This is a genomic window from Serratia grimesii NBRC 13537, assembly GCF_001590905.1.
GTDB lineage: Bacteria > Pseudomonadota > Gammaproteobacteria > Enterobacterales > Enterobacteriaceae > Serratia > Serratia grimesii.
Genome location: NZ_BCTT01000021.1, coordinates 1 through 56,723, shown reverse-complemented (window position 1 = coordinate 56,723; position 56,723 = coordinate 1). Strand labels below are relative to the sequence as shown.

58 protein-coding genes and 1 tRNA gene (1 of these 59 running past the window's edge) are annotated in these 56,723 nt (G+C 54.5%); 18 read left to right on the top strand and 41 right to left on the bottom strand.

Annotated features, from left to right (window positions below; genetic code table 11):
• Positions 1–465 carry the start of an S-methyl-5-thioribose kinase gene (gene mtnK, locus SGR01S_RS22550; RefSeq protein WP_037423039.1) on the bottom strand. The gene continues 735 nt to the left of window position 1, outside the view, so the window shows 465 of its 1,200 coding nt (coding positions 1–465); it begins with the start codon at positions 463–465; its stop codon lies off the left edge, out of view.
• A 144-nt stretch (positions 466–609) separates the two neighbouring features.
• Here mtnK and mtnA point away from each other — a divergent pair, with 144 nt between their 5' ends.
• Positions 610–1,638: an S-methyl-5-thioribose-1-phosphate isomerase gene (gene mtnA, locus SGR01S_RS22545; RefSeq protein ID WP_061808655.1), complete on the top strand. Its 1,029-nt coding sequence runs from the start codon at positions 610–612 to the stop codon at positions 1,636–1,638.
• Positions 1,639–1,655: 17 nt separating this feature from the next.
• Here the strand turns inward: mtnA and SGR01S_RS22540 are convergent, their stop codons facing one another.
• Genes SGR01S_RS22540 through SGR01S_RS22530 form a run of 3 tightly spaced genes read right to left on the bottom strand, consistent with a single transcriptional unit; the run spans position 1,656 to position 3,495 of the window.
• Positions 1,656–2,198, bottom strand: coding sequence for a 1,2-dihydroxy-3-keto-5-methylthiopentene dioxygenase (locus tag SGR01S_RS22540; protein ID WP_061808654.1), 543 nt, complete (start codon positions 2,196–2,198; stop codon positions 1,656–1,658).
• Positions 2,195–2,884, bottom strand: coding sequence for an acireductone synthase (gene mtnC, locus SGR01S_RS22535; protein ID WP_061808653.1), 690 nt, complete (start codon positions 2,882–2,884; stop codon positions 2,195–2,197). The genes SGR01S_RS22540 and mtnC overlap by 4 nt, the downstream gene beginning before the upstream one ends.
• Positions 2,881–3,495 carry a methylthioribulose 1-phosphate dehydratase gene (locus SGR01S_RS22530; RefSeq protein ID WP_037423033.1) on the bottom strand — a complete coding sequence of 205 codons (615 nt, stop codon included), beginning with the start codon at positions 3,493–3,495 and terminating at the stop codon, positions 2,881–2,883. The genes mtnC and SGR01S_RS22530 overlap by 4 nt, the downstream gene beginning before the upstream one ends.
• Positions 3,496–3,657: 162 nt before the next feature.
• Between SGR01S_RS22530 and SGR01S_RS22525 the strand changes: the two genes are divergently transcribed.
• Positions 3,658–4,818: a pyridoxal phosphate-dependent aminotransferase gene (locus SGR01S_RS22525; protein WP_061808652.1), complete on the top strand. Its 1,161-nt coding sequence runs from the start codon at positions 3,658–3,660 to the stop codon at positions 4,816–4,818.
• Complete coding sequence (locus SGR01S_RS22520) at positions 4,806–5,579, top strand: amidohydrolase (RefSeq protein ID WP_061808651.1); 774 nt, start codon at positions 4,806–4,808, stop codon at positions 5,577–5,579. Before SGR01S_RS22525 ends, SGR01S_RS22520 begins: the two co-directional genes overlap by 13 nt.
• Positions 5,580–5,612: 33 nt before the next feature.
• Here SGR01S_RS22520 and SGR01S_RS22515 read toward each other — a convergent pair whose 3' ends face one another.
• The 10 genes from SGR01S_RS22515 to SGR01S_RS22470 form a co-directional block, all read right to left on the bottom strand.
• Positions 5,613–6,965, bottom strand: a complete 1,353-nt coding sequence (locus SGR01S_RS22515) for a nucleobase:cation symporter-2 family protein (protein ID WP_037423027.1) — start codon at positions 6,963–6,965, stop codon at positions 5,613–5,615.
• A gap of 37 nt (positions 6,966–7,002) precedes the next feature.
• The gene (gene uraH, locus SGR01S_RS22510; RefSeq protein WP_037423025.1) at positions 7,003–7,338 is read right to left on the bottom strand and encodes a hydroxyisourate hydrolase; all 336 of its coding nucleotides are present in this window, start codon (positions 7,336–7,338) and stop codon (positions 7,003–7,005) included.
• The gene (uraD, locus tag SGR01S_RS22505; RefSeq protein ID WP_061808650.1) at positions 7,331–7,831 is read right to left on the bottom strand and encodes a 2-oxo-4-hydroxy-4-carboxy-5-ureidoimidazoline decarboxylase; all 501 of its coding nucleotides are present in this window, start codon (positions 7,829–7,831) and stop codon (positions 7,331–7,333) included. The genes uraH and uraD overlap by 8 nt, the downstream gene beginning before the upstream one ends.
• Entirely contained in the window at positions 7,831–9,087 is a 1,257-nt protein-coding gene (hpxK, locus tag SGR01S_RS22500) for an allantoate amidohydrolase (RefSeq protein WP_061808649.1), read from the bottom strand. The genes uraD and hpxK overlap by 1 nt, the downstream gene beginning before the upstream one ends.
• Positions 9,087–10,328, bottom strand: a complete 1,242-nt coding sequence (locus SGR01S_RS22495; protein ID WP_061808648.1) for a pyridoxal-phosphate-dependent aminotransferase family protein — start codon at positions 10,326–10,328, stop codon at positions 9,087–9,089. Before SGR01S_RS22495 ends, hpxK begins: the two co-directional genes overlap by 1 nt.
• 164 nt (positions 10,329–10,492) lie before the next feature.
• Complete coding sequence (locus tag SGR01S_RS22490; protein ID WP_061808647.1) at positions 10,493–11,236, bottom strand: amino acid ABC transporter ATP-binding protein; 744 nt, start codon at positions 11,234–11,236, stop codon at positions 10,493–10,495.
• The gene (locus SGR01S_RS22485; protein WP_037423012.1) at positions 11,217–11,873 is read right to left on the bottom strand and encodes an amino acid ABC transporter permease; all 657 of its coding nucleotides are present in this window, start codon (positions 11,871–11,873) and stop codon (positions 11,217–11,219) included. Before SGR01S_RS22485 ends, SGR01S_RS22490 begins: the two co-directional genes overlap by 20 nt.
• Positions 11,873–12,538 (bottom strand): amino acid ABC transporter permease, encoded by a 666-nt coding sequence (locus tag SGR01S_RS22480; RefSeq protein ID WP_061808646.1) that lies wholly within the window; start codon positions 12,536–12,538, stop codon positions 11,873–11,875. Before SGR01S_RS22480 ends, SGR01S_RS22485 begins: the two co-directional genes overlap by 1 nt.
• Before the next feature lie 12 nt (positions 12,539–12,550).
• Positions 12,551–13,342 (bottom strand): transporter substrate-binding domain-containing protein, encoded by a 792-nt coding sequence (locus SGR01S_RS22475; protein ID WP_037423006.1) that lies wholly within the window; start codon positions 13,340–13,342, stop codon positions 12,551–12,553.
• Positions 13,343–13,560: 218 nt separating this feature from the next.
• Positions 13,561–14,400 (bottom strand): MurR/RpiR family transcriptional regulator, encoded by an 840-nt coding sequence (locus SGR01S_RS22470; RefSeq protein ID WP_061808645.1) that lies wholly within the window; start codon positions 14,398–14,400, stop codon positions 13,561–13,563.
• Positions 14,401–14,656: 256 nt separating this feature from the next.
• Between SGR01S_RS22470 and SGR01S_RS22465 the strand changes: the two genes are divergently transcribed.
• From SGR01S_RS22465 to hpxZ, 4 genes are read left to right on the top strand one after another with little or no spacing between them, the layout of a single operon-like run.
• Positions 14,657–16,243, top strand: coding sequence for a gamma-glutamyltransferase family protein (locus SGR01S_RS22465; protein WP_061808659.1), 1,587 nt, complete (start codon positions 14,657–14,659; stop codon positions 16,241–16,243).
• A gap of 24 nt (positions 16,244–16,267) precedes the next feature.
• Entirely contained in the window at positions 16,268–16,459 is a 192-nt protein-coding gene (hpxX, locus tag SGR01S_RS22460; RefSeq protein WP_037422999.1) for an oxalurate catabolism protein HpxX, read from the top strand.
• Positions 16,456–17,856, top strand: coding sequence for an AtzE family amidohydrolase (locus SGR01S_RS22455; RefSeq protein WP_061808644.1), 1,401 nt, complete (start codon positions 16,456–16,458; stop codon positions 17,854–17,856). Before hpxX ends, SGR01S_RS22455 begins: the two co-directional genes overlap by 4 nt.
• A 3-nt stretch (positions 17,857–17,859) precedes the next feature.
• A complete protein-coding gene (gene hpxZ / locus SGR01S_RS22450; protein WP_037422993.1) occupies positions 17,860–18,243 on the top strand; it encodes an oxalurate catabolism protein HpxZ in 384 nt (127 codons plus the stop codon).
• Positions 18,244–18,280: 37 nt separating this feature from the next.
• On the opposite strand, the gene SGR01S_RS22445 is transcribed toward hpxZ, so the two are convergent.
• Both SGR01S_RS22445 and SGR01S_RS22440 read right to left on the bottom strand, forming a co-directional pair.
• Entirely contained in the window at positions 18,281–19,165 is an 885-nt protein-coding gene (locus SGR01S_RS22445; RefSeq protein WP_061808643.1) for a siderophore-interacting protein, read from the bottom strand.
• A 5-nt stretch (positions 19,166–19,170) separates the two neighbouring features.
• Complete coding sequence (locus SGR01S_RS22440; protein WP_061808642.1) at positions 19,171–20,394, bottom strand: MFS transporter; 1,224 nt, start codon at positions 20,392–20,394, stop codon at positions 19,171–19,173.
• A 138-nt stretch (positions 20,395–20,532) separates the two neighbouring features.
• Here SGR01S_RS22440 and SGR01S_RS22435 point away from each other — a divergent pair, with 138 nt between their 5' ends.
• From SGR01S_RS22435 to SGR01S_RS22415, 5 genes are read left to right on the top strand one after another with little or no spacing between them, the layout of a single operon-like run.
• On the top strand, positions 20,533–22,278 hold the full coding sequence (locus SGR01S_RS22435) for an IucA/IucC family protein (RefSeq protein ID WP_061808641.1): 1,746 nt from the start codon (positions 20,533–20,535) through the stop codon (positions 22,276–22,278).
• Positions 22,275–23,225, top strand: a complete 951-nt coding sequence (locus SGR01S_RS22430) for a GNAT family N-acetyltransferase (RefSeq protein WP_037422982.1) — start codon at positions 22,275–22,277, stop codon at positions 23,223–23,225. The genes SGR01S_RS22435 and SGR01S_RS22430 overlap by 4 nt, the downstream gene beginning before the upstream one ends.
• Entirely contained in the window at positions 23,222–24,970 is a 1,749-nt protein-coding gene (iucC, locus tag SGR01S_RS22425) for an IucA/IucC family protein (protein WP_061808640.1), read from the top strand. Before SGR01S_RS22430 ends, iucC begins: the two co-directional genes overlap by 4 nt.
• Positions 24,967–26,295: a lysine N(6)-hydroxylase/L-ornithine N(5)-oxygenase family protein gene (locus tag SGR01S_RS22420; RefSeq protein ID WP_061808639.1), complete on the top strand. Its 1,329-nt coding sequence runs from the start codon at positions 24,967–24,969 to the stop codon at positions 26,293–26,295. The genes iucC and SGR01S_RS22420 overlap by 4 nt, the downstream gene beginning before the upstream one ends.
• A gap of 39 nt (positions 26,296–26,334) precedes the next feature.
• Positions 26,335–28,572, top strand: coding sequence for a TonB-dependent siderophore receptor (locus tag SGR01S_RS22415; RefSeq protein WP_037423078.1), 2,238 nt, complete (start codon positions 26,335–26,337; stop codon positions 28,570–28,572).
• A 725-nt stretch (positions 28,573–29,297) separates the two neighbouring features.
• On the opposite strand, the gene puuE is transcribed toward SGR01S_RS22415, so the two are convergent.
• From puuE to SGR01S_RS22400, 3 genes are read right to left on the bottom strand one after another with little or no spacing between them, the layout of a single operon-like run.
• Entirely contained in the window at positions 29,298–30,272 is a 975-nt protein-coding gene (gene puuE, locus SGR01S_RS22410; RefSeq protein ID WP_061808638.1) for an allantoinase PuuE, read from the bottom strand.
• A gap of 19 nt (positions 30,273–30,291) precedes the next feature.
• Positions 30,292–31,035 (bottom strand): allantoin racemase, encoded by a 744-nt coding sequence (hpxA, locus tag SGR01S_RS22405; protein WP_061808637.1) that lies wholly within the window; start codon positions 31,033–31,035, stop codon positions 30,292–30,294.
• Positions 31,032–31,781 carry a GntR family transcriptional regulator gene (locus SGR01S_RS22400; RefSeq protein WP_061808636.1) on the bottom strand — a complete coding sequence of 250 codons (750 nt, stop codon included), beginning with the start codon at positions 31,779–31,781 and terminating at the stop codon, positions 31,032–31,034. Before SGR01S_RS22400 ends, hpxA begins: the two co-directional genes overlap by 4 nt.
• 165 nt (positions 31,782–31,946) lie before the next feature.
• On the opposite strand from SGR01S_RS22400, the gene SGR01S_RS22395 reads away from it, so the two are divergent.
• Positions 31,947–33,407: an NCS1 family nucleobase:cation symporter-1 gene (locus SGR01S_RS22395; protein ID WP_061808635.1), complete on the top strand. Its 1,461-nt coding sequence runs from the start codon at positions 31,947–31,949 to the stop codon at positions 33,405–33,407.
• 46 nt (positions 33,408–33,453) lie between these two features.
• Here SGR01S_RS22395 and SGR01S_RS22390 read toward each other — a convergent pair.
• Positions 33,454–33,530: transfer RNA gene (locus tag SGR01S_RS22390), tRNA-Asp, on the bottom strand.
• A gap of 158 nt (positions 33,531–33,688) precedes the next feature.
• A complete protein-coding gene (dnaQ, locus tag SGR01S_RS22385; protein ID WP_061808634.1) occupies positions 33,689–34,429 on the bottom strand; it encodes a DNA polymerase III subunit epsilon in 741 nt (246 codons plus the stop codon).
• Positions 34,430–34,501: 72 nt separating this feature from the next.
• Between dnaQ and rnhA the strand changes: the two genes are divergently transcribed.
• The gene (gene rnhA, locus SGR01S_RS22380) at positions 34,502–34,969 is read left to right on the top strand and encodes a ribonuclease HI (RefSeq protein ID WP_061808633.1); all 468 of its coding nucleotides are present in this window, start codon (positions 34,502–34,504) and stop codon (positions 34,967–34,969) included.
• Here rnhA and SGR01S_RS22375 read toward each other — a convergent pair.
• Positions 34,966–35,685: a class I SAM-dependent methyltransferase gene (locus SGR01S_RS22375; RefSeq protein ID WP_061808632.1), complete on the bottom strand. Its 720-nt coding sequence runs from the start codon at positions 35,683–35,685 to the stop codon at positions 34,966–34,968. The two genes, rnhA and SGR01S_RS22375, sit on opposite strands and share 4 nt — an antisense overlap.
• Positions 35,686–35,853: 168 nt before the next feature.
• Here SGR01S_RS22375 and gloB point away from each other — a divergent pair, with 168 nt between their 5' ends.
• Entirely contained in the window at positions 35,854–36,609 is a 756-nt protein-coding gene (gene gloB, locus SGR01S_RS22370) for a hydroxyacylglutathione hydrolase (protein WP_061808631.1), read from the top strand.
• A 71-nt stretch (positions 36,610–36,680) separates the two neighbouring features.
• Positions 36,681–38,069: a murein transglycosylase D gene (mltD, locus tag SGR01S_RS22365; RefSeq protein WP_172479801.1), complete on the top strand. Its 1,389-nt coding sequence runs from the start codon at positions 36,681–36,683 to the stop codon at positions 38,067–38,069.
• Between the two features lie 64 nt (positions 38,070–38,133).
• Here mltD and SGR01S_RS22360 read toward each other — a convergent pair whose 3' ends face one another.
• Both SGR01S_RS22360 and SGR01S_RS22355 read right to left on the bottom strand, forming a co-directional pair.
• Positions 38,134–38,928, bottom strand: a complete 795-nt coding sequence (locus tag SGR01S_RS22360) for an endonuclease/exonuclease/phosphatase family protein (protein WP_073963495.1) — start codon at positions 38,926–38,928, stop codon at positions 38,134–38,136.
• A 236-nt stretch (positions 38,929–39,164) separates the two neighbouring features.
• Positions 39,165–40,340: an MFS transporter gene (locus SGR01S_RS22355; protein ID WP_061808629.1), complete on the bottom strand. Its 1,176-nt coding sequence runs from the start codon at positions 40,338–40,340 to the stop codon at positions 39,165–39,167.
• Positions 40,341–40,446: 106 nt separating this feature from the next.
• Here SGR01S_RS22355 and yafC point away from each other — a divergent pair, with 106 nt between their 5' ends.
• Positions 40,447–41,334, top strand: a complete 888-nt coding sequence (gene yafC, locus SGR01S_RS22350) for a DNA-binding transcriptional regulator YafC (protein WP_061808628.1) — start codon at positions 40,447–40,449, stop codon at positions 41,332–41,334.
• Positions 41,335–41,376: 42 nt separating this feature from the next.
• On the opposite strand, the gene dkgB is transcribed toward yafC, so the two are convergent.
• The 17 genes from dkgB to SGR01S_RS22265 all read right to left on the bottom strand — a co-directional run bounded on the left by dkgB (position 41,377) and on the right by SGR01S_RS22265 (position 55,847).
• Positions 41,377–42,180: a 2,5-didehydrogluconate reductase DkgB gene (gene dkgB / locus SGR01S_RS22345; protein WP_061808627.1), complete on the bottom strand. Its 804-nt coding sequence runs from the start codon at positions 42,178–42,180 to the stop codon at positions 41,377–41,379.
• A 140-nt stretch (positions 42,181–42,320) separates the two neighbouring features.
• The gene (locus SGR01S_RS22340; RefSeq protein ID WP_061808626.1) at positions 42,321–43,550 is read right to left on the bottom strand and encodes a beta-ketoacyl-ACP synthase; all 1,230 of its coding nucleotides are present in this window, start codon (positions 43,548–43,550) and stop codon (positions 42,321–42,323) included.
• The gene (locus SGR01S_RS22335) at positions 43,547–44,278 is read right to left on the bottom strand and encodes a 3-ketoacyl-ACP reductase FabG2 (protein ID WP_037422936.1); all 732 of its coding nucleotides are present in this window, start codon (positions 44,276–44,278) and stop codon (positions 43,547–43,549) included. Before SGR01S_RS22335 ends, SGR01S_RS22340 begins: the two co-directional genes overlap by 4 nt.
• Positions 44,275–44,748: a hotdog family protein gene (locus SGR01S_RS22330; RefSeq protein WP_061808625.1), complete on the bottom strand. Its 474-nt coding sequence runs from the start codon at positions 44,746–44,748 to the stop codon at positions 44,275–44,277. Before SGR01S_RS22330 ends, SGR01S_RS22335 begins: the two co-directional genes overlap by 4 nt.
• Positions 44,745–45,914 (bottom strand): beta-ketoacyl-[acyl-carrier-protein] synthase family protein, encoded by a 1,170-nt coding sequence (locus SGR01S_RS22325; RefSeq protein WP_061808624.1) that lies wholly within the window; start codon positions 45,912–45,914, stop codon positions 44,745–44,747. The genes SGR01S_RS22330 and SGR01S_RS22325 overlap by 4 nt, the downstream gene beginning before the upstream one ends.
• A complete protein-coding gene (locus SGR01S_RS22320) occupies positions 45,914–46,486 on the bottom strand; it encodes a DUF3261 domain-containing protein (RefSeq protein ID WP_037422923.1) in 573 nt (190 codons plus the stop codon). Before SGR01S_RS22320 ends, SGR01S_RS22325 begins: the two co-directional genes overlap by 1 nt.
• Positions 46,486–48,792 carry an MMPL family transporter gene (locus SGR01S_RS22315; protein ID WP_061808623.1) on the bottom strand — a complete coding sequence of 769 codons (2,307 nt, stop codon included), beginning with the start codon at positions 48,790–48,792 and terminating at the stop codon, positions 46,486–46,488. Before SGR01S_RS22315 ends, SGR01S_RS22320 begins: the two co-directional genes overlap by 1 nt.
• The gene (locus tag SGR01S_RS22310; RefSeq protein WP_037422922.1) at positions 48,782–49,387 is read right to left on the bottom strand and encodes a LolA family protein; all 606 of its coding nucleotides are present in this window, start codon (positions 49,385–49,387) and stop codon (positions 48,782–48,784) included. The genes SGR01S_RS22315 and SGR01S_RS22310 overlap by 11 nt, the downstream gene beginning before the upstream one ends.
• On the bottom strand, positions 49,384–49,812 hold the full coding sequence (locus SGR01S_RS22305; RefSeq protein WP_061808622.1) for an acyl-CoA thioesterase: 429 nt from the start codon (positions 49,810–49,812) through the stop codon (positions 49,384–49,386). Before SGR01S_RS22305 ends, SGR01S_RS22310 begins: the two co-directional genes overlap by 4 nt.
• Positions 49,809–51,527 carry a glycosyltransferase family 2 protein gene (locus SGR01S_RS22300; RefSeq protein WP_061808621.1) on the bottom strand — a complete coding sequence of 573 codons (1,719 nt, stop codon included), beginning with the start codon at positions 51,525–51,527 and terminating at the stop codon, positions 49,809–49,811. The genes SGR01S_RS22305 and SGR01S_RS22300 overlap by 4 nt, the downstream gene beginning before the upstream one ends.
• Positions 51,518–51,862 (bottom strand): 3-hydroxyacyl-ACP dehydratase FabZ family protein, encoded by a 345-nt coding sequence (locus SGR01S_RS22295; RefSeq protein WP_037422917.1) that lies wholly within the window; start codon positions 51,860–51,862, stop codon positions 51,518–51,520. Before SGR01S_RS22295 ends, SGR01S_RS22300 begins: the two co-directional genes overlap by 10 nt.
• A complete protein-coding gene (locus SGR01S_RS22290) occupies positions 51,859–53,232 on the bottom strand; it encodes an AMP-binding protein (RefSeq protein ID WP_061808620.1) in 1,374 nt (457 codons plus the stop codon). Before SGR01S_RS22290 ends, SGR01S_RS22295 begins: the two co-directional genes overlap by 4 nt.
• A complete protein-coding gene (locus SGR01S_RS22285) occupies positions 53,199–53,783 on the bottom strand; it encodes a COG4648 family protein (protein ID WP_037426923.1) in 585 nt (194 codons plus the stop codon). The genes SGR01S_RS22290 and SGR01S_RS22285 overlap by 34 nt, the downstream gene beginning before the upstream one ends.
• Before the next feature lie 15 nt (positions 53,784–53,798).
• Positions 53,799–54,050 carry an acyl carrier protein gene (locus tag SGR01S_RS22280; protein WP_012005336.1) on the bottom strand — a complete coding sequence of 84 codons (252 nt, stop codon included), beginning with the start codon at positions 54,048–54,050 and terminating at the stop codon, positions 53,799–53,801.
• A 9-nt stretch (positions 54,051–54,059) separates the two neighbouring features.
• Positions 54,060–54,320: a phosphopantetheine-binding protein gene (locus tag SGR01S_RS22275; RefSeq protein ID WP_037426925.1), complete on the bottom strand. Its 261-nt coding sequence runs from the start codon at positions 54,318–54,320 to the stop codon at positions 54,060–54,062.
• 4 nt (positions 54,321–54,324) lie between these two features.
• Positions 54,325–55,143: a lysophospholipid acyltransferase family protein gene (locus SGR01S_RS22270; protein WP_037426928.1), complete on the bottom strand. Its 819-nt coding sequence runs from the start codon at positions 55,141–55,143 to the stop codon at positions 54,325–54,327.
• Complete coding sequence (locus SGR01S_RS22265; RefSeq protein WP_037426931.1) at positions 55,143–55,847, bottom strand: beta-ketoacyl synthase chain length factor; 705 nt, start codon at positions 55,845–55,847, stop codon at positions 55,143–55,145. The genes SGR01S_RS22270 and SGR01S_RS22265 overlap by 1 nt, the downstream gene beginning before the upstream one ends.
• Before the next feature lie 298 nt (positions 55,848–56,145).
• On the opposite strand from SGR01S_RS22265, the gene SGR01S_RS22260 reads away from it, so the two are divergent.
• Positions 56,146–56,535 (top strand): hypothetical protein, encoded by a 390-nt coding sequence (locus SGR01S_RS22260; protein ID WP_037426934.1) that lies wholly within the window; start codon positions 56,146–56,148, stop codon positions 56,533–56,535.
• Positions 56,536–56,723: the final 188 nt, after the last annotated feature.

The window sequence follows — 56,723 nt, the reverse complement described above, 5'->3', positions numbered from 1 at the left end:
CTGGGCCGACTGATAAAAGTCGGAGGTATGGAAGAGGGTCTGGGCCAAATATTCCGCCAGTTGTCCAACCGCCAACGGGTAATACTTGCCCTTGAGCAATTCGCTGCGCCAGATGTGATGATCAGAAAGATCTTCTTGTACCATCACCGCCAGCTCGGGATCGTGATGGAGTACCTTTACCGTATGCCGTGGACAAAAACCACCGTGGATCAACAAGGTCTCTGCTTCAATACGCGCACGATCCAAGGTCAATGGCCAAGATTCCCCCACGCAACGTACGTACGGAAGTGCCTGTTTGACGATCACCCGGCTTATACCGTCACGATCGCGGATCTTGAACACCAGGTTCAGGTTACCGTCGCCAATCTCGTCGGCGCTAACGAGCGCGTGAGGATCGGTGAGTTGCCCGTATTGACGTGCATACTCAACAGCATCGGCAGCAGTAAACGTACGATAATGCGACATACCCAACCCCTCCTTCCTTTCTCACTGGCGTAGCAATTTTATTTTTTTAGACGTAAAAGCATTTGGACGTCTATACATCCGGATGTCATGTTGGCAGAATAGCTTTCCAGATGCAATAACTACGCAACAAGGAATTAACCGCCGATGCAAGCGTTTAACACCACCAGTTTGACCTTGAGTGACAACCGACTTTGGATCCTCGATCAACAGGCTTTGCCGCAGGAAAAACAGTGGCGTACCTGTGACAGCGTGGAAGAATTGGTGGGGCATATTCACAGCCTGCGAGTACGCGGTGCGCCGTTAATTGGCTTATCCGCCAGCCTGCTATTGGCTCTGTTGGCGGAACGCGGCCTGCCGCGTGAAGAACTGGAGCAAGCACTGATCACGTTACGTGCCGCACGACCGACGGCAGTCAACCTGATGAACAATCTGGATCGCATGAAGCTCGCACTAGCACAACCTCAGTGGGTATCCGCGATGGTGGAAGAAGCATTGCGATTAGTGGAAGAAGATCGCAAGTTGTGCGATCGCATTGCCGATCACGGTGCCGAACTGGTGAAACCCGGCAGCCGTCTGCTGACACATTGCAACACCGGTGGCCTGGCAACCGCGGGGATTGGCACAGCCATCGGCGTTCTGTTGCGCGCTCATCAGCAAGGCAATGTACAACAGGTGTGGGTCGATGAAACCCGTCCGCTGCTACAGGGAGGGCGACTGACCGCTTGGGAACTGGGCGAACTGGGTATCCCATATAAGCTGATTTGCGACTCTATGGCCGCTAGCCTAATGGCGCAGGGCCAAGTAGATGCCGTGTGGGTCGGTGCCGACCGCATCGCCGCTAACGGTGATGTCGCTAACAAGATTGGCACCTATAGCCTGGCGGTGCTGGCGCATTACCACCGTATTCCGTTCTACGTCGCCGCGCCGCACACCACCCATGATCCGCACTGCCCAAATGGAGCCGCAATCCCGATTGAGCAGCGCGCTGCCACCGAGGTGACCGGTGTTGCGGGTAGCTTTGGCTCATGCCAGTGGGCACCTGTTGATGCCCCGGTCTATAACCCGGCATTCGACGTGACGCCAGCGGCACTGATTAGTGGCTGGGTGTTCGACAGCGGCGTGATCACGCCGCAACAAGCTAATGAAGGAATTTTCACGCGGGCGTTAGGCTAACGCCCGCATCATAGCGGTCAATCGAGACGTGGATACGCATCGGCGATGTTGTCGCCGGTGAAATGCGCCACCCAGCCTTCCGGGTTATCGAACACGCGGATGGCAGTGAAATTCGGTGCTGAGCCCATATCGAACCAATGGCGGGTATCGGCCGGCACCGAAATCAGATCGTTCTTCTCACACAGGATCTGGAAGATCTTGCCATCCAGATGCAGGCAGAACAGTCCAGCACCCTCGACAAAGAAACGCACTTCATCTTCGCCGTGGGTATGCTCGGATAAAAACTTGCTGCGCAACACGTCACGCTGGGCATTATCCGGACGCATGCTAATCACGTCCCAACTCTGGTAACCCTTCTCCGCCACCAGTCGATCGATCTGATGCTGATAGGCGGCGATCACCGCCGCAGGTTCCGGGTTTTCACCCAGTTCGCGATCCGCCTGCCAGCGTTCGAAACGTACGCCAATCTGCGCCAGCTGCTGCTGGATCGCCTGCGCATCATTGCTCTGCCACAAAGGCTGCTGTGGCTCTTTATCACTGAAAATGGTTAATCCACTCATGAGGCAAACTCTCCTAAATCGATATGATCAAACCGGTTAACCTGCGGATGTTGGCTTTGTTCATCGGCATCATTGCGGATTAGTTGGCAGGTATGCCAACCGGCGGCACGCGCGGCGTCCAGCTCTTGGTGAATGTCAGAAAGAAATAATAGCGCGTCAGGATCAATACCGATTTCACTGGCAATATTACGATACGACGCAACGTCACGCTTGGCACCAACGTGGGTATCAAAATAACCGCTGAACAGCGGCCGCAGATCCCCGGCATCGCTGTATCCGAACAGCAGTTTCTGTGCCTCTACCGACCCGGATGAGTAGACATACAACTTCAGCCCTTGCTGCTGCCAGACAGCCAATTGCCCGGCCACTTCGGGATACAAATGCCCACGAAAATCACCGTTCTGGTAGCCACTGCGCCAAATGATGCCTTGCAATGCTTTCAGCGCGGTAGACTTGCGGTCTTCGTCCATAAAGCGATACAGCGTGGTAATCAGTTGCTCAATATCCGCCTGCGGCTGATCAATTTCATGGCGTAAGTCGGCCAGCGGCGCGGTCACTTCGGCATCAGCGGCGTGCTGACGAAGAAACGTCTCCAACCTTTCACGTGCATAAGGGAACAATACTTGATGTACGAAGCGGATATCGCTGGTGGTGCCTTCAATGTCGGTGACGATAGCGCGGATCATTTTGCCTCCAGTAAACGGCGTTGCAGTTCGCACTGGAACAGGAATTCCAGCCCTTCGAGATGACGGCGAGCCTCTGCGACCTGGCGGCCCCAGCAATACAAACCGTGTCCCCGCACCAGAAAACCATATTGCAATGGCGTTACTTCAGCATAAGCCGCCACACGTGCTGCTAATCGCGGGATGTCCTGATCGTTATCGAAAATGGGGATAACCACGCTGTCCAGGTGCGTGTTTTGTCCGCTGAGTGATTTTTGCATCTCATAGCCCTGCAACAACAGTCCATCACTACGTTCAACACGCGACAGCACAGTCGCATTCACTGAATGTGTATGCAGCACCGCACCAATCTGCGGGTAGAGACGGTAAATCAAGGTATGCAGGCCGGTTTCCGCCGATGGTGTACGGCCGCTTGGTACATGATTAGTGCCAGTTTCTACCAGCAGGAAATCTGTTTCTGTCAGGCTGCCTTTATCCTTGCCGGATTCGGTCACCAGACAGTGCTGATCGTCGAGACGCAACGACATGTTACCTCCCGTCGCCGGACACCAGCCCTTCTCACCAATCCAGTGGCAAGCAGACAATAGCGCTGTAAGTTGCGGATTTTCGGTCATTATCGTTTCCCGGTCTGTAAGGTCGTCCAGCAGATGAAGCTTAGAATGATTTGATTAATGGTTAGATCTTTTCTTCATTTAGCCATCTAAGCGTCTTGATTGCCAAATACTAACATCGTGTTATATTGACGGCAACATAAGCGCCAGGAGTATTAGCCTGCTATGAGCACTTCAGCATTGATTCCCGAAAGTAAACTGCCCGCGCTGGGCACAACCATTTTTACCCAGATGAGTGCATTGGCGGCACAGCATCAGGCAATCAATTTGTCGCAAGGTTTTCCCGATTTTGATGGTCCGGACTACCTGAAAGAGCGCTTGGCCTGGCATGTGAGTCAGGGCGCTAACCAATATGCACCGATGACTGGCGTTGCTCCACTGCGTGAGGCTATCGCCGAGAAAACCGCGGCTCTGTACGGCTGGCTGCCGGACGCCACCACCGAAGTCACCGTCACGGCAGGGGCTACCGAAGCCCTGTTCGCCGCCATCAGCGCGTTAGTACGTCCCGGCGATGAAGTGATTTGCTTTGATCCCAGCTACGACAGCTATGCACCGGCGGTGGCCTTGTCCGGCGGCACGCTAAAACGCATTGCACTGCAACCCCCGGCGTTCAGCGTAGACTGGCAACAATTTTCTGAATTGCTGTCACCACGTACCCGTCTGGTGATCCTCAATACGCCGCACAACCCCTCCGCCACGGCCTGGCAAGCTGAAGATATGCAGCACTTGTGGCACGCCATTAGCGATCACGAAATCTATGTCCTCAGCGATGAAGTCTATGAGCACATTTGCTTCGCCAAAGGGGGCCACACCAGCGTATTAGCTCACCCACAATTGCGTCAGCGTGCGATCGCCGTGTCCTCTTTCGGTAAAACCTTCCACATGACAGGATGGAAAGTGGGTTACTGCGTGGCCCCAGTAGCGCTGAGTGCAGAAGTACGCAAAGTGCACCAATACCTGACCTTCTCAGTCAACACCCCGGCGCAATTGGCACTGGCAGATATGCTGCGCAGCGAACCAGAACATTGGCAGCAGTTATCGGCGTTTTACCGTGCCAAGCGCGATCGTTTTGTGCAGGCATTGTCAAACAGCCGACTGGAAATTCTCCCCTGTGAAGGTACATACTTCCTATTGGCAGATTACAGCGCCGTCTCCGATTTGGACGACGTGGCGTTCTGCCATTGGTTAACTGAGCACGTAGGCGTGGCGGCGATCCCGCTGTCGGTCTTCTGTGCCGATCCTTTCCCACATAAATTGATCCGGCTGTGCTTCGCTAAACAGGATGCCACGCTGGATGCAGCTGCGGAGCGGTTATGTCGACTTTAAAAATTACCCTGTTGCAGCACCCCTTAGTCTGGCGAGACGGCGAGGCCAACCTGCGTCATTTTGATACGCTGCTGGCACCGTTAAGTGGCCGAGATTTGATTGTGCTACCTGAGATGTTCACTACCGGTTTTGCTATGGACGCCGGGGAAAGTGCGCTACCCGAACAGCAGGTGATCGACTGGCTGCACGGCTGGGCGAGCAAAAGCAACGCTCTGGTTGGCGGCAGTGTGGCGCTGAAAACTGCCGAAGGCGCAGTAAACCGTTTCCTGCTGGTTGAGCCAAACGGTCGGGTACATGCCTACGATAAGCGCCATCTGTTCCGCATGGCCGGCGAACACCTACATTATCAGGCGGGCAAACGGCGTGAAATTTTCGAATGGCGCGGCTGGCGGATTCTGCCGCAGATTTGTTATGACTTGCGCTTCCCAGTCTGGTCCCGCTATCAACAAGATTACGATCTGGCGTTGTACGTCGCCAACTGGCCGGCACCGCGCAGCAAACACTGGCAAACCCTGTTGGCAGCACGCGCCATTGAAAACCAGGTGTACGTGGCTGGCTGCAATCGTGTGGGCGAAGACGGCAATGGGCTGAACTACAGCGGTGACAGTCTGATCCTCAGCCCGCAAGGAGAAACGCTGGCGCAAGCGGAACCATTCGCCGCCACACAACTGGATGCAGAGCTGTCGCTGGAAACCCTGCAAAGCTACCGCAGCGCCTTCCCGGCCTGGCGCGATGCCGACAGCTTCCTGCGCCACGATTGATGATCCCGGGCGTGCTCCACTGCGCCCGTGACGTCAAGAAAGTTCTTCCTCTCCCGCCTTTTCTTCTGCACTTTCAATACGGTTAAACAGCAGATTCAACAGGAGAGCCACCAGGCATGAAGCGCTGATACCTGAATGCAGCAACGTACGCACCCAATTCGGGAACTGATCGTAAAAGGTCGGCATCACGATCGGGATCATGCCGAAGGCGATCGCCGTCGCCACCACCACCAAATTCATGTTGTCCTTATAATCCACTTTCGCCAGGGTACGAATGCCACTGGCCGCCACCGAACCAAACAGCACCACACCCGCACCGCCCAGTACCGGCAACGGAATGCAGGCAACTAATCGGCCCAGCACAGGCAAAACGCCCAGCAGCACCAAAATTGCACCACCGGCGCTGACGACAAAACGGCTCTTCACGCCGGTGATCGCCACCAGTCCAATATTCTGGGCAAAGGAGCTTTGTGGGAATGAGTTGAAGACCGGTGACAACGCACTCGACAGCATATCGGCGCGTAGACCATTGGCGATACGGCGCGCATTCACCGGTGAACCGACAATGTCGCCAACCGCCATTAACCCCGCCGTGGTTTCTGTCAGCAGCACCAGCACAATCAACAGCATGGATAACACGGCACTTAATTCGAAGGTGGGCCAGCCATACGCAAAAGGCGCAGGGAATGCCAACCATGGCCCGTTCCCCACAGCAGCAAAACTGACCTTGCCAACCAGCACTGCCACCACGCAACCAACCGCCATCGCCAACAGCACGGACAGGCGTTTCAACGCCGGTGAGCCCACTTTATTGAGCAATAAAATGACCGCCAGCGTGAAAGCCGCCAGGCCAATATTCCCGGTGGAGCCCCAGTCCGCCGCCTTGGCATTACCGCCCATCGCCCAACGTACCGCCACTGGCATCAATGACAGGCCAATCACCGTCACCACAGTGCCGGTCACCACCGGTGGGAAGAAACGGATAATGTGTGAAAAGAATGGCGCAATCAACAGCCCCACCAGCGAAGCGGCAATCACCGCACCGAATACCGCTGGCAGCCCCCCATCCCCCGTCACAATCGTTACCATGGTTGCCACCCCGGCGAAAGAAACCCCCTGTACCAGTGGCAATCGCGAACCGAAACCGGGGGGGCCCAACGTTTGCAGCAGGGTCGCCAACCCACTGACAAACAATGCCGCCGTCACCAGCATGCCAATCTGTGGTGCGCTTAACCCTGCGGCTGAACCGATGATCAACGGCGGCGCAATAATCCCACCGTACATGGTCAGAATATGCTGCAGGCCGTAGGCGAAAGTCTTTGCCAACGGCAATTTTTCATTTTCCGGGCAGCACGAAGCCGCGCCCTTATCCTGAGACAGAGCCATAGATACCTCGTCAATGCGGGTTAACCGCTAAGGGCGTTTAGCTGCCCCGATAGGTTGAGTAAGAATATGGGCTGATGAGCAGCGGTAAATGGTAATGCTGAGCATCATCATTGATGACAAAATCGATGATGGCCGTGGCATACAACGTTGCACGCCGATCGGCAGCAAAGTAAGCGCCAAGATCGGCAGACAGACGGTAATGCCCTGTCACCAGGCTATCCGACATAAGATCACGTGCGCGACCATCAGCATCCGTATGGCTTTCTGCCAGTGTCTGCCACTGGCCGTTTTGCTCACGTTCCAGCCACAGCCGCACGCCGGCGGCGGGTTTTCCGAGTGACGTATCCAAAATATGGGTGCTAATTTTACTCATCGCTCAGTAACTCCTTAAAACGCAGCATCACGATCTCACGCAGCTGTTCAGCGGTTTCCTGCCGTTCCTGCTCTGCACTGTTATGCAATCGCCGCTCAAGCTCCCGCAGAATACCCGGCCCATCACGGCCAGCGGCACGGATCAAAAATACCTGATCAAATTGCGCTTCATAGCGCCGGTTCCCTGCCAGCAATGCATTGGCAAGCTCTGCATCCTCCGCATTGACCGCAGCTTGTTCACGCTCAGAAAACTGCGCCTCCCGCGCGTTCCCCTTGGCACGCTCCCCGATACGCGGATGCTGCGCCAACGCCTGCTTGATCTCTTCGGTTCGCCAACGTTGCGCTGCTTGCCAGGCCACCGCCAGTGCGTTGTCGACACTGCTGAATGGCCGCGCCGCAATCACCGCCGCGATCCAGGCTGGAATCTCCACACAAGGGCGCAGCAACTGTTCCGCTTGTGCCACGGGTAATTGATTAAACCGTTGCAGACGCATTAGTCATCTCCCCAGGTAGCAACAGTCTGACAGTAAGCCTGGATAGCCAGCGCCACATCAGACTGGCTGACGGCTTCAGCCGGATGGTGGCTAATACCGCGATCACAACGTACAAATAACATGCCCACGGGCCAACAGGCCGCTAACGCAATCGCATCGTGCCCTGCACCGCTTGGCAACGCCAGACTGCGTCCTTGCGCCGCCACCACGCTCTGTTGCCAGCGCTGTTGCAAATTTGCATCACATTCCGTTGCATTTATGCGGTAAAACTCTTCACTGGAAAAACGCAGTCCCCGGCGTGCGCAAATCGCGTGTGCCTGCGCCAGTAACTGCGTCAGCAGTGACACCAGCGGGCCGTCTTCCGGGCCACGCACGTCAAGCGACAGTCTGACCTCGCCCGGGATCACGTTGACCGCTCCCGGCAAACTTTCTATCCGTCCTACGGTCGCCACCCGATGCCCATCACTCGCTGCGGTGATGGCCTCAACCGCCACCATCCATTCCGCCGCCGCAGCCAATGCGTCTTTACGTTGCCCCATAGGTACGGTGCCGGCATGGCCCGCCTCACCAATGAAGGTGCAGTTTAGGCGCCGGGCACCATTAATTGCCGTCACCACACCCAGTGCCAGGTCGGCAGCTTCCAGGCACGGCCCTTGCTCAATGTGCACTTCCAGGTACCCGCAGATATCACTTTGTGCGCGCTGCGCCTCACCAACCGCCGCCGGATCAAGACCAAATTCACGCAGTGCCTGCGCCACGCTGATACCGTCGACGTCAGTCCTTTCCAACCAGTCGGCCGGCCACTGCCCGGTAATACCTCTGCTACCGAGTAAGGCGATGCTAAAACGCGTGCCTTCTTCATCAGCAAAGCCAATCACTTCAACTGCGACTGGCAGACGCCGTTGCTGCTGATGCAAATGTGCCACCACTTCCAGCGCAGTCAATACGCCGAGCATGCCGTCATAACGCCCAGCATTGCGCACCGTATCCAAATGCGAACCGAGCAAAAGCGCAGGAGCGCCTGGCGTTTGGCCTTCATAGCGACCGCAGATGTTACCGACGCTGTCTTGCCACACCGTCATGCCGATAGTGCGCATCCAATCACCGACTAACAGATTGGCGCGCCGATGCTCCGGCGACAGGTAAACCCGTGTCAACTCGCCCGGCGTAGCACTGATCGCCGCCAGTGCATCACAACGTGCCATCACCCGCGCCGCTGCCTGCTCCGCCTCCTGGGCGGTCAACAACGCAGCCATCAACGGCTCCCGTCATCGTAGGTATTCCAAGCGGCCTGTAGCGCTTCACCCTGCTTGCTGACAAAGCCAAGCCGATTCAGCACCGCTTCCAGCGCGGTCAACGTCTGTAGCACGCAATCTTTACGCGCGTTGTACCCCATGGTGCCGATACGCCAGATCTTGCCTTGCAGTGGGCCGAACGACGTACCTATCTCGATGGCAAAATCATTCAGCATCATCTGACGTACCTGCTCGCCGTGCACCTGCTGCGGGATCACCACGCCGAGCACGTTATTCATTCGGTTTTCAAGGTTGCCGAAGACTTCCAGCCCCATGCCCTGAATACCGGCCAGCATGGCCGCGCCGTGCAGCTTATGACGGGCAATGGTGTTATCCAGCCCTTCTTCCAGGATCACCCTGGCGCACTCGCGCGCGGCAAACAGCATGCTGGTGGCTTCGGTATGGTGGTTCAGGCGCTCCGGGCCCCAGTAATCCATGATCATGCCGAGATCGAAATAGTTGGAGTAGATCATCTCGTCGTCACCATCGGCATGGTCTGCTGTACGAATGCCCTGCTCTACACATTTACGACGGCGAACGATCTCTTCAAACTGCGGGCTGAGGGTGACTGGCGAGCTGCCCGACGGGCCACCCAGGCATTTTTGCAACCCGGCGGAGACGGCATCCAGCCCCCAAGCATCGGTTTCCAACGGGTTACCGGCAAATGAAGCGGTGGCATCGGTATAAAAAAGTACACCGTGGCGGCGGCAGATATCCCCCAACGCCTCCAGCGGCTGCAACATCGTGGTGGAGGTATCACCCTGCACCGTTAACAACAGACGCGGACGTACCTTCTTGATGGCATCTTCAATCTGGTCCGCACTGAACACTTCGCCCCAGGGCACCTCAATGGTGTGCACCTCAGCACGGCAGCGGCGGGCAATCTCACACAGCAGATGACCGAAACGACCAAACACCGGTACCAGCACCTTGTCACCGGGGCGGATTGAGGAAACCAGCATCGCTTCAATACCCGAACGGGAGGTGCCGTCCACCAACATGGTCCAGCGGTTTTCGGTGCGGAACAACGCACGATACAGTTCCATCACCTGATTCATGTAGCCAGTCATTGCTGGATCGTACTGGCCAATCAACTGGCTCGACATGGCACGCAGCACGCGCGGATCGGCGTTGATCGGACCCGGCCCCATCAACAGGCGGGCGGGGGGATTAATCTGATCAAATTTTGCGATATCTAACATGTTAATTCCTTACCAGCTTAATATACCCTTCATCTTTCAAGTTGCAGATGCGTTGGCTTTCCTCGCTCACCGTGGTCACGTACTACTTGTACGCTCCCAGGAGGGACTCGCTGCGTTGCTGCCTTCCTGCCTCTTGAAATCTATTGGGTAGAGATTTACGCTTATCAGAGTTCGGACAGACCGCGGACCGACGCAATAAACTGTTTTAATTCCTGCGTTTGCGGGTTGGCAAATAACGTACGGCTGTCACCCTGTTCCCATACTTTTCCCTGGTGCATAAACACCACCCGATCACCGACTTCACGGGCAAAGTTCATTTCATGAGTCACCAGGATCAGCGTCATCCCCTCTTTGGCCAGTTGCTCCAGCACTTTTAGCACTTCGCCCACCAGCTCAGGATCCAACGCAGAGGTAATTTCGTCACACAGCAAAACCTTCGGGTTCATCGCCAATGCCCGGGCAATCGCCACCCGCTGCTGCTGTCCACCTGAAAGGTTGGCCGGCGAATAATGCATACGTTCGCCCAGCCCGACTTTATTCAACATCTCTTCCGCCAGCCCGCGGCATTCGGCCGGGCTTTTCTTCAGCACTCGGCGCGGCGCCAGCATCACGTTCTCCAGCGCGGTCATGTGTGGGAATAAATTGAAGTTCTGGAACACCATGCCAATGGAGTGGCTGATTTCACGCGCCTGTGAATCGCGATCGGTCACCGTCATACCGCCCAGTTTGATACTGCCTTCCTGATAACCTTCCAACCCGTTGATGCAGCGTAACAACGTGCTTTTACCGGAACCGCTGCGACCGATGATCGAAATCACCTGCCCCATATCAATATCCAGATCCACGCCCTTCAGCACATGGTTCTGACCGTAATACTTTTGAACCTGATTAATTGTGATGAGCGGCATGGAATTTCTTCTCCAGATAATGGCTGTAGCGCGACAATGGGTAGCACATCAGGAAGTACCCCAGAGCGACCAGGCCAAAAACTTTAAACGGTTGATAAGTGACGTTATTCAACATGGTGCCGGCCTTGGTCAGTTCGACGAAACCAATGATCGACGCCAGTGCGGTCCCCTTGACCACCTGAACCGAAAAACCGACGGTAGGTGCGATGGCGATACGTACTGCCTGTGGCACCACCACCCGCGCCAGCGTCTGGCCAAAGCTCAGCCCGAGGCAGCGTGACGCCTCCCACTGGCCTTTCGGCAATGCGGCGATGCTGCCAGACCAGATATCCACCAGAAAAGCGCTGGTGAATAACGTCAATGCCAGCGCGGCCGCGGTCCAGGGGCTAACATCAATGCCAAATAGTGCCAGCCCAAAAAAGGCCAGGAATAGCTGCATCAGCAGCGGCGTGCCCTGAAACAGCTCGGAATAACCGCGAACAAACCGCAGCGCCCACTTACGTTTGCTCAGGCGTAGCAACAACAGCGGCAAGGTCACCAGGGTGCCGCCAATAAATGCCGTTAGTGATAACAACAGCGTCCAGCGTGCCGCCAGCAGCAGATTGCGTACAATGTCCCAATCGGTAAACGTCAGCATCAGCTTTGGCTCCCTAGAAAACGGCGTCCGGCGGCCAGCAACAGCTGGCGCATCAGTATGGATAACAGCAGATAAAACAGCGCCGTTACCAGATACACCTCAAAACTGAGGAAGGTACGCGACTGAATCAGGTTGGCTGCAAACGTCAGTTCTTCGAACGACACCTGTGACACCACCGATGACCCCAGCATGACAATAATGCACTGACTAACCAGCGCCGGATAAATCCGCTGAAGCGACGGCGGCAACACGATGCGCAAAAACGTTTGGCTACGGCTGAATCCCAGTACCCGCCCCGCTTCCCACTGGCCTTTCGGCGTTACCTGAATACCTGCACGGATGATTTCGGTACTGTAAGCGCCCAGGTTAACCACCATCGCCAGTAATGCCGCCTGGCCGGCGGTCAGTTTCCATCCCAAACTGGGCAGACCAAATACAATGAAGAACAGTTGCACCACGAACGGCGTATTGCGCACGATCTCAACGTAAACACCCCAAAGACGGCTGGGCAGGTTAGCTTTGCCGCTACGGAGCGCTGCACCAAAAATACCCAGTGCAACGCCCATCACCGTGGCCATGGCCGTCAGCTCAATGGTGGTCAGCAGGCCGGTCAGCAATTCGGGCAGATAAGGCCACAGAGCAGGAAAGTTAAGCTGATAGGTCATCAGGCGTCCCCGTTATGCGCCAAAGTTGGCAGGCAATGGCGCTTTCAGCCATTTTTCCGACAAACCATTAAGGGTGTTGTCTTTCAACGCCTGTTCAATCAGTTCATCCACTTTTGCTTTCAACGCTGGCTCGCCCAAACGCAACCCCACGTAGCACGGTGAATCTTTAAGCATAAATTTGGCTACTGGTGCATGAGTCGGATTCTGTCGCGCAATGGCGCTCACCACCAGATTACCGGTAGCGATGTATTGCACCTGACCGGACAGATAAGCCGACAGCGTGGTGTTGTTATCTTCATATCGCTTGATCTGCGCGCCCTTCGGCGCGGTGTCGCTCAGCACCATGTCTTCCACCGCACCGCGTGTCACGCCAATGGTTTTACCGTCCAGCTGCGCGGCGTCCGCCAGCGCCGACGCTTTCGGGCCAAACACGCCAAGGAAGAACGGCGCATAGGTGCGGCTAAAGGCAATCGCCTTCTCACGCTCCGCATTTTTACCCAGGCTGGAAATCACCAAATCGACCTTGTTGGTCTGCAGGTAGGGCACGCGGTTGGCGCTGGTGACTGGCACCAATTGCAACTTAAGTTTCATCTTGTCGGCCAGATATTGCGCCATATCGATGTCATAACCCTGCGGCTGTAAATCGGTCCCCACCGAACCAAACGGTGGGAAATCCTGGGGTACAGCCACACGCAGCACACCGCGCTGCTGGATGTCATGCAGTTGATCCGCCATCGCCGTCGCGGCCTGCGCCATTAGCAGCACCGCACCTAACGCCACTACACCGATTTTCTTGAAGTTCATAGATTATCCCCGATGGTGAAATGATGAAACAAAAGATTCTTTGATTATCACTTTGCAACTAATGTGCCAATTAACAGCATCGGGAATGTTCGGTGTTACTGCCCGTAAGTTAGGGCATTAGGAGAGGAGTCACCCTACCGTGGTCACGGCAAGGCCAATCAATCAAACGGGAAAATAGCGCACCATCAAAGTGCGAAAGCACCAAAATAGCGCTGAAGTCAGCGCTGTTCCAGCTCATCCAAATCGCTATACAAGTCAGCGATCTGGTGAATGCGTTGACGGCCTTGCGCCAGGGTCTCATGCAGCAAGGCATTGCTCATCAGGTTAGCCAAACTCATCGCCGCAGAATAACTGTCGAAAGCAGAAACACTGTCGAGGGGCGTCGCCAGATGCCAGCTCGCCAGCGGGATCAATGACTGCGCCTGCGGTTCACACACCAGCAGTGTCGGCACCTGTTGAACCTGTAATTGTGTTAACAGTGCACGCAACTGACGCGGTCTGCGACGAAACGCCACCACCACGGCCACATCCCGTTTATCCAGATCAACCAACTCTTCTGCCAAAGTCTGGCCAGGCTGCGGCACCAGTAAGACCTGTTCCCGCACTTGCATCAGTTGTTGGCGCAGGTGCATCGCCACCGGATAGCTGTTGCGAAACCCCATCAGCACCACACGCCGCGCCTGCACCAAAGCGGCGATCACCGCAGTGAACTGATTGGTATCAATGTGGTTTACCCAGTCGGTGAGATTGGCCATTTCCTGTTTGTAGTGCCGCGCCAGCAAGGTGTTGCCCTGCACCGCATCACGGTTATCAGTCAACGGCATACCGCTCTGACGCAGGGTGCGCAACTCATCACGCATAGCGCGGTAGCTTGGGTAGCCCAGGCGTTTGAACAAGCGGCTGACCGTAGCTTTGGACACGCCGCTCAAGCGTGCTAGCTCAGCACTGTTGTAGCTGATCAAGTCATCAAAGTGGTCAAAAATAAAGTCGGCCACCCGCTGCTCCTGCGGCGTGAGCCGTGGATATTCACCGCGCAGGCGTTCATCAATCTGCTTCATTGCTACTCCTGCTTTCCCCAATAGATTTCAACGTACGGCCAGGCAATAACCAATCCCCCAGAAGCTTAGTCACTGGAGTGAGCGAGGAAGATAACACCACGGCCATGTGAAATATGACGGGGATTGTAACCTTTGTTTCAGCGGAACATAGCATGCCCAATCCACCTGCTGGCAAGCGATTATTGCCCTTAACGAAAACATGGAACATCTCTTGCTTGTGTTTGAGGCAGACGCTGACCTCAAACAAGGGCCAAAGATGATTAACAGCAACACAGCGCCATTGGGCATGGCTGTTACACCGCACCACCTCGCCAGCGAAAGTGCACTGGCGGTACTGCGTGAAGGCGGAAACGCGATTGAAGCGATGGTCGCCGCTGCCGCCACTATCGCCGTAGTCTACCCACACATGAACGGCTTGGGGGGCGACGGCTTCTGGTTGATCGTTCCCCCACAAGGCGATCCAGTGGCGATCGATGCCAGTGGGGCAGCAGGCTCTTTAGCCACACTGGATTTTTACGCAGGTGAAAGCCACATACCGCATCGGGGTCCCAAAGCGGCACTGACTGTCGCGGGTACCGTTGGCGGCTGGCAGGAAGCGTTGGATTATTCCGCCGAACTTGGTGGCGAACAATTACCGCTCCCGCGCCTGCTGGCAGATGCCATTCGCTACGCCGCAGATGGCATTCCGGTTACTGCTTCGCAAGAGGCCGCCACGCGTAGCAAATACTCTGAGCTGGCAAATCTGGAATGCTTTTCCCGCACTTACCTGCCGCATGGCGAAATACCTCACGCCGGGCAACGCTTCTGCCAGCCACAGTTGGCGGATACGTTGATTACGCTGGCCGAAGAGGGTTTGGACAGTTTCTATCGCGGCCCACTGGCGCTGGATATGGCGGCTGATATGGCCAGGCTCGGCATGCCACTCACCGCGCAGGATCTCGCAGATTATCGCCCACGCCGCCGTACACCGTTGCGGCTTGAACATCAGAAAGGCGAAGTTTTTAACCTGACACCGCCGACTCAGGGCCTGGTATCGCTGGCGATCCTCGGGCTGACTGACCGCCTGCCGCTCGCCAGCCGCAGCGAAGGTGCTGTCATCCATGGGATTGTTGAAGCCACCAAGTTGGCCTTCAGTCTGCGCGACCAATTCATCACAGACCCACGTCAGATGACACAGGATCCACAGGCATTGCTGACCACCGAGCACCTGGATGCACTGGCCAAACACATCGATCCTGAACAGGCTGCTAACTGGGGGAAAGGTAAAGGCCCCGGCGATACCGTCTGGATGGGCGTTATGGACAGCAGCGGCCTGGCGGTGTCCTTTATCCAAAGCATTTATCACGAATTCGGCAGTGGCGTAGTGCTGCCACACAGCGGCGTACTGTGGCAAAACCGCGGCGCCTCTTTCAGTTTGGATGCTGCCCACCTATTGGCACTGGCACCGGGTAAACAACCGTTCCACACCCTGAACCCGGCGGCCGCACGTTTGTATGACGGGCGCACTCTGGTGTATGGCTCAATGGGAGGGGATGGTCAACCGCAGACCCAGGCGGCAGTTTTTGTCCGCCATGTGGTGCAGGGATTACCGCTGCAACAGGCGATCAGTGCCCCACGCTGGTTACTCGGCCGCACCTGGGGCGAAAGCTCTGACTCGTTGAAGCTTGAAGGGCGCTTCACCGAGGAAACCGTGAGCTATTTACGTCAACGCGGACACGACGTGGAGCTGCTGCCTGACTTTAGCGAAGCCGTCGGCCACGCCGGCGCCATTGTTCGCCATACTAACGGCATGCTCGAAGGCGCTTTTGATCCACGCAGCAACGGCAGCGCCGCTGGCTTCTAATCGCGCTATCAAGAAGGGGACACAATGAACAATCCACTTGCCGCCGACTGGGCAGCCTATATCAGCCAGATGGAAGCCATATTGGCCCTGGAACTGGATGACGTACGCCGCCAAGAACTGTTGGCCCAGTTCAACCGCATCGCCGCGATGGCGGAACCGCTGATGGCCTTGCCGCTTGATCAGCGCCTGGAAATTGCCGGGGTATATCGAGCATGAATCCATTAAGCGCTTTGTCGATCGCCGAGATTCGCGCCGCTTTGAACCAAGGTGCGATGTCTGCCCGAGAGATCGCCCAGCAAACGCTGGAAAGTCTCGATGAGCTCAATCCTTCGTTGAACGCCTACACCCACATCACCCGCGAACGTATGTTGAGTGAGGCCGATCATATTGATCGCATCCGCGCCAAGGGCCAGGTTTTGCCGACGCTGGCAGCCATTCCTTATGCAGTGAAAAACCTGTTCGATGTCACCGGGGAGACCACCCTGGCCGGTGCCAGCCTGTTTTGCGATAACCCGCCCGCCAAACAGGATGCCTGGGTGGTGAACAAGCTGGCGACACAGGGTGCGTTGCTCTCCGGCATGCTGAATATGGATGCCTATGCCTATGGCTTTACCACCGAAAATAGTCACTATGGCGCGACACGCAACCCACACGACACCACACGCATTGCCGGCGGCTCTTCTGGCGGTTCAGCGGCAGCCGTCGCCGCCGGGTTGGTGACATTCTCACTCGGCAGCGATACCAACGGTTCAATACGTGTGCCCTCTTCGTTGTGCGGCATCTTTGGCCTAAAACCTACCTTTGGTCGCTTGTCGCGGAGTGGCAGCCAACCCTTTATCGCCAGTCTGGATCATGTCGGTCCCTTTGCACGTCGGGTGCGTGATCTGGCGGCGGTATATGACGTGATGCAAGGCACCGATATCGAAGATCGCTTTCAGGCAGAAAAACCGATCACCCAAACCGAGTCACTGCTGCCGCGTGGACAACAGGGCCTGCGTTGTGCAGTACTGGCGGGATATTTTCAGCAATGGTGCGATGACGACGCAAAAGCGGCGGTCTTGCAAGTCGCACAGGCACTTGAAGCCATCGCCGAAGTCGAATTGCCACAGGCTGAACTGGCGCGTTCTGCCGCGTTTATTCTCACTGCCGCGGAGGGAGGTAACCACTACCTGCCACTGCTGCGTAGTCACCCTGAACGCTTTGAGCCATTGTCACGTGAACGCTTGTTGGCCGGTGCCATGCTGCCTGCCGCTTGGTATGTGCAGGCACAACGCTTCCGCTCCCATTTCCAACAGCAGGTATTGCCGTTGTTTGAACACTGGGACATTCTGATCGCCCCAGCAACACCGTGCAGTGCTACAGCCATTGGTCAGGAAACCATGCGCATAAACGGTGCCGATCTGCCCATCCGTGCCAATATGGGGATGTTGACACAACCGATCTCCTTCCTCGGCTTACCGGTAGTGACCGTGCCGCTGAAAACGGCCTCTGGCCTGCCGATTGGTCTGCAACTGATCGCCCCGCCGTGGCGCGAGGATCTGGCATTGCGCGCCGCCTATGCGCTGGAACAACGCGGCGTGGCGGCCTGTGTTTTACCGGGGAAACAGGATTAACTGATGAAGAGTGACTATATTGATCGTCCAGCGGTTTTGGCAGAGGTGAACGCCGCCTTTTACCGCTATGAGCAGGCGTTGATTAGCAACGATATTGACGTATTGGATGAACTGTTTTGGCACGACGGGCGTACCGTTCGTTATGGCGCGACGGAGAATTTGTACGGTATCGATCAGATCCGCGACTTCCGCCAGCAGCGGCCCTCAAAAGGACTGGAACGTCTGCTTGAGAACACCGTGATCACCACCTACGGTGACGATATGGCGGTGGCCAGCACCGAATTTCGCCGACCTGGTAGCGAACGCATTGGCCGTCAGATGCAAACCTGGGTCAAACTGCCCTGCGGTTGGCGCATCGTCGCCGCGCATGTGAGTTTGATGGCGTAAGGCAAACGGGGCGCTCGCGCCCCGTTTAATGCTGATATCAACACCAGTACGCCATAAAGTTAACGGTGGAACGATCGAGATCGCGTTCGCCAATCAGATAACGGCGTAACGCCTTCACCGCGGAAGACTCTGCCGCAACCCAGGCGTAGAAGCTTTTCGCCCCTTCGGCTCGTTCCCACAGCAGATCGCCGCCCAGACTGTTTTCCGCCAGCGACTGCGCTTGCGTCCGCGCCGATTCGGGAATATGTACCCGTTGGCGCACCGATTCCACCAACAAGGTGCCATGCATCTGCTGATGTCCCACGTCACGCGGTAACCAATACACCTCGGCAAACGGGAAGCGGTCCATATTCAGGCAGTCACCCGCGACCGGCACTTCAAGAAACGCCTGCACCCGTGGCGGGTTGGCCTGCTGCGCCAACTGCTCCAGAATGCCCACCGCCGCCGGCACGGCCGTTTCGTCGGCGATCAGCAGAGCTTGTTGCAACGCACTCGGCGGTGCCCATTCGTAGCCGCCGCTGTCACCGTCGAAATCGGCATTGGGTGCCACCGTCTGAATGGTATCTCCTGGTTTGGCATGCGTCGCCCACGCGGAAGCCGGCCCGTTCACACCATGCAGTACAAACTCGACGTCCATTTGGTTCTGTTCGACCCGTAACGCGCGCAACGTATAAGTGCGCATCACCGGACGCTGTGCTTTCGGTATCGCCATATAGTCCCGATACCAGTCGTCACTGTTTTCCAGGCGTAGGTTCTGCCCCTCCTCGGCCGGGAACAACAGTTTGATGCGCTGATCCGGCGCTTCCAGCTTCATGCGGTGGACGTCCGGTCCCTCAAAAACGCAGCGCAGCAAGGAAGGCGATACATTCTCTTTTACTTTCAGTGTGATATCAAAAATTCTGTAGCTTGATACGCCGGACATAATGCTTACTCTCCCGCAGAATTTACCTGGATGCGGTGCTGGTGCCATAGCCAGCCGCTGATACCCCCCAGCAGGACCGCCATCGTCAGAGCCGCCGCGATCAGCTGCGACTCACCATAAAACTTTGCCACCACCGGCACCATCAGTGCACTCAGACCATAACCCAACGTATGACTGGTTGCGATCGCCCCTGACCCTTTGCCGGTAGATAATTTATCGTTCAGCATCAACTGATAACCCGGCGTTGCCATGGCGGCGCCAAAGGAGGCCAGCGCACAGCCGGTATAAAATAGCGCCAACGGTTGAGCACACATCAGGCCCAGCCCCACCACCATCAATACTGCCGCAATCAACAGTAGCTGCGGCGCGCTAAAGCGCTGTGGGCGCACGATCAGGAACTGCGCCAACAACGTACAGGCCGCAGCGACGCTCAGCAATACCGCCACATGATGGCTGACGGTGGTGGCAGAGTGGCTAAACAAACGCGTCAAATGTGGTGCCAGCCCCAGTTGCATCAGGCTAACGGACGCAGCCAACAACAATGCGCACAGTAAATAAGGTGCCATATTGAGACGCAGCCGATTTTGCTGATGCGCGACTGGCGGCAACGGCGGATCGTTGTGCTGGCGGCATACCACCAGCAAGGCAATCAATGGTGCAATAGCCATCAGCCACAACGGCGCCATCGGATGAATCGACAATGCCAATGCTGCGCACAGCGGCCCAAGCAGCCTCCCGCAACTCAGACCGGAGCTGATGGTCGCCAGTGCCGACATGCGCTGTTCGTAACCCGCACGCTGCAACGCCCATGTCTGGCTGGCAGGCACCATACCCGATACCGTCAAACCATAGATAATTCTTGCCACGATCAGTCCACCTAGCCCCACCATCGGTGAAAGCCAACCGGCAGACAGCCCCCAAACGGCCAAGGCCAGTAAAGCAAAACTGAACAAATACCCTGCTAATGCCATGGTTACCACAAACTTGCAGCCCCGAATTTCAGACTGCCGGCCCCACCATGGCGAACCGACCAGAAATAGCATTGAGCCGAGCGTCAATAGCCCAGCCCAGACCGAAAGCGATAATTGGGTCATGCCCACCAACACCGGCAATGCCACCAACAGGCCGTTTTGCCCGATGCCCAACAGCCCGGCACAAAGCGCCAGAGGCCAATTGGAAGGAGACGTATTCCCAATTGTCGGTGATTTAGGGGGAGAAGAAATATGCATCAAACGTAAATTTACCGTTAATAAAATTATAAGGTTATGTTCAATTCATTGAAAAATTGTATCATAGGACGATTGATAACAATAAATATTATTGATATAAGAATCATTCTCAATTGATTCAAACAGTGAAATGGGATCATGACAATCCAGTTTGAAACCGCGACGACCGACGTGGCTGCCCAATGTTTTCTCAACGCATTGATGCGTGAAACTCGGGACTGGCAAATCATTCCGCCAGCCAACCACCAACAGCATCCACAACTCCACATTCCACTTTCGTCTTCTCAGGCTATTCGCATCGCGTTACGCCATACCTCCCCCACTCAGCATCACCAATATCTGTTCCCGGCACGTCTGCATCAGCAGGACGACGGAGCAGGCGTTGCGCTGAGCGTAGAGCAACTGGTCACCCTGTTGCTGGAGAAACCTTCGGTGAAAGGTGAATTGTCGGATGACGTGGTAGCCCGCTTCCGCCAGCGTGTGCTGGAAAGTCATGATAATACCCAACAGGCGATCACTGTTCGTCTGGACTGGCCTGCACTGCGCGACCAGCCATTGAACTTCGCCCAAGCGGAACAAGGGCTGCTGGTCGGCCACGCCTTCCACCCGGCCCCCAAATCCCATGAGCCCTTCAATGAGCAGCAGGCGCGCCGTTACCTGCCAGACTTTGGCGCCCGTTTCCCACTGCGTTGGTTTGCTGTCGATAAACGTCAGCTGTGCGGTGAGAGTCTTAATCTGACACTGCAACAACGCCTGCAACGTTTTGCTGCCGAAAGTGCCCCGCAGCTGTTGGCACACTTTACCGATGACGTCTGGTTGTTGCCGATGCATCCGTGGCAAGCCGATCATTTGCTAACGCAAGTCTGGTGCCAAGATCTGGTGACTCAGGGGCTGCTCCGCGATCTGGGTGAAGCCGGTGAACGTTGGTTACCAACCAGCTCCTCTCGTTCGCTGTACAGCGCCAGCAACCGCGACATGATCAAGTTCTCCCTCAGCGTACGCCTGACCAATTCAGTGCGTACCCTGTCGGTAAAAGAAGTGAAGCGTGGCATCCGTTTGGCCCGTTTAGCACAAACACCACGCTGGCAGCACTTGCAGGCACGTTATCCGACCTTCCGTGTGATGCAGGAAGACGGCTGGGCCGGTTTGCGTTCTGCGGACGGGACGATTCAGGAAGAAAGCTTGATGGCGCTGCGCGATAACCTGTTATTCGATCAAGCGGAAAACCAGACCAATGTGCTGGTGACCTTGACCCAAGCTGCACCGGACGGCGGCGACAGCTTGCTGGCTGCAGCCGTGCGCCGTTTAGCCACTCGCCTGAACCTGCCATTGCAACAGGCCGCCCATACCTGGCTGGATGCTTATTGCCAACACGTCTTACTGCCGCTATTCAGCACCGAAGCCGATTACGGACTGGTTCTTCTGGCCCACCAGCAAAATATTCTGGTAGAGATGCAGCAAGACCTGCCGATCGGCATGCTGTACCGCGACTGTCAGGGCAGCGGCTTTACCCGCGATGCCGGCCCCTGGTTAGACGAGATTGGCGAGGCCGATGCGGAAAACCGCTTCAGTGAGCAACAACTGTTACGTTACTTCCCTTACTACCTCTTGGTTAATTCCAGCCTGGCGGTCACCGCTGCACTGGCAGCGGCCGGTTTCGACAGTGAAGAACAGCTGATGGCACGGGTGCGCGATGCACTGAGCGGCCTGCGCGCCAATGCAAAAAATACTCTGTGCCTGGACTACGTGCTCGACAGCAGTCATTGGAACTGCAAAGGCAATTTCTTCTGTTACCTGCACGACCATAACGAAAATACTATCGTCGATCCGGCGGTGATTTACTTCGACTTCGTCAACCCGCTGCGCCAGGGGGCGACCCAATGATGCCGCACGCCAAACTGATGCATGCCGGCAGCGGTTTTCGCTGCGAGCAGCTGGAAAAGGAGCTGCAACTCGGGCTGGGCCTGGACGGCAGTGCCGTGCTGCACTATCCGGGGCAGCTTCCGCAAGGTTGGTTAGTGCAGGCGCTGGATCAATTACTGGTCGCGGCACCGCAACTTAGCGGTATCACATTGCCCTATGCGCAATGGTGCGAAGAACCGCAAGCGCAGGTGCTATTTGCCTTGGCTAACAGTGACTACCTGGCACGCGACACCTTTTATCAACTGCCACTGTGGCTGGGTGCCGAACGCCACGCTGCGTCCGGGAAAATGCAGTATGACGCCGAACGCAGCCTGTGGTTCCCGCAACGCCCGGCACGGCCCAGCGGGGAAGTGTATCGCCGTTACGATCCCCAGTTGAAGAAAACCCTCAGTTTCCGTCTGCCAGAAGTGGAACGCGACGCCGAACAGTTCACCCGCTGGATGAACTCACCCCGCGTCGACGCATTCTGGGAAATGAGCGGCCCACTTGAGACTCAGGCTGCCTATCTGCAACGTCAACTGGACTCCAGTTACTGCTATCCCCTGCTGGGTTGCTTTGATGATCGCCCATTCGGCTATTTCGAAGTCTATTGGGCCCCCGAGGACCGTATCGGTCGTCACTACCGCTGGCAGCCATTCGACCGTGGGCTGCACATGCTGGTCGGTGAAGAAGACTGTCGCGGCGCACACTACATCCGCAGTTGGCTGCGTGGCCTGACGCATTACCTGTATCTGGACGAACCGCGCACCACTCGTATCGTTGCAGAACCACGCGCGGATAACCAGCGCCTGTTCCGTCATCTGCCAACTGCGGGTTACCACACCGTCAAAGAGTTTGATTTCCCGCATAAGCGTTCACGTTTGATCATGAATCAACGTGATGAATTCTTCCGGGGGGCTTCAGTATGATCACCACTGATTATGTCGACTGGCCACGTGTTAACCGCCAAATGATCGCCAAAATCCTCGCCGAGCTGGAATACGAGCGCACGCTGCATGCTGAACAGCATAATGGGCAATGGCACATCACGCTGGGCGATGCCCACTACAGTTTTAGCGCTGAACGCGGTATCTGGGGTTGGCTGCATATCGATCCGGCTACGCTGGCCTGCGATAAAACCCCATTAGCCGCCGACCAAACGCTGCGTCAGTTAGCGCTGGTGCTGAAAATGGACGATGCGCAGATTGCCGAACATTTGGAAGATCTGTACGCCACGCTGCGCGGTGATATGCAGCTGCTGTCCGCCCGTCATGGCATGAGCGCGCAGGATTTGATCGCGCTGGACGCTGATGCACTGCAATGTCTGTTAGCCGGGCATCCCAAATTTGTGTTCAACAAAGGCCGCCGTGGCTGGGGGCTGACCGCATTACAGCAGTATGCGCCAGAGTATCAGGGGCAGTTCCGACTGCACTGGGTAGCAGCCAAGCGTGGCAGCTTCGTCTGGTGTGCCGACGAAGAGTATCCACTGGAAAATCTGCTTAGCAGTGCGATGGATAGTGCCGAACGCCAGCGTTTTGACCGCCGTTGGCGCGAACTGAGACTGACCCATGACTGGATCCCGGTGCCGCTGCATCCGTGGCAGTGGCAGCAAAAGATTGCCTTGCACTTCCTGCCACAACTGGCCGAAGGCGAACTGGTGGAGCTGGGTGAATTCGGCGACAACTATTTGGCACAGCAATCGTTGCGTACCCTGACCAACATCAGCCGCCGCTCCGCATTCGACATTAAGCTGCCGCTGACCATTTACAATACCTCGTGTTATCGCGGTATTCCGGGTAAATACATCAGCGCCGGGCCGGCCGCATCGCGCTGGTTACAGCAGATTTTTACCGAGGACAGCACACTACACGCCAGCGGCGCCGAGATCCTTGGCGAACCGGCGGCAGGTTATATGACACACCCAACCTACGCTTCTTTGGCCAAAGCACCCTATCGGTATCAGGAAATGCTCGGCGTAATCTGGCGTGAAAACCCATCTTGCTATCTGCAAGAAGATGAGCAAGCCATTTTGATGGCGACACTGATGGAAACCGACAACCACGGCCAACCACTGATCGCCGCCTATATCGCCCGCTCCGGCCTGAGTGCTGAAGCCTGGCTGCAACAGATGTTCAGCGTAGTGGTGTTGCCGATGTACCACCTGATGTGCCGCTATGGCGTGGCCCTGATCGCCCATGGGCAGAACATCACGCTGGTGATGAAGGACCATGTGCCACAGCGCGTGCTGTTAAAAGACTTCCAGGGCGATATGCGTTTGGTTGATCAAGACTTCCCTGAAGCGGCGTCGCTACCGAAAGTCGTGAAGGATGTCACCGTACGTCTGTCTGCCGACTACCTGATCCATGACTTACAAACCGGGCATTTCGTTACTGTGCTGCGTTTTATTTCGCCGCTGATGCGAGCCTGTGGAATCAGCGAAACCCGCTTCTATCAACTGCTGGCGCACGTGTTGAACAGCTATATGGCTCAACACCCAGACATGGCAGAACGCTTTGCTCTCTTTGATCTGTTTAAACCACAAATCATTCGCGTGGTGCTCAACCCGGTGAAACTCACCTACTCAGAGCAGGATGGCGGCAGCCGCATGTTGCCAAACTATCTGCAGGATCTGGATAACCCTCTTTACCTGGTCACCAAGGAGTTTGCCCAATGAATCAGCCTCTGGATTTCATCGGCATTGGCATCGGTCCGTTCAACCTCAGTATTGCCGCACTCGGCAGCGAAGTTGCCGGTTTTAACAGTAAATTTCTCGAGCGCAAACCCCATTTTTCCTGGCATCCCGGCATGATGGTGCCGGATTGCCATATGCAGACCAGTTTCCTGAAAGATCTGGTCAGTGCGGTATCGCCCACGAATCCCTACAGCTTTATTAACTATTTGGTGAAGCGGAAGAAATTTTACCGCTTCCTGACCACCGAGCTGCGCACGGTGTCGCGTGAGGAGTTCGCCGACTACCTGGATTGGGCCGCCAATGGGCTGAAATCGCTCGAGTTCAGCCAAGACATTCAAAGCGTGGACTTTGACGACCAGCAGCGCCAATTTGTCGTCACCACCCAACGTGCCACCTACCGGGCACGTCACGTCTGTCTGGGCATTGGCAAACGCATCAAGCTGCCAGACTGCGTCACCGAACAAAACGATCGCTGCTTCCATGCCAGTGAGATGACGCTGCGCAACCCGGACTTGACCGGCAAACGCGTCACCATCGTCGGCGGCGGCCAGAGCGGTGCGGACCTGTTCCTGAACATTTTCCGTGCCGAATGGGGCCAACCAGCGCAGTTGAACTGGATCTCACGTCGCAACAACTATAACGCATTGGATGAAGCCGCCTTCGCCAACGAGTACTTCACCCCGGACTACGTTGACAGCTTCTACGGCCTAAACGACAGTGCCAAGCAGCGCATGCTGACCGAGCAGAAGATGACCTCCGATGGCATCACCAGCGACTCGCTGTTAGCAATTTACCGCGCGATGTATCACCAGTTTGAAGTGTTGCGTGAAAAACCCTGGGCACACCTGTTGCCAAGCCGCTCGCTGGCCGCGATCCAAGCCACAGGCAACGGCTGGCAGTTGGTGACCCACCATCATCTCGATCAGGGCAAAGAAACCTTCGATACCGATGTGGTGATCTTCGCCACAGGCTACCAGCAGGATCGCCCCGCATTCCTTGAACCGCTGGCAGAACGTCTGCTAACCACCGCCGATGATCAGTACCGTGTGGCCCCCGACTTCACCCTTGAGTGGCAAGGTCCCAAGGAAAACTGCCTGTTTGCCGTTAACGCCGGCATGCACAGTCACGGCATCGCCGAACCCCAGCTCAGCCTGATGGCCTGGCGGTCGGCTCGTATTCTTAACCGGGCTTTAGGACACGACCAGTTCGATTTAACGTCCACCCCGGCGGTGATCCAATGGCGCAGTCGGCAACCGGGCACACCAGCCCGTGCCGATCACGTCATGCTCAATTACACCGAATTTTAACTACACACCAATGATGGGAAACACTGGAAGATAATAATGATGAAGCGTAAACACCTCTGGGTATTAAATCCTTGTCTGCTGGCGATGCTCGCACCAGCCGCAGCCTGGGCAGAAGAACAAAAAAGCGAAGAGCAGATGGTGGTTTCCGCCAGTCGCTCACACCGTACCGTGGCAGAAATGGCACAGACTACCTGGGTGATTGAGAGCCAGGAAATTGAGCAGCAGGTACAGGGTGGCAAAGAGATCAAGGACATGCTGGCGCAATTGATCCCAGGAATGGACGTCAGTGGCCAGGGCCGTACCAACTACGGCATGAACCTGCGCGGTCGTTCAATGATGGTGATGATCGACGGCGTGCGTTTGAATTCTTCACGCAGCGACAGCCGCCAGTTGGATTCGATCGATCCCTTTAACATCGACCACATTGAAGTGATCTCCGGTGCCACCTCGCTGTACGGCGGCGGCAGTACCGGCGGTTTGATCAACATCGTCACCAAAAAAGGCCAGAAAGAGCAGCAGGTTGAGTTGCAGATCGGTGGCAAAACCGGCTTTGGCGGCCATAACGACCACGACGAGAACGTCGCGGCGGCAGTCAGCGGCGGTAACGATAATGCCTCGGGCCGTCTGTCAGTCTCTTACCAACGTTATGGCGGTTGGTACGATGGCAAGGGCAATGAAGTCCTGATCGACAATACCCAGACTGGCCTGCAGTATTCCGATCGTCTCGACGTGATGGGTACCGGCACCATCAATATCGACGACCACCAGCAGCTGCAACTGACTACCCAGTATTACAAAAGCCAGTCCGATGGCGACCACGGTTTGTTCCTGGGAGAAAATTTCTCCGCAGTGACCGGCAACGCCAAAGCGTATAACAGCGGTAACCTGAATTCGGATCGTATTCCAGGTACTGAACGTCACCTGATTAACCTGCAGTACTCCAACACCGATTTCCTCGGGCAGGATCTGGTGGCGCAGGTTTATTATCGCGATGAATCGCTGACCTTCTACCCGTTCCCGACGCTGGCGGGCAAAGCACCGAACTACTACGTCAGCAGCATCGGCGCCTCACAGCAGAAAACCGACTTTTACGGCGGCAAGCTGACGCTGAACAGCAAACCGATCGACGCCCTGACGCTGACCTATGGCATCGACGCCGAGCATGAAACATTTAATTCCAACCAGCAGTTCTTCAATCTGGCGAAGGCACAGCAATCTGGCGGCATGACGCTGGAGAATGCCTATAACACCGGTCGCTATCCGGGTTATACCACCAGCAACCTGGCCACGTTCATGCAGGCCAGTTACGATATCAACCCTATCTTTACCCTAAGCGGCGGTGTGCGTTATCAGTACACTGAAAACAAGATTGATGACTTTGTTGGCTATAGCCAACAGCAAGCCATCGCCACCGGCGGCGCGACCTCCGCGGACGCGATCCCAGGTGGGAAAACCGACTATAACAACGCCCTGTTCAACGCCGGCCTGCTGGCGCACCTGACCGAACGCCAACAGACCTGGATCAACTTCTCGCAGGGCTATGAAATCCCGGATCCGGGCAAATATTACGGCAACGGCACTTATTCGCTGAACAACGGCCACTATCAGTTGAACAAAAGCGTCAACGTCGGCGATTCCAAGCTGGAAGGGATCAAGGTTAACTCCTATGAGCTCGGCTGGCGCTATACCGGCGATAATCTGCGCACGCAGATCGCCGGCTACTACTCACTGTCCGATAAGAGTATTTCAATCAATAAAACCGACATGACTATCAACGTCAATTCGGATAAGCGTCGTATTTATGGGGTAGAAGGCGCGGTTGATTACTTCTTCGAAGACAGTGACTGGAGCGCGGGTACCAACTTCAATTTCATCCGCTCCGAGACCAAGGTCAACGGCGAGTGGAAAAAGCTGTTGGTGGACACTGCAAGCCCATCAAAAGTCACTGCCTATGTCGGCTGGGCACCGGGCGACTGGAATCTGCGTTTGCAGTCTCAACAGAGCTTCGACGTATCGGATGATGGTGATTACACCAAAGCCGGTTCCACTCAGGGCCGCAAAATTGATGGCTACAACACCATCGATTTCCTCGGTAGTTACGCTCTGCCGGTGGGTAAACTCAGTTTCAGTGTAGAGAACCTGCTGGACAAGGAATACACCACTGTCTGGGGCCAACGTGCACCGATCCTTTATAGTCCAACCTACGGTTCTCCAGAGCTGTACAGCTATAAAGGCCGCGGTCGCACCTTTGGTCTGAATTACTCCGTACTGTTCTGATCCTGTGGGCGCAATAGATGCGCCCAAACAGAATGGCAAAAGGGTCGTATCGTAATGCCTGTCAGTTAAGCCTGACGGGCATTTTTTAATGATGCATGCCCATTTCGTGCAACCTGAATTGCCGTCTATGCCCAGTGTTTCTTTGCTATTCCAGTGAACGGCAATTGAAGGGGCCAAAGGCGCGGCCCCTCCACCCGCGCCTCGCTTAACACCGCCTGCCCGCTATGCGGGGACCCTCGCTGCGCCTGCGTTGTCGGACGGGTCGGCTACGACAAACGTCCCTGTTAGTCTCGCCTCAACCGGCCTTCCCTGGCCGGTTGCCCCTGACAACGTAGTCTTACTCGGCAGCCGATGATGCGCGTCAAGGTCAACACCTGAATCTGCCACTACCGGGAAACTTATCCCTTATATTTGACATTACGTTATCGAAAATAAGGGAAATAGTGAGATGAGCACGGGGTTGAGCGCCCTTGAGGACGCTGAACGCCGGAATGACGCATAGGCGAAACCGCCATGGACGGCGGTTTCAGGTGAGACAGGCAGGGACGCCTGTCGTAACCGGCTGTGATGCGGCATGACAAAGTGAAGGCAGTTGGCGCAGCCAACCGTTTGATAGGGCAAAGGCGCGGGTTGCAAGGGACCGCGCTGACGGTCCCTTGCTCGGTCGGGGCACATAAACTGCATAAAACCTCGCAGATTTATCGACCGAAACCTTGCCAATACGTTTAGGAAGACACTAACTGACAAGCATTAGGCCGTATCGGTCCTTTGAACGGATGCTGCGCCAGCCAATGATCGGCGATATCTTGCCGCCGGCATACCCAAACTCTGTCGTGTTGTTCGATATAATCCAGGAAACGTTGTAACGCACGGAATTTGCCCGGACGCCCGAGTAAGCGGCAATGCATCCCGATCGACAACATCTTCGGCGACTCCGCCCCTTCGGCGTACAACACATCAAAGCTGTCTTTCAGATAAGTGAAGAACTGCTCTCCGGTGTTAAACCCTTGCGGTGAGGCAAAACGCATGTCATTGGCTTCCAGGGTATAGGGCACAATCAAATGCGGTTTTTTCTCACCATCTGAACACAGCACCTCGGTCCAGAACGGCAGATCGTCACCGTAATAATCGCTGTCGTACAACAGGCCACCTTGTTCCACCACCAGCCGACGGGTATTTGGGCTGTCGCGGCCGGTATACCAACCGAGTGGAGCCTTGCCGAACAGCTCACGCAATACCGTGATGGCCTGCTGCATATGCTGCCGTTCGGTCGCTTCATCCATATGTTGATAGTGGATCCAGCGCCAACCGTGGCTGACTACGTCATAATCGGCGTTTTTGATCGATTCAACCACCAACGGGTTACGCGCCAACGCCATCGCCACACCAAACACCGTCAACGGCAGGCCACGACGCTGAAACTCATTATGAATACGCCAGAATCCAGCGCGTGAACCATATTCGTACAGGGAATCCATCGACATGTGCCGCTCGGGATAACTGGCAGCACCGATGATATCGGAAAGGAATTGTTCAGAACCCGCATCCCCATGCAGCACGTTATTTTCCGCGCCTTCCTCGTAATTGAGGACAAACTGCACTGCGATGCGTGCCTGTCCGGGCCAACGAGCATGAGGCGGTTGCCCGCCGTAGCCGATCAAATCACGGGGGTAATCTTTATTGAACTGGTACTCACTCATCGCTGCTTCCCTTTTCTGATTACCCGTTGAAACTGCTAAACATGCCGGACAAGGGTTTTGCTTGTGGGAAATCCAGATCGCCGTGTTTACTGGTGCTCAGACCGAGCGCATGCAGCGACTCGATCATTTTCACCGCAGCGCTGACACCGTCGATCACCGGGATCCCCAATTCCAACGTCAGTTCTCGCGCTAAATCGGCCATCCCTCCACAACCGAGCACAATCGCCCCGCTGCCGTCCTGCTGTTTTGTTCGGATGCACTGTTCACGCACTTTTTGCTGAGCCAGACCACTGCCATCTTCCAGCGCGAGTACCGGTAGATCAATCGCATGCAACGCGGCACAGTGCCGTTCAAAACCATATTGATGCAACAAATGCCGTGCGATGACTAAGGTGCGCGGCAGCGTGGTGACAATGGAAAAACGCGTCGCGACCAGCGTCGCCATATGCATTGCTGCTTCCGCGATCCCAATCACTGGCCGGTTTGCCAGTTCACGTGCCGCCAGCAGGCCCGGATCGCCGAAACAGGCGATGACATGACCGCTGACGCCAGACTCCCGCCCCAGCTTTACCTGCTGCAACACACCGATGGCCGCGATGGCTTCGTCAAAATGCCCTTCTATCGACGGTGCCCCAGCTTGCGGGCTAACGGCCAGAATCTCCGTACCCGGAGCGGCTACCGAGCGAGCAGCGACGGCTATGGTTTCGGTCATCGCCAGGCTGGTATTCGGATTAATGACCTGAATAATGCAGCGAGCGGTCATAGCGACTCCCGTGATGCGGTTGCAGCAAAAATATGGGCGAAATCCGGCGCCTCATTGGCACCTTGGTCAAACTGTAGATTAGCCACGATATCGTCAAAATGGCGGGACAGGTGAGCCGCCAACGCTGCACTGTCCTTCGCACGCAACAACGTCAGTAGATCGCTGTGATCATGGCAACGACAGCCTTGCTGCCAGGGAGAACCGTATACAGCTATCACCAACGATGAGCGCAATGTGAGCAGTGAAACCATTTCCGTCAGCACTTGATTGCCGGCAATCGCCTGCAGCTGCACGTGGAACGACGCAGACAGACGAATCGCCGCAGCCCCGTCCTGATCGCGATGCGCCTGCTGTTCCTGTGCCACGATCTTTTCCATCGCCAACAAATGATCTTCACTGCAGTGAGCAATCACCTGCGGCAGGTTGGCACACTCCAGCATTTTTCGCGTTTGGAAAACGTGAGCAGCTTCGTCTTGCCCCGGCGTTGCCACTTGTGCACCACGTTTGGGCAATTGGGTGACCAATTGCACTGCAGCAAGGCGCTGCAATACCCGCCGAATGCCGGTCCGGCTAACACCAAACGTTTCTGCCAGCGCTTCTTCCGGCAGTTTACTGCCGGGCAGCAACCGGTGTTCGACGATGGCTTTCACCAGCGAGTTATAAATATGATCGTCTTTATCTTCAATGAAGTAAGTGGCCTGTTGCCCCTGCCACACAGCGCTAGCGCCGTTCGTCATACCGATCATTTTTCTGCTCCCCGTCCCCTTCGATAGCCAAATCGTATACAAAAAATAGATATTTTGTATACAAGAAAACACAGTCTGGCCTGGATCCTGCAAAAGCCCTCCCAGCAAGCTTTACCAAAAACAGATAACGACATCCGGGTGACGTTCTTGAGAGGAGCACGATTTATGCCAAACCCTAATGAAAACTACAGTCCTAAGCTGTGCAACGATGACCTGGCACCTACGCGTGACCAAAACTGGAGCTGGTACAACATCTTTTCTTTCTGGATGTCGGATGTGCACAGTATGGGTGGCTATGTGGTGGCAGCCAGCTTCTTCGCCCTCGGTCTGTCGAGCTGGCAGGTGCTGATTTGCCTGTTGGCAGGAATTTGCATCGTACAGTTTTGCGCTAATCTGGTGGCCAAACCCAGCCAACTTGGCGGCGTGCCTTACGCCGTATTAAGCCGCCAGGCGTTTGGCGTGTTTGGTGCCAATATTCCCGCGGTGATCCGTGGCATGATTGCCTTCGCCTGGTACGGCATCCAAACCTATCTGGCTTCCAACGCACTGATGCTGACACTGCTGAAATTCTTCCCGTCGCTGGAGCCGATGACCCAATCACATTTTCTTGGGCTATCGCAGCTTGGATGGTTTTGCTACATCACCATGTGGCTGTTGCAAGCAATGGTGTTTTGGCATGGTATGCAGGCCATTAAACGTTTTATCGATATCGCCGGGCCGGCAGTGTATGTGGTGATGTTCGCGCTGGCGGGCTGGATTATTTACCGCGTCGGTTTTTCCAACCTTTCCCTCACGCTAACAAGTAAAAACCTGAGTGCCGGTGAACAAGGCTGGTTAATGCTAACCGCCACTGCGCTAGTGGTATCTTATTTTTCAGGCCCGCTGCTTAACTTTGGCGATTTTACCCGCTACGGCAAAAGTTTTGCCGAGGTGCAACGCGGCAACCGTTGGGGACTGCCGTTTAACTATCTGTTATTTTCGCTGGTGACCGTGGTGATTGTTTCCGGCACCTTGCCGTTGTTCGGGCAGCTCATCACCGATCCCATCGAAACCGTCACCCGTCTCGACAGTGATATTGCCGTCGCCCTTGGGTTGCTGACCATGATAGTGGCCACTATTGGCATTAATATTGTGGCCAACTTTGTATCACCAGCATTTGATTTCTCTAACTGCTCACCGCAGAAGATCAGCTTCCGTACTGGCGGGATGATTGCCGCCGTCGGCTCATTTCTGCTCACGCCGTGGAATCTGTTTCAGTCGCCCGAGTTGATTCATTACACACTGGATGTTCTGGCGGCCTTTATCGGCCCACTGTTCGGCATTCTGTTGGTGGATTTTTACATCATCAAGCGGGGGGAATTGCATGTCGATGATTTGTATAACGCCACCCCGGCCAGTCGCTACTGGTACAAAAACGGGTTCAACCCGAATGCGATCTGGGCGCTGGTACCTGCGGTGATGATTGGACTGGCGATCAGCTTCACACCGGGTTTGCACGAGGTGGCAAACTTCAGTTGGTTTATCGGTGCTGCGTTGGGTGGAGGATGCTATCGGATCATTGCCCGCCGAGAATGGGCAGCCAATCAGGCGGTCACCTTTGCCAAAGCCGAATTGAGCAAAGATTAAAAACAACGAAGCCCTGAGTTATTGCTAACTCAGGGCTTCTGAATGTTGGCGGAACGGACGGGGCTCGAACCCGCGACCCCCTGCGTGACAGGCAGGTATTCTAACCAACTGAACTACCGCTCCGCGCCGTTCTTCTCTTTCGAGAGAGAACGAGGCGCATATTACGGTTGAGTCAGTATGGCGTCAATGCCTTTTTCTTACCAAATGAACCGTTTGCGCAGTTTTTCAGCTAACACGACGTAAAGGTTATCCGACTGCCTTTTTATACGCCGAAAACAGCATTACTCCACTTCTGTGCGCCACAAGCAACTGCCACCTTTTTTCGCCACCAGATCCAGGCGAGCTTCGTGCGCGACCACTTCTTCATCGCTGGCATAGACCACTTTCATCGTTGTCGCCGGGCGAACAATACGCTGAATGTCCTGCGTTGAGTTGTTATTTTGCGTATCCCCTTCCATCTGGAACGCGATCGACGTCTGACCACCGGTCATCGCCAGATACACTTCCGCCAGGATTTCGGCATCGAGCAATGCGCCGTGCAAGGTACGTTTGCTGTTGTCTATCTCATAACGACTGCACAAGGCATCGAGGTTATTACGTTTGCCTGGGAACAGGCGACGCGCCATTAACAGGCTGTCGGTAATGGTGCAGAAGGTATCGGTCTTCGGGATGCCCTGCTGCAGCATGCGGAATTCGTGATCCATAAAGCCGATGTCGAACGCCGCGTTATGGATGACTAACTCACCGCCGCGGATAAAGTCGATAAACTCATCGGCAATTTGGTCAAATGTCGGTTTATCTGCCAGGAATTCATCGCTGATGCCATGAACCCCATAGGCCTCTGGATCGACCAGGCGATCAGGCTTGATATAAACGTGATAGTGACGCCCCGTCGGGCGACGGTTAATCACCTCGACCGCACCAATTTCAATGATGCGGTGGCCTTCGTAATGCACCCCGAGTTTGTTCATACCGGTGGTTTCGGTATCGAGGACAATCTGTCTGGTGGTTGTAGAGATCATATTGCAGTGCTCACAGCGCTCGTTTATGTCAGACTTGGCTTTTATAAAACTGATAGGAAGAGTCTACCAGAGATGCTCAAACAGGTAGAAATTTTCACCGACGGCTCCTGCCTTGGCAATCCGGGCCCCGGTGGTTATGGCGCAATATTGCGTTATAAACAGACTGAGAAAACCTTCAGCGCGGGCTTCCGCCTGACCACCAACAACCGTATGGAGATGATGGCGGCCATTGTCGCGCTAGAAGCTCTGACAACGCCTTGTGAAGTGATCCTCAGCACTGACAGCCAATATGTGCGCCAGGGCATCACCAGTTGGATCCACAACTGGAAAAAGCGCGGTTGGAAAACCGCCGACAAAAAACCGGTTAAGAATGTCGATCTGTGGCAACGGTTGGATTTAGCTATTCAGCGCCACACCATCAAATGGGAATGGGTCAAAGGCCACGCCGGTCACCCGGAAAACGAACGTTGTGACGTACTGGCACGTGATGCAGCGGGTAACCCAACCCAAGATGATGTGGGTTACAAACCGGAAAGCTAAGGCAGTTTGCGATAACTCTTGGTCGCGCCAACAGCGCGGCTGAGAGAAGGCTTTCTCGCCCCAAGCTTCATCGGCGTTGGCGTCAACGGCAACGTGCGTTTACGCGCAACAATCACGCTCATACACCCCAGCGCCGGTAAATGCGTACACAGAAACTTCCCGCCTTTGCGTTGCCACGGCAGCACGTGAAAACGCGACTGATATAACACTTCATAATTCAACAGGCTCAGCCAGTCCAGCAAACGCATTTGGGTGAACATCCGGCTGACATAGGGCTGACGACGACGCAATCCCGGTACCAGCTTACCTAAGCCCAGCAAACTGAACGGGTTGAAACTGCTGATCACCAACCAACCATCATCAATCAACACGCGATCGACTTCACGCAGCATCCGGTGCGGATCGTCAGCATAAGACAGCGTATGCGCCAATAAACAGGCATCCACGGATTTTGCAGCAAAGGGCAACTGGTAGGCATCCGCGATCACCTGCAGATTTTCACCCTCCAGACCCGCATTCACCTGATGGGAAATAGCACACTTGTCGGTTGCCAGACTGGCGCTGAGATTGCCGAGCTTAAGCAGATGGAAACCAAACAGTTTCGGCCACCAGGGTTGCAACTGCCGTTCGAGCGCCTCACGATAGTATTCCCCCCACGGCAACTCTGCCCAAGACTGTGGGCCGGTGAGCTTTTGTAGAGTATGGGCTGGTTTCATGATTTAGTATCTTCTCTACCCAATGGATTCAAATTGCAGCCAGGTGGCTAACTCGTGTCCCCAAGCGCTAACGCCAGTCAGTCACTGGGTGAGCGTGTGCAGCAGCGAACAGCACCGCGTTTAGAAAGACGACGTGTAAATCAAGCCGTTACCAACAAGAGGTCTTACATGAATCTTATCAGCATTCCCGCCTTCCAGGACAATTACATTTGGTTATTGGATAACCAGAAAGGGCATTGCATTATTGTCGATCCCGGCGAAGCGCAACCGGTACTCGAAGCGCTCGATCGTCTACATCTGGTGCCTGACGCTATTCTACTCACCCATCATCATCACGATCACGTCGGTGGCGTAGCGCAAATCACGGCGCGCTATCCCGGGCTAAAAGTCTATGGTCCGCAGGAAACTGCCGACAAAGGCGCCAACCACATCGTTCATAACGGCGAAACCATCGAAATAAACGGTCAAAAATTCGCCACAATCGCCGTTCCCGGACATACATTGGGACATGTGGCATTCTATAGCGCGCCTTATCTGTTCTGCGGAGACACTATTTTCTCTGCTGGCTGCGGCAGACTGTTCGAAGGGACCGCCGAGCAAATGTACGACTCATTTCAACAACTCGCGCAACTTCCCGATAACACCTTAATTTGTTGCGCGCATGAATATACGCTTTCAAATCTTAAGTTTGCGCGGGCTATTTTGCCGGAAGATCGAGAGATTGAAACATATCAGCAACAAGTCGCTGCGTTACGGGCAAAAGGCCAACCCAGCGTGCCCACCACGCTACAATTAGAGCGTAAAATTAACTTATTTTTACGCTGTCATGACACTGATTTACAAAGAGAATTAGGCTTTCATACGCCACCACAACACCTTCATTCAGTTTTTTCCGAATTACGCCTGCGGAAAGACAACTTCTGAGCTTTTAGTTGTGTTATTTGACGAAGCAAAGTATGATTGCTCGTCTTTTAAGCAACTACATTGACACACACATGAAGGCTAAAGCGATATTTCTCGCCTCAGTCTTGCTAGTGGGGTGCCAGTCGTCCAGGCAGGACGCACCGGCCCCAGAACAGCATGCACAGAGTTTGTCTTCGGCAGGTCAAGAAGGTGAAGCAGGAGAGTACACAGCGAATGGTCGAGCGAGCTCGGCGCGGTGGCTAGATAACAATAGTGGTGCCGCGCAACAGAACCTGTGGAACTTCATTAGCGACGAGCTGAAGATGGAGGTTCCGGAAAATTCCCGGATCCGTGATCAAAAAAGAAAGTACCTAAAAAGTAAGAGCTATCTCCACGATGTAACATTACGGGCAGAGCCGTACATGTACTGGATAGTCGGGCAGATTAAGAAACGTAATATGCCGATGGAACTGGTACTGCTACCCATAGTGGAGAGCGCTTTTGACCCACACGCCACGTCAAGTGCCAACGCCGCAGGGCTATGGCAAATCGTGCCGCAAACGGGTCGGAATTATGGTTTGAAAAACAATCAGTGGTATGACGGGCGACGCGATGTTGTGGCCTCGACGACTGCTGCGCTTGATATGATGCAGTATTTGAACCGCATGTTTAACGGTGACTGGTTACTGACCATTGCCGCTTATAACAGTGGTGAAGGCCGAGTCATGCAGGCGGTTAAGGCGAATAAGCGCCAGGGTAAGCCAACCAATTTCTGGGCATTGTCGCTTCCACGTGAAACGTCAATTTATGTCCCGAAAATGCTGGCACTGAGCGACATCATTAAAAACAGCAAGAAGTACGGTATCAATCTCCCTAAGACTGATAACACCCGTGCACTGGCGCGTATTGATGTTGGGCAGCAAATACAGTTAACTCAGGCGGCTGAGATGGCTGGGCTTTCTCTTACCAAGATGAAAGCTTACAACCCTGGCTACAAAAAAGGCGTTACGGCACCCAACGGGCCCCATTACATTATGGTTCCCAAAGGTCATGCCGATCAGCTGAAAGACTCGTTGGCCGATGGCCAGATCGCAGTGACGCAACCGACAACACAGTTGGCGAAGAACAGCGGTTTGACTGGTGGAAGTTCGTATAAAGTGCGCTCCGGCGACACGGTATCGGGCATCGCCAAACGGTTGAACATTAAGTCCAGCGATTTGCAGAGTTGGAACAACTTACGTGCCAAGAGCACCTTAAAAGTTGGGCAAACCCTGCAAGTGGCCAGCAACACTGGCAATAACAGCAGTATCACCTATCAAGTTCGTAAAGGTGATTCGCTCGCCAGCATTGCACGTCGTCACGGCGTCGATATTAACGACGTGATGCGTTGGAACTCAACGCTTGCAAAGGCCAACAACAGCCTGCAACCAGGTCTGAAATTGACTTTGTTTGTCAGCGATAAAACGTCGCCGGATACCTAAATTTTCGGCACAAAAAAAGCACCCTTCGGGGTGCTTTTTTATTGTCTGCATTTTGGGCACGACACTACCAGTGTGGTTTATCGGCTTCCGGATGAAACTCCACCAGCAGCGGGTTATGATCCGACGCACTGGTCACCAGTACCGAAGCCTCAGCCACACCCATGTTGCGATAAAACACAAAGTCCAATGGGCGCCCAAAGGCCTTACGGCGATGATCATCCGTGAAGCTCACCTCACGCAATGCCATATCACTGGCAAACTGATATAGCGCATTGATGCGTTTACGGCTCCAGGCATTAAAATCACCGGCCATGATTACCGGACCGTGATGATTGGCAATTTGTTCACCAATCGGCCCCAGTTGCTTACTATAAACGTCCACCCCCAGGCTAAAGTTCACCGCATGGATATTCACGACCATCAATAACTGACCATTAAATAACGGGTAGACGGTGATCAACGCCGACTTGGCTAATCGCAGCAGTGGTTCACGCTCGCGTAACGGACAACAGTAGACCGGATGTGCCGCCGCCAGTGTCATGACGCCAGAAGGGTGCTGTGGCAATACAAAAGCAGGAACCTGATCGGCAGCCAGATAATTTGAGGTCGCGAAACTCACCAGTTCAGGCGTCGTTTGCGCTTCCTGCAACAGTACCAGTTGCGCATCCTTACCATAACTTTTCAACACCGAAAGCCAATCGGCCCGTTGCTGCTTAAAGATATTCCACACCATTACCCGTAACGCACCAGATGTGGGCAATGCAGCCCCGGGTGGCAGCGGTTGATTAATGGCGCCAGGGAAAATTCGCTCAACTGGCTGGCCTGCAACATACCTCATTGCATAAGTTCGTTTCGGCACGCTATTCGCCTATTTCCCATTAGGATGAAACTGGCGGTGACATTCCCGCCAACAATAATTCGATTATACGCCTGCCCTGACATGACGGCATGGCTTTTACGGGGCATACCCTTTTCAGTTATAGGGGCGTAAGGCGGGGAATTCAATCTTCTGACAGTATATGTGTGTAAAGGTTGACGGCGGTGAAGCCTAAATGCAAAAAGGCCCGCAAAAGATGCGGGCCACGGAAATGGGGATTAAGCCAGTTGCTGTCGGTATTTTTTATCCAACCGTCCGCTAACGCCGACCAGTAACAGTGCCACCAACACAATCAGTGCACCAATCCACGGCGTTTGCGCCAATCCCAAGCTTGCTACGGTCTGACCGCCAATCACCGAACCCAGTGCAATACCTACGTTAAAGGCCGCTATATTCAGACCGGAAGCGACATCCACGGCATTTGGCGTGTACTGTTCTGCCTTCTGCACGACGTACACCTGCAGGCCCGGAACGTTACCAAAGGCAAATACCCCCATCACGATCACCGTCATCAACGCGGCAACACTATGGCTGGCAGTGAACTGGAACACCAACAGCAACGCGGCCAGCGCGGCAAAAATAAAACTGAGCGCGCGTACCGCCCCGTGTCGATCCGCGAGTTTGCCGCCCCAAATATTACCAATCGCCACAGCAATACCGTAGGCCAACAGGATCCAACTGACAGCCGGAGCAGAAAAGCCCGCCAGTTCCTGCATCATCGGTGCCAGGAAGGTAAAGGTTGTGAACACACCACCGTAGCCCAATGCAGTAATCGCGTAGATCAGCAGCAGGCGTGGATGAGTCAGTACTTTAAACTGCTCGCCAATACTGGCACTGGCCTGATTTTTAATATTGTTTGGCACCAAAATCATGCTGGCTACGGTAGCAATCACGCCGATCAACGACACCGCCAGGAAGGTTTCACGCCAACCAAAGTGCTGACCGATAAAGGTCCCCAATGGTACCCCGGTCACCAGCGCTACCGTCAGGCCTCCAAACATGATGGCAATCGCCGAGGCGGCTTTCTCTTTCGCGACCAGACTGGTGGCAATAGTGGAGCCTATGGAGAAAAACACCCCGTGGGCCAGACCGGTCAGCAGGCGAGCCACCACCAGCGACTCATAGCTTGGCGACTGCCAGGCCAATAAGTTACCCAAGGTAAACAACACCATCAGGCTAATCAGCAACAGTTTGCGTGGTACCCGGCTCGTTAATGCCGTCAGGACCGGTGCTCCAATGGCCACGCTGATGGCATAAATGGTCACCAGCAGTCCGGCTGAAGGGACCGTCACTCCAAGTTGTTCTGCAATCGTCGGGATTAGCCCAACAATCACGAATTCCGTTGTACCGATAGCAAAGGCACTGATGGTCAATGCAAGTAATGCGAGAGGCATCTTTTTTACTCCAAATAGCGTTCAGGTTGATGACGGCTATTATCGGCGTATGGTTAAATGATAAAAATGCTCAAAATATCAAATTAATTTTGCCAAAGGAGCAATAGTGAAAGCGAATTCCGATGAGCTAATCACCTTCGTTACCGTGGTTGAAAGCGGCAGTTTCAGCCGGGCGGCAGAGCGACTGGACCAAGCTAATTCCGTCGTCAGTCGCACGGTCAAGAAGCTGGAAACCAAACTGGGCGTCACGTTGCTCAACCGCACTACGCGCCAAATCAGCCTGACGCAGGAAGGAGAAAACTATTTCCGCCAGGTGCAGAAGGTTCTGAGTGATATGGCTACGGCAGAAAACGCATTAATGGAAAGTCGCCAACGCCCTCAAGGGTTACTGCGCGTCGATGCCGCAACACCGGTGGTATTACACGTATTAACGCCGTTGGTGGCGGAGTTTCGGGCGCTTTATCCGGAAATGTCGTTGTCGCTGGTGTCCTCAGAGAACTTTATCAATCTGATAGAACGTAAGGTCGATATTGCTATTCGCGTCGGCGAATTAACCGACTCCAGCCTGAAAGCACGCAAACTGATGACCAGCTATCGGCAGATACTGGCCTCCCCTGCCTATTTAGCACAGTACGGCACGCCACAATGCGTAGAGGATCTGGCGCAGCACTGCTGCATAGGTTTTAACGATCTACCCAGCCTGAACCGCTGGCCGCTCGCGTGTGCCGACGGCCGACAGTTAGAAATCACCCCAAGCCTGACCACCAACAGCGGTGAAACCCAGCGCCATTTGAGCCTGCACGGTAACGGCATTGCTTGCTTGTCAGATTTTATGACTGAGGCAGATATCAAACGCGGCGATCTGGTACCAATCTTAGTGAAAGAGACACTGCCGGTAGCAATGCCGATCAATGCGGTGTATTACAGTGACAGCGCAGTCAGCAACCGCCTGCGCAGCTTTATCGATTTTATCAGTGAGCGTCTGGCACAATAAAAAAGGCGCCCGTCTGGGCGCCTCGATGCGTATGTTGTCAAATCAATCCCAGTTCGGAGCCAAGCCTTCCGGGCTGACCAAACGGCCATTATTTTCCAACGTGGCGATCTCCGCCATTTCTTCGGCAGTCAGCGTCAACTGTTGCGCCAACAGATTGCTCGCCAGGTTTTCACGTTTGGTCGATGATGGGATTACCGCATAACCCAGTTGCAATGCCCAAGCCAAGATGACTTGAGCCGGGGTAGCATTGCGGCGTGCCGCGATCGCCTTGATAGTCTCATCCTGCAATGCTTTGCCATAAGCCAGCGTCATGTAGGAGGTAATAGCAATGCCATGCTGTTGGGCAAACTCCACCACTTTGCGGTTCTGCAAGTATGGCGAAAGCTCAATCTGGTTTGTGGCAATTTGATCCGCACCCACGACGTCAATTGCCTGTTGCATCAGATCCAGCGTGAAGTTGGACACACCAATCTGACGCGTCAGGCCCAACGCTTTCGCCTCCGCTAACTCAGTCATAAACTCTGCGACAGAGACTTCATCATTCGGTGAAGGCCAATGAATTAAGGTTAAATCAACATAGGAGGTTTGCAGCTTTGCCAGACTTTCTTGCAGGCTTGGGATCAGCTTGCCCTTCGCCAGATTGGCGATCCAAATCTTGGTAGTGATGAACAGTTCGTCACGCGGAACACCGCTGGCGGCAATCGCCTGGCCTACCGCCGCTTCGTTCTCATAGATTTGTGCAGTATCAATGACACGATATCCCAGTGCCAGTGCTGTGCTGACCGAATCGATCACGACCTGATCCTGAAGACGGAAAGTGCCTAAACCAAATGCAGGGATGCCCATAATTTTATTCTCTCATTAGGATGTTAAAGCGATATGAGAGGATTATGGCAACTGTTTTGTTGTTCAAAAACGCCCTATTGTGCATAAGACTTTTGATTAAACAGCAACAATTGCCGAGGTGAGCCCCCGGCAATGAGGAGTTATGCCCAACGACGCAGGATTAGCGAGGTATTGATACCACCAAACGCGAAGTTGTTCGATTGCACAAATTCGGTATCAATTTGGCGATAGTCGCCCATAATGTAATCCAGATCACCACAGGTGCTGTCCGGCTGACTGAGATTAATCGTTGGGGCAAAGCTGCCTTCGCGCATCATCTCCAGCGCCATCCAGGCTTCCAATGCACCACAAGCACCCAGCGTATGACCAAAATAACTTTTTAATGAAGAGATCGGCGTACGGTTACCGAAAATGGCTGCCGTTGCCTGGCTTTCCGCGATATCACCACGGTCTGTTGCCGTCCCATGAGCGCTGATATAGCCGATATCGCCGGTTGCCAACCCAGACTCTTTCAGTGCCTGTTGCATGCAAACCTGCATGGTTTCCTGCTGAGGCTGGGTAATATGTGCCGCATCACAGTTGGTCGCAAAGCTGATAATTTCACCGTAAATAGTGGCACCACGCGCCAACGCATGCTCCAACGACTCCAGAATCAACGTTCCCGCGCCTTCGCCAATGACCAAACCGTCTCGCTGACGATCAAACGGACGAGGTGATAGCTCGGGGTGATCGTTTTGCTGGCTGGTGGCAAACAACGTGTCGAACACCGCGGCCTCCGAAGGACATAGCTCTTCAGCGCCTCCCGCCACCATCACCGTTTGATAGCCGTGGCGAATACTCTCGTAAGCGTAACCAATCGCCTGGCTGCCCGACGTACAGGCGCTGGAGGTCGGGATCACTCGGCCCCGCAAGCCGAAGAACAGGCCTGCATTTACCGCCGCAGTATGAGGCATCATCTGCACATAGGTGGTACCGGTAATATTGCCGGTGTGCTTTTCGGTCAACATGGTGGCGAACTCACTGACTGGTTTGGTACTGCCGGTCGATGAGCCGTAGGCGATGCCGGTCTCACCGTTGGTCAATACGGCCTCACCCAGTAGTCCTGCTTGCTCCAGCGCCAATTCGGTCGCCCGAGTCGCCAGTAATGAAACACGTCCCATCGAACGGATACGCTTGCGGGTGTAGTGATCCGGCAACACGAAATTCTCGACCGGTGCGCCGAGGTGAGTATTCAGCCCTTGATACTCTTCCCATTGTGACATGTAACGCACGGCATTCTTGCCCTGCCTCAGTCGGCTGGACACGTCCACCCAATTATTGCCAAATGCGGTGATACCCGCCATACCAGTAACGACCACGCGCTGTGTCATACCATTCCTCCATTAATGGAAATGACTTGCCGCGTCACATAACCGGCAACATCTGACATCAGGTAGCTGGCTAACCCCGCCACTTCTTCCGCCGACCCCATACGTTTGAGCGGGATAGCGCGCATTGCTTCATCCAGCGCGGCCGGCTCCATGTCGATCATCCCTGTGTCAATCAGGCCTGGTGCAATACAGTTAACCGTAATTTTGCGCTTTGCCAGCTCAATTGCCAGCGCCTTACAGGCACCAATCACACCGGCCTTGGCCGCACTGTAGTTGACCTGCCCACGGTTGCCCATCACGCCGGAAACCGACGACAGCGCGACGATCCGCCCCCCCTTGCGCAGGCCAATCATCGGCATAACACAAGGGTGTAGCACGTTGTAGAAGCTGTCGAGATTGGTATGGATCACGCCATCCCAGTCGTCTTCACTTAATGCCGGGAAAGCACCGTCGCGGGTGATCCCCGCATTGTTCACCACGCCGTAATAAGCACCGTGGGTGTCGATATCCTGCTCTAGCCGCTCACGGCACTCAATACGGTTGCTGATATCAAACTGAATCAACCGCCCTTGCCCGCCAGCACTGACAATCTGCTGCAGCGTGTGTTCTGCCCCGGTCTTATCGCTGTGGTAGTGAACTACAATCAAAAAGCCATCCGCAGCCAAGCGGCAGGCAATCGCCTGGCCGATTCCTTTGCTGGCGCCGGTGACTAAAACGGAACGCATCATGCGTCTCCCCTTAAGGTCGTTAATTGAATAATTTCTTGTTGATCAGGCTGATAGGTGTTCAACCTTCCCTGTGCGATCTGCACATTATTGATACTAATTTCACACTCAAAACTGGCTAATTTTTCATCTTTCAACAGCTGGTGCACGCTCACCAACAGTTCGCTGCCTGCGGGAAAGGATGACAGTTCGCAGCGAATCGCGCGCCCGCCAAGCAGCATGCCAAGCTGGGGTGGCTGAGCGCTCTGGCGACCATGCCATCCACTCCATACGCCAATCGCCTGCGCCATCAGCTCAATACCATACCAGCCTGGTAATGCACCCTGCGCGTCAAGGAAAGGTGCCAGCACGCCATCGCCGCTAACCTTAACCGCACATATTGCATGTTCTTCCCCCACTTCCAGTACCCGCTCCAGCAGTACCATCGGAGAAGCGTGGGGCAAGTAGTATTCGGCGGTGTGATACGGATTCATGGGGCATCTCCCAACAGCAGACAAGCGTTATTGCCACCGAAGGCAAACGAATTGGACAAGATTGTACGTGGCCCCAAAGACTGCGGCCGGCAAACCAGACCGATAGTTGCCAGTTCAGCATCGCGTGGTACAACGCTGAAATCCTGCTGTGGCAACGGCAGTTGCTCGGTCAGCAGCAACCAACTCAACGCAGCTTCTACGGCACCGGCTGCGCCCAGCGTGTGACCCGTAAGATGTTTGGTGGAACTACAGGGTGTTTGGGAACCAAACAGGCGATTAACCACTTGAGCTTCAACCTGATCGTTCAGCCGCGTGGCGGTACCATGCAAATTAATATAACCGATCTGCTCGACGCCTAAATCAGCCTGCCGCAGCGCCATTGTGATAGCCCGCTCGGCGCCTTCACCTGCCGGATGCGGCGCCGACATATGCCAGGCATCCGAAGACTCACCGACGCCCAGCAGCGCCACGGGGGCCGGTTCCCGCGTTAATAACATCAGTGCAGCGGCTTCGCCGATATTAATACCGCTGCGCCCGGTCGCAAAAGGTGTGCAGCGATCCGCAGACAGTGATTCCAGACTGTTGAATCCATTGATTGGCATTTGGCACAGACTGTCAGCACCGCCGACAATCGCCGCATCCACCAGCCCTGCATCAATCAGGCGTTTGCCGCTGATGATGGCACGAGCACTCGATGAACAGGCAGTAGACAGAGTATACGCCGGGCCACGAGTCGCGAGAAAAGCACTGAGGAACTGGCCCGGATCGCCCAACTCCTGCTGCTGGTAATCATAACCCTGCGGCCACTGCCCTGCCTGGTACTGTTGTAAGGCCAACTCGCCCTCGTGGATCCCCGAAGTACTGGTCCCCATGATCACCGCGACACGTGACACACCGTAACGGGCAATAGCCTCGCGCACTGGCACGTCGATCTGGGCCAACGCCGCCAGCAGCAGACGATTGTTGCGAGAATTATGCTGTTTGAGTGACTCAGGAATTGTGGGTAATTCCCCCTGCACGTTGCCAAACCAGGATGGTGCGCCACCGATAAGCCATTGCGTCTGCTGCTGCATCCCCGGAGACACGCCCCGCGCAAGATTTTCTGCAATCTGCGGCAAGCTATTACCCAGTGCATTCACCATTCCTACGGCGGAGAAGTAGATCATTATTCGCTCCCCAGGTTCTGTATGGTGATGCGATAGTGGAAGGCAGATTGTGTAATAGAGAGTGGTTCACGCCGCCCATCTGTCTGCTGGTAACGAATTTCACTGACGATCACCCCGCGATCATCATACAGACGGCGCACCTGCGGTTGATCCTCTAAGCGCCATCCCGCAGGCAACAAGGGTTGCCAATTTGCTACCGGCCAATAGCTCAGCATAATGTCGGCTAGCACTTGGCTGGCTGGTGGCAATTCCCCCACCTTGATCAACTGTTCGGTACGGATACCCTGGTGATCATAGGTCAGGTTGAACAAACGAATACCGAGCGGCGACATTCCCACAAGTTGCAGACGCTGGCCGTCGGCATTGAGCAATACCAGCATCGAATGCTGCTGCCCTTTAACGTTGGCAGTCAGTAACTGTTGCTGATTGAACGGCTGAGCCAATGTCGGCGCAGGTAATGTTACCCGGGTACCGGGCTTCAGCCAGGCTTGCGGCAGGGTTTGATCCTGCGAACTGGCACAACCGGCCAGCACGGTGACCAGCATTAACAACATCATTCGTAAGCCGTGCATCAGGCTTTTCCTCTTTTTCTTTTTGTTGCTAACGTCAGCGGCGCCAACAGAAATGCCACGGCAATTCCGCTGCTCAAAACGATACCAAAACTGCTGATGGCCTGCGTATGACTCAGCACTAACATGCCGAAGGTCAGTTGAGTGGTGAATACCGCCATAAAGATGGCGAACATCGAGGTGGTCGGGGTACCACGGGGATTGGTAAAGAACAGCGTATAGTTAATACCAATCCCCAGTACCAGCACCAGTGCCAATAACGAGAACAAATTCAACGTATGGCCACTCAATGCCAATACCGCAATGCCGCTGCCCAGTGACAACAGCGTTGGCACCATACAGCGCAGGCCATGGCGCAAACCAAAACGCCAGAGATAAATAAGCGCAATCGCCGCCACTGACAGCATTAGCAAATACGAGAGATACAACCGGTATTGCCCAAAGAGTTCACTGAATTCGGTTTTTCGGTCGATCCACCCGGTGCCCGGCACTTGCTTAGCCAATGTCTGCATCGCCGCACTGTTCTGCACGCCGTTCACCGGTACCAACACCGCACTGCGTCCATCAGGTAACGTCAACCACAGCAGCCGCCAGCCCTCGCTGACCACACTGCCCATCCACAGTTCCGGTGTCACCCATTCAGGCGTTAAGTCCGGGGCTTTCAGCGCCAAATCCGCCTGCTGTAACTGCGCCATCACCTGGGGTACAACCCGTTGTAACAAGGCAACGTTCTGCTGTTGACGCTGAAGCGAAGGCAAAGGTAACAATCGATAATCCGCCAGAATGCCTTGCCGTTTAGCCTGTGCCAGCTTGGGCTGTAACAGCTCCAGCCGCTGGAGCAATTGTTCGGCATTGGTGCCGTAGACCACCAGCCATTTCTGATCGTTATGCTGCCCAGTTAGAGCCGCAATACGTTGTTCCTGTTGCTGCAGTTCCATTGGCAATGCCTGCAATTGCCCGATATCGTCGTCCACCTTCAGTTGGCTAAAACCGACGACCACCAGCAACAGCAGTGCTCCGGGTAACCCATAACGCAGCACTGGCCGATGACGCCAGGCATGCAGCCAACGCAGAATCAGTGTTAATCCCGGCGCCGGACGCACGGGTAGCCGACGCGATAACCGAGGATACCAACATATAACTGTGACGCAGGCCGCACTTAGCCCCGCAGCGGCAAACACCGCCAGCTGCTGTAAGCCCGGGAATGGCGCAATCAGCAGTGCCAGATAGGCAACCACGGTGGTCACTAGCGCCATCGACAAGGCAGGTAACAGTTTCTGCAAACTGGCTAAAGGCGTCGATTGCTGACCATGTACCATACGTTCGGTCAGGAAATAGAGCGTGTAATCCGCCGAAATGCCGACAATGCTGATGCTCAACACCAGCGTCATCAAATGTATTTCCCCAAACGCCAGCAACGTAGCGACAGTGCCCGCCAATGCGCCAATGCTCACTGACAGCGCGCACAACAACAACGGCAATGGCGAGCGGAACATCAACAACACCAATAAAAACACGCCCACGACCGACGCCAGGCCAATAGTGGAAATATCCCGTTCGGCCTGTTGGCTAGCGTAGTTGCTGTAAAACAGTGTGCCGCGGTTCAGCACCTCTGCACCCGGCCAGCGTTGTTGCAGTTGTTGCTGCAACGCTGTCAGTTTATCCACCGTCCGTCGGGCACTGGTGATGTCATAAGAAGATGCACTTAACTCCGCATGCAGCAGATACCAACTGCGGCCTTGTACGTCGCGCGCCACCAGCCAGCCGTTGGACAGACTCAACAATCCCCCGTTTTGCTGCTGCGCCAATTGCGAGGCCCGAACCAGCATCAATGGATCGTTGGCCAGTTCTTTACCGCTGACGCCAGCGAAAGCTGAATAGAGTTGTCCCAGAATCCACTGGCTTTGTGCATCCGGTCCTTGCTGGAGCCGTTGCCGGGTAGCGTCATCCAACAGCACATTACGATGCTGATAGAAAAATCGCCCCCACTGCTGTTGGCGATGCGCATCCATTGGCCCGCCAACCTGCTGCAGTTCGGGCATCTGCCGTAATTGCTGCCACCACCAATTTACTGCCGCACTATCCGCTCCTGGAGGTGGACTCACCAACCACATCAGTTGCCGATCGAGCCGGCGACTGAAGCCATCAGCCAGTTCATCCGGTACGCCCTCCAGCTGCTGCTTCGGTAATAACGCCAAGACGCTACTGTTAATCTGGCTACGCGGCAGCAGCCAGCACAGCGCTGCAAGTAATAGCAGGCAAATCGCCAACCAACCAAACGCTAACCGCCGGTGCAATTCAGGACGCAAAACGCTGTTGCTCCTCAGCCGTCAGTGTTTGGGGTGTCGTTTTCTGGTTAAAGAAACGGATATGCGTAGCGTCACTTTGCATATCATCAATATCAATAGTTTCCAGGAATTGCTCGCCATTGAGAGTAATGCGTTTGAACAGCTTGTCGAGCGGCGTGGTTTTTGGCGTCAGCACCAGTCGCCATTGGTTATTACCCAGATCGCTGAACTGCAAAGCAAAGTTTTGCTCCAGTGCCTGGCTGTCAGCGTGAAACAGTGCGGTCAGTAGATGGTTGAACTGGAACATCTGCGGGTTGTTTTCCGCCGTTACTACCTGCGGTGGCTGGCCCGCCAGAGTTTGTACCATACGTTTATCATCCAACAGCAAGGTCAACGGGAAGGGTTTTTGTTGCGCCCACCATAGCCCCTTTTGCTGAGAAATCAGCAGCTCACCACTGGACTTCAAGGGTTTTGCCATACCGCTAATGCTGCGTTGCTGTTCGAACTCAGCACGCAGTACCGGCTGTTGGCTAAAGCGCTGTTGCAGTTCCGGCAACGTTACCGCCTGCACGCTCACACTGAAAAAGGTAACGATCGCCAGCATCCAAAATTTCATTGTGCCTCCTCGATGTTATCCAACAACACCTGCGGCGAAACAAAGCACATTTCTTTGCTGGCAATCTCTACCGCCACCTGAATAGTATGCCCGCGAGTGGTCAACTGACCGCTGTGCGCGTCAAGGATACGGTAGCCAATACGCAGGCGATTTTCATATTCCTCCAACTCGGCACAGACAATGATTTTCTGTTCAAACATCACTGGGGCAATATATTTCACTCGTGTGTCGACGATCGGCCAAACATAGCCCGATGCCTGCATTTGCCGGTAGCCATAGTTAAACTGTTTCAGCAAAGCCTCACGGGCGATTTCAAAATAGCGGAAGTAGTTGCCATGCCAGACCACACCCATAGCATCGGTATCATGGAAAGGAATGGTGATCTCAACCTTGACGGAGAATCGCGGATCGTCTTTTAGCTTCATGTCTCAGGCCTCTGTTGCGATGACGGTTGCGACGCCAACTGCCAGAAATCGAAAAAATTAAACCAGTCGAGCGGCGCCAACAGACAATAATGTTCCAGCCGCGCGGCATACTGGTCCACAGCCTCTTGCAACGCCTGCTGACGTTGCTGGCGCGGTAAGATTAGCGGATCGGCAAAGGGTTCAAAATAAACGTTAAGATGCCCCTGATGCTTGAGGCCAAACATCAAAAATACCGGGCAGCGCAACGCGGCGGCCAGAACAAACGGGCCCTGTGGAAACGGTGCGGGATGGTCGAGGAAATGGCTCCACACGACGCGCGGCTGCTCACCACGCTGATATTTGCCCGCTGAAGTGCGATCACCCACGATCGCCACCCATTCACCGGCATCCAGTTTATCCTGCAAGCGCATAGCCGTTTCCGGCCCCAACGACGTCACTGAGATCAAATTCAGATTGGCGCGAGGATTAACCTCTTTCATCAACTGATTGAAACGCTCGGCGTGTTCCGTAAACACCAGAGCATTAACAGTCACGCCGGAACCCAACTCCCCCAATGCCCGACAGGATTCAATGTCTCCCAAATGCGAGGCCAGAATTAAGGTTCCCTTGCCGCTGGCAATCTGATGTTCGCATAGCGAAGGATTCACCAGCCTGATATCTCTCAGCTCGCCCTGCCAACTTGCCAGCTTATTAAGCATCGCATCACCAAACCGCATAAAGTGACGGAAGCTGTCGAGTGGCTCGGGCAACGGCTGCTGCCTGCTTTGGGCAAACAACCGCAAACGTTGTAAATACTCTCGCGATGCCTCGCGCTGAGTGCGGCCTGTCAGCCAGAAATAGCCGATTACCGGATACAACAACAGCTGAAAGGCCCGGCGACCGAACAGACGGTACACCCGTAACATCAGCCGAATACCCCACAGGCCTTGACGCTCCTGCGTCGCCGACCAATGCTCTGGAGCAGCGAACCGACGCCGCTGGCGCAACAAGCGGGGAATGCGCGGTAACATGCCGAAAAATAAACGGGTATGCATCCAGGATATGCGCAAATTATCGCGCAGCGCATCGAAGTGGGAAACGCCGTCGACAGGATAGGTTACGCGTGTGGGTAGAAAACGGCTCGCGACGCCCTGCCAGTACAATCTGACCATCACTTCGGTATCAAAATCCATGCGTTTGCCAAGCGGTTGGCGTGTCGTCAACGCCAGCGTCGGCGCCACCGGATAGACACGAAAACCGCACATGCTGTCTTTCAACGACAACGACAAGGTTTCAATCCACACCCAGACATGGGTGACGTAGCGGCCATACAAACGCGCTTTCGGCACTGAGCTGTCATAAACAGGCCGACCGGAAATCAGACAGTCTGGGTAAGTGCGCGCTTCAGTAATCATTGCCGGGATATCGCTCAGTTGATGCTGACCGTCGGCATCCACCTGTAAAGCATGGCTGTAGCCCTGCCGTTGTGCCAACTGCAAACCGGCTATCACTGCCGCACCTTTGCCTTGATTTTGCTCCAGCCGCAGCAACATGACCCATGGCAGCCCGGCAGCCAACCGCTGCAATTCCTGAGCAGTCGTGGGATCACTACCATCATCGACGATCAGGCATGGCAAATCATAGCCAGCCAGCGCAGCCAGCACTGCTGCCATCATCTGCCCGTGATTGAAACAGGGAATAACAATGCAGGGAGAGAATGGTGCACTCACTGACATAATGAGATCTTGCCGCTGCTGGCCGTCGCCTCACCCACGCGGTAGCTAAACAGCAACTTATGTCGCGCTGGCTGCCATTCAAGCTGCAACGTCACTGTTTGTTCTGGCAGCAAGGGTTGTTGAAACTTTACCACTTCGATCCCTCTAAACTCGGCCTCAATAGCCAGCAACTGACGCGCATACTGCATGACCCAGTTCAACTGCGTGACCCCCGGCAAGATCGGGTGTTCTGGAAAATGACCACGGAACCAAAACAGCCCGGCAGGTAAACGTAGTTGCAGGCTGGCATGGGTAGCATCACTCACCTGTTGTTGCAGCACCTCAGGTTGCATCATAAAAACAGCTCCTGTAGTTCGGCATAGGCGCGTTTACCTTGTGGGTTAAGCGGGATAACGTCGATAATACGCCAATGGCGCGGCAGGGCCACCGGCTCCAGCCAGCCTCGTAACGCCTGATGCAACTCACGAGTAAATTCCCCTTCGGACAAGGTATGCCGGCGCGTTTCACCATACGAAGACAGCACAATCACCGCCGCCAATACAGTGCGCCCTCTTTGCTGTTGCGTTAACACTGCAGCATCGGCGATCTCCGGCAGTGAAATTAAGCGTTGCTCGACTTCGGTTAGCGACAGACGTTTCTCTTCCAGCTTGATAATACGGTCTGCACGGCCTTTTAACTGAAATTGGCGGCCATCTGGCGCAAGCTGAATAAGATCGCTCAGCACCAGTTCCCCAGTATCGGGTATTAATGGGGACGCAACGTGGACACTGTCATCGGAGTTCACCGTTAACTTTACATCCGAAAACGGCTGCCACAATGTGGCCTCGCGATATTGCCTGCGCCAGGCCAGTGTGCCAGTTTCCGTCGTGCCATAAATTTCCAACGGCAATACGCCCAGCGCTTGCTGAGACAGCATCGCCTCAGCACAGGATAGCGGGCCACCTGCGGAAAGAACATCAACGCACTCTGCAACAGCCAACCGGTTATCCAACCGTTTAAGCCACGCAGGGCTACTGACTAACACCAAACGCCGCCCCTGATGCTGAGCAATCAACTGTTCATGGTATCGCGTCAACTGGGCATCAAATGGCAGACCCAAAGCCAGTGGCAGGAATAATCGAAAACTCAGGCCATACATATGTTGATGAGAGACTGTAGCCACGACGCAACATCCCTGGAAAGCATCGCCCCAGGTTGCTGCCAGCAGTTCGCTTTCGCGATCCATACAGCCCACCGATTTATTCACCGCTTGCGGTTGGCCGGTCGAGCCGGAGGTATAAAGGATAAATCGTGGGTCTTGCGGCCAGGCAGGCAGTGCTACCTCCGTACTGCCCCCTTCTGCTACCGGCAAAATCGGTACATCAAGATCGAGGGGTAAATCAGTTAGCAGTGCGTCGAAGTCTGCCCGCTGCTCTTTGAGGATAGCTTCGCGCTGATGACCAAAAATTACCGGCACTCTGTTGGCATACAAAGAGGCCAACAACGCAACGGCAAAACGATAGCTATCATCAAAACACAGCGCCCACCGATGCTCTTCCCTACTCATCAGTTTCTTGGTCAATGCCGCAACGTCACGGCGAAATTGGCCGAGGCATAATGTCTCGGCGCCACGCCAGGCAATAAGCACCGAATCGTCGCGCGCCGAACTTAGCCATTGGCTCATCGGTAAACTCAGATGTGCCTGATCCTTTTCCTGACTATCCATTCAATACCCATTAATGCCCCCATCAGCAGGTAGCTGATGCCGCCGTTATACAACGTCCAGAGTGTTATATCCCCAGACAGACAGGTTGCCAGCGCTATTGCACCGTTAACAATAAAGAACCCGCACCAGACCTGAGTCACCTTGCGAGTATAAGCCACGCCAACGGCATCCAACTGTGGCTCGGTTATACGCGCCAACCGCTCAACCACCGTGGGTGGTGCAAACAACGAGTACACAAACAGTAACAACAGCAATGCGTTGACCAGTACCGGGTAATACAGCAACCAATAACTCTGTTTCAGTGCCCAACTGGCAAGCGCCAGCAAGATGCCGACAATGGCCAAGGCTTTGCCCAACCACATTTGCTGACGCAATTTACCGCGCAGTACAAACAGACGAAGGGTAAAGACCGTCACCAATAACGGCGCCAAGACAGTGGTTCCCCAGTGCGATAAACCAACCCAAACAGCCAACGGGTAAAGCAGTAGAACTAGCCAGGTCGCAACCTGTAACAGCCGCAAGATTCCATTTAGCCAAGGAATGGTCTTCACCTTCACGCCCTGATCTTAGCTGTCTGACTTCAGTAACTCATCGATGGCATCAACCACGTCTTGCACGGTGCGTACCGACTTGAACATTTCCGGCTTAATCTTCTTACCGGTTGTTTTTTGCAGGTGTACCACTAGATCCACAGCATCAATACTGTCCAGCTCTAACTCTTCGTACAACCGAGACTCGGGTTTGATGTCATCAGCATCCAACTCAAACAGCTTGACCAGTAGCGCCTGAATTTGCAGGTAAATTTCTTGCTTATCCATGAAAACCTCTTATTTGCTACGCTGTGCAGAAACAAACTTCGCCAGCGTTTCCACGGAATAAAAATGTTGGCGCATATCTTGGCTTTCAGCCGACAGCACCACGCCATAACGGTTCTTTAATGCTAAACCCAGCTCCAATGCGTCAATGGAGTCCAAACCCAGTCCATCACCAAACAGCGGCGCTTCGGCGTCAATCTCCTCCGGTGTCATACCTTCAAGATTGAGCGTATCAATGATCAATTGCTTGATTTCAGAGCTCAATAAATTCATTACACTATTTCTCATTATTTATAGAATCTGACTGTAAAGCGTCAGTTAAATGCTGGGTTAATCTTCTTGCCGCGAGGGCGGGAGAAACGTCATTCGCATGTATGAATGCGCGAGCGTCGATCTTATCCTGAACGGTGATGCGGAACTGCGGTTTTATCGGCGGGATCTTATACCATTTACCCTGCTTCGTCAGCATGGGTGGCTGGCAGTGGATATGCACCACGCGGATATCACACTGGCTACGAAGCGCAATATTGGCAGCCCCTCGTTGCAGTGACAACGCCTTACCCGGCGTAGTGCGTGTTCCTTCAGGAAAGATCAGGATAGTCCCACCGCTAGCTAAACGTTGCCGGCACTGTTCCAACAGGATATCCGACTGCGCATTTGCCAGATAGCCCGCAGCTTTGATCACACCACTGACAAACACGTTGCTCAGTAATGCTTCCTTGACGATACAGTCGCAGCGCGGCATCTGTGAAGCCAGCAACACATAATCCAGCAGGCTGGGATGGTTAGCGATCACCAGACAGCCATTGTCCTCACTCAAGCGTTCAACGTTGTCGAAATGGTAATCCAGTACACCGAAAAAGCGCGTCGTTGCCAAAAAGAAACGGAAGCTATGTCGGATCGAGTTTTGGGTCAGTCGACTACGGCGCGCAGGATCGCGAACCACCAGACGCATCAGGTTAAACCAAACACCTGATAGCAGCAGGCCACCCAGGCCGAAAAGTGAAAAGCAAAAGCCGGTGGCCACAACCCGCCAACAGCGATTAAACCAAGACGATTGTTCAGGCACACTTTCCGCAGATATCGTCGTCGCCATCAGCGCCCCCACAACCAGTCGTGCCGTGGCCCCGGAACAGTAAATTCATCATCAGTGCGCAACCAACCGCGCAAAAATGACAGACTCTGTGGCTCCTGACAGGCAGTAGGCCCGGCGTCTACAACGTTGCAATGCAGTGAACCGCCACTTTCCAACAATAACGCGACAGCATAGGGATATGAGTTCACGGGAACAAAAGGCCGGTAAACATCCGGCACAACACCGTCAAAATCAATTAATAGCACCCGTTCCGCACTGCCCGTCGCCAATACGGCCTGAGCCTCAATCATACCCTGCTGAAAGCTGTCTTCACCGGCAGCCAATGATGTAGTTGGCAAGGTATTCTTCGCCATAATCGTTAACCAACCTGCAGCCGTGTTGTGCACCGACATGGCAAAATCCGTTGGCGATAGCGGCTGGTCCTGATGCAGGTGTTGGAGAATTTTGTGTGTCCGCTCTAATTCACCATGACGGCTGGTAAAGATCGCCATATCCGCCTGAAAGTCATTCAGTAAGATTAACCCACTCTCTACTGCCAAACGCGTTCCGGCACTCATCCGACGCAGCGACATCATGGGAATATGCGAACAGCCAGGTAATGTGCCCTGAGATTCAGTAGTAAATGAGTTATCCGTAGCCCATTGACGCCAAGCTTCACGCGTTCCACGATCGGGAGCCATTGCCCACCAACTGAGTATATTCATGTCGCCGCCATATTAAGGGTATTACCGGTCAGAAAAATTGCGTGGGTAAATTTATTATATCTGACCTCAGATTGCATTCCCAAAATTCCTATTTTTGCGCGGAATATTCAATTAAAATATTAGGGTTACTTATCGACATAACTTCGTAGGACTTGAGCAAAAAGAGAATTATCACGATGAAAAGCAGCAATATTTGTCGAAAAGGGTCTATAGAGGTATCTTATTGAAGGACAACCATACATCATTCTTCGTGTATGGCTAATACATTACCTATTTACGACCGCTCATGGAAAAGAGTATGAAACCATTAAAGCTCATTTTAACTGGCGTATTCGCCGCAGTCCTGATCAGTGGGTGTGCTGGCACCGCGCCGGTAAAAAACATCAATCAGAATGTTGTAGGTAGTCACACTGATGCACAAGTACGCCAGGCGATTCTCTCTGCCGGGTTGAATCGCAGCTGGATGCTGAATCCGACAAGTGATGGCGTGATCGATGGCAAAATCCTGTTACGCGGGCACAGTGCCAACATCCACATCACTTACAATGCAAATAGTTATCAGATTAAGTATCTAGACAGCAGTAATATGGATGCCAAAGAGGGAAAGATTCACCCAAACTATAACCGTTGGGTGGCCAATCTCGATAAAGATATACAGATAGAACTGGCACGTCAGAATATTAAATAACAATAATAAGAAGCATTAATCCGGCAGAGATAATGCTGCCGGGTATATTGTTCTTTATATTGGTATTCATTTAGATAATTATTTATAAAAACAGGATTTCACCACATAAATCACGTAGGAATATTATGTTTTTTTGGATTTTGAATATGAAAAAGCCCTGAGTCATAGACTCAGGGCTTATCAATTAG

Coding starts and splice junctions, on each gene's coding strand:
- SGR01S_RS22435 (WP_061808641.1), top strand. CDS start 20,533: ATGACAATCCAGTTTGAAACCGCGACGACCGACGTGGCTGCCCAATGT.
- iucC (WP_061808640.1), top strand. CDS start 23,222: ATGATCACCACTGATTATGTCGACTGGCCACGTGTTAACCGCCAAATG.
- gloB (WP_061808631.1), top strand. CDS start 35,854: ATGAATCTTATCAGCATTCCCGCCTTCCAGGACAATTACATTTGGTTA.
- puuE (WP_061808638.1), bottom strand. CDS start 30,272: ATGAGTGAGTACCAGTTCAATAAAGATTACCCCCGTGATTTGATCGGC.
- hpxA (WP_061808637.1), bottom strand. CDS start 31,035: ATGACCGCTCGCTGCATTATTCAGGTCATTAATCCGAATACCAGCCTG.
- SGR01S_RS22320 (WP_037422923.1), bottom strand. CDS start 46,486: ATGCACGGCTTACGAATGATGTTGTTAATGCTGGTCACCGTGCTGGCC.
- mtnA (WP_061808655.1), top strand. CDS start 610: ATGCAAGCGTTTAACACCACCAGTTTGACCTTGAGTGACAACCGACTT.
- uraD (WP_061808650.1), bottom strand. CDS start 7,831: ATGCGTCTGCAACGGTTTAATCAATTACCCGTGGCACAAGCGGAACAG.
- SGR01S_RS22280 (WP_012005336.1), bottom strand. CDS start 54,050: ATGGATAAGCAAGAAATTTACCTGCAAATTCAGGCGCTACTGGTCAAG.
- dnaQ (WP_061808634.1), bottom strand. CDS start 34,429: ATGATCTCTACAACCACCAGACAGATTGTCCTCGATACCGAAACCACC.
- SGR01S_RS22400 (WP_061808636.1), bottom strand. CDS start 31,781: ATGATCGGTATGACGAACGGCGCTAGCGCTGTGTGGCAGGGGCAACAG.
- SGR01S_RS22440 (WP_061808642.1), bottom strand. CDS start 20,394: ATGCATATTTCTTCTCCCCCTAAATCACCGACAATTGGGAATACGTCT.
- SGR01S_RS22540 (WP_061808654.1), bottom strand. CDS start 2,198: ATGAGTGGATTAACCATTTTCAGTGATAAAGAGCCACAGCAGCCTTTG.
- SGR01S_RS22375 (WP_061808632.1), bottom strand. CDS start 35,685: ATGAAACCAGCCCATACTCTACAAAAGCTCACCGGCCCACAGTCTTGG.
- SGR01S_RS22480 (WP_061808646.1), bottom strand. CDS start 12,538: ATGACCTATCAGCTTAACTTTCCTGCTCTGTGGCCTTATCTGCCCGAA.
- SGR01S_RS22310 (WP_037422922.1), bottom strand. CDS start 49,387: ATGAAATTTTGGATGCTGGCGATCGTTACCTTTTTCAGTGTGAGCGTG.
- SGR01S_RS22290 (WP_061808620.1), bottom strand. CDS start 53,232: ATGGATAGTCAGGAAAAGGATCAGGCACATCTGAGTTTACCGATGAGC.
- SGR01S_RS22340 (WP_061808626.1), bottom strand. CDS start 43,550: ATGACACAGCGCGTGGTCGTTACTGGTATGGCGGGTATCACCGCATTT.
- SGR01S_RS22530 (WP_037423033.1), bottom strand. CDS start 3,495: ATGACCGAAAATCCGCAACTTACAGCGCTATTGTCTGCTTGCCACTGG.
- SGR01S_RS22330 (WP_061808625.1), bottom strand. CDS start 44,748: ATGAATCCGTATCACACCGCCGAATACTACTTGCCCCACGCTTCTCCG.
- SGR01S_RS22495 (WP_061808648.1), bottom strand. CDS start 10,328: ATGTTAGATATCGCAAAATTTGATCAGATTAATCCCCCCGCCCGCCTG.
- SGR01S_RS22455 (WP_061808644.1), top strand. CDS start 16,456: ATGAATCCATTAAGCGCTTTGTCGATCGCCGAGATTCGCGCCGCTTTG.
- uraH (WP_037423025.1), bottom strand. CDS start 7,338: ATGAGTAAAATTAGCACCCATATTTTGGATACGTCACTCGGAAAACCC.
- SGR01S_RS22490 (WP_061808647.1), bottom strand. CDS start 11,236: ATGCCGCTCATCACAATTAATCAGGTTCAAAAGTATTACGGTCAGAAC.
- SGR01S_RS22325 (WP_061808624.1), bottom strand. CDS start 45,914: ATGATCTACTTCTCCGCCGTAGGAATGGTGAATGCACTGGGTAATAGC.
- SGR01S_RS22470 (WP_061808645.1), bottom strand. CDS start 14,400: ATGAAGCAGATTGATGAACGCCTGCGCGGTGAATATCCACGGCTCACG.
- SGR01S_RS22415 (WP_037423078.1), top strand. CDS start 26,335: ATGAAGCGTAAACACCTCTGGGTATTAAATCCTTGTCTGCTGGCGATG.
- SGR01S_RS22420 (WP_061808639.1), top strand. CDS start 24,967: ATGAATCAGCCTCTGGATTTCATCGGCATTGGCATCGGTCCGTTCAAC.
- SGR01S_RS22475 (WP_037423006.1), bottom strand. CDS start 13,342: ATGAACTTCAAGAAAATCGGTGTAGTGGCGTTAGGTGCGGTGCTGCTA.
- SGR01S_RS22265 (WP_037426931.1), bottom strand. CDS start 55,847: ATGAATATACTCAGTTGGTGGGCAATGGCTCCCGATCGTGGAACGCGT.
- SGR01S_RS22270 (WP_037426928.1), bottom strand. CDS start 55,143: ATGGCGACGACGATATCTGCGGAAAGTGTGCCTGAACAATCGTCTTGG.
- mltD (WP_172479801.1), top strand. CDS start 36,681: ATGAAGGCTAAAGCGATATTTCTCGCCTCAGTCTTGCTAGTGGGGTGC.
- SGR01S_RS22430 (WP_037422982.1), top strand. CDS start 22,275: ATGATGCCGCACGCCAAACTGATGCATGCCGGCAGCGGTTTTCGCTGC.
- SGR01S_RS22305 (WP_061808622.1), bottom strand. CDS start 49,812: ATGAAGCTAAAAGACGATCCGCGATTCTCCGTCAAGGTTGAGATCACC.
- hpxK (WP_061808649.1), bottom strand. CDS start 9,087: ATGGCTGCGTTGTTGACCGCCCAGGAGGCGGAGCAGGCAGCGGCGCGG.
- SGR01S_RS22520 (WP_061808651.1), top strand. CDS start 4,806: ATGTCGACTTTAAAAATTACCCTGTTGCAGCACCCCTTAGTCTGGCGA.
- SGR01S_RS22525 (WP_061808652.1), top strand. CDS start 3,658: ATGAGCACTTCAGCATTGATTCCCGAAAGTAAACTGCCCGCGCTGGGC.
- SGR01S_RS22335 (WP_037422936.1), bottom strand. CDS start 44,278: ATGATGCGTTCCGTTTTAGTCACCGGCGCCAGCAAAGGAATCGGCCAG.
- SGR01S_RS22295 (WP_037422917.1), bottom strand. CDS start 51,862: ATGATGCAACCTGAGGTGCTGCAACAACAGGTGAGTGATGCTACCCAT.
- SGR01S_RS22275 (WP_037426925.1), bottom strand. CDS start 54,320: ATGAATTTATTGAGCTCTGAAATCAAGCAATTGATCATTGATACGCTC.
- SGR01S_RS22485 (WP_037423012.1), bottom strand. CDS start 11,873: ATGCTGACGTTTACCGATTGGGACATTGTACGCAATCTGCTGCTGGCG.
- SGR01S_RS22465 (WP_061808659.1), top strand. CDS start 14,657: ATGATTAACAGCAACACAGCGCCATTGGGCATGGCTGTTACACCGCAC.
- mtnC (WP_061808653.1), bottom strand. CDS start 2,884: ATGATCCGCGCTATCGTCACCGACATTGAAGGCACCACCAGCGATATC.
- hpxZ (WP_037422993.1), top strand. CDS start 17,860: ATGAAGAGTGACTATATTGATCGTCCAGCGGTTTTGGCAGAGGTGAAC.
- SGR01S_RS22260 (WP_037426934.1), top strand. CDS start 56,146: ATGAAACCATTAAAGCTCATTTTAACTGGCGTATTCGCCGCAGTCCTG.
- SGR01S_RS22395 (WP_061808635.1), top strand. CDS start 31,947: ATGCCAAACCCTAATGAAAACTACAGTCCTAAGCTGTGCAACGATGAC.
- SGR01S_RS22445 (WP_061808643.1), bottom strand. CDS start 19,165: ATGTCCGGCGTATCAAGCTACAGAATTTTTGATATCACACTGAAAGTA.
- SGR01S_RS22300 (WP_061808621.1), bottom strand. CDS start 51,527: ATGTCAGTGAGTGCACCATTCTCTCCCTGCATTGTTATTCCCTGTTTC.
- dkgB (WP_061808627.1), bottom strand. CDS start 42,180: ATGGGCATCCCTGCATTTGGTTTAGGCACTTTCCGTCTTCAGGATCAG.
- hpxX (WP_037422999.1), top strand. CDS start 16,268: ATGAACAATCCACTTGCCGCCGACTGGGCAGCCTATATCAGCCAGATG.
- SGR01S_RS22355 (WP_061808629.1), bottom strand. CDS start 40,340: ATGCCTCTCGCATTACTTGCATTGACCATCAGTGCCTTTGCTATCGGT.
- SGR01S_RS22515 (WP_037423027.1), bottom strand. CDS start 6,965: ATGGCTCTGTCTCAGGATAAGGGCGCGGCTTCGTGCTGCCCGGAAAAT.
- rnhA (WP_061808633.1), top strand. CDS start 34,502: ATGCTCAAACAGGTAGAAATTTTCACCGACGGCTCCTGCCTTGGCAAT.